Origin of the sequence: Methylobacterium sp. WL120 (assembly GCF_008039465.1) — a bacterium.
GTDB lineage: Bacteria > Pseudomonadota > Alphaproteobacteria > Rhizobiales > Beijerinckiaceae > Methylobacterium > Methylobacterium cerastii.
In genome coordinates, this window is sequence record NZ_VRUT01000002.1 from 57,064 (window position 1) to 104,742 (window position 47,679).

42 protein-coding genes, 1 tRNA gene and 1 riboswitch are annotated in these 47,679 nt (G+C 69.4%); of the genes, 23 read left to right on the plus strand and 20 right to left on the minus strand.

The genetic code is table 11. The annotated features are described in order from the left end of the window. Positions 1-117: 117 nt before the first annotated feature. Complete coding sequence (minC, locus tag FV229_RS00845) at positions 118-861, minus strand: septum site-determining protein MinC (protein ID WP_147750120.1); 744 nt, start codon at positions 859-861, stop codon at positions 118-120. Positions 862-1,130: 269 nt separating this feature from the next. Here minC and FV229_RS00850 point away from each other — a divergent pair, with 269 nt between their 5' ends. The 4 genes from FV229_RS00850 to typA all read left to right on the plus strand — a co-directional run bounded on the left by FV229_RS00850 (position 1,131) and on the right by typA (position 5,316). Beyond that, positions 1,131-1,448, plus strand: a complete 318-nt coding sequence (locus FV229_RS00850; protein ID WP_147750121.1) for an iron transporter — start codon at positions 1,131-1,133, stop codon at positions 1,446-1,448. Beyond that, positions 1,445-2,983: a PepSY-associated TM helix domain-containing protein gene (locus tag FV229_RS00855; protein ID WP_147750122.1), complete on the plus strand. Its 1,539-nt coding sequence runs from the start codon at positions 1,445-1,447 to the stop codon at positions 2,981-2,983. Before FV229_RS00850 ends, FV229_RS00855 begins: the two co-directional genes overlap by 4 nt. Further along, on the plus strand, positions 2,980-3,327 hold the full coding sequence (locus tag FV229_RS00860; RefSeq protein ID WP_147750123.1) for a DUF3325 domain-containing protein: 348 nt from the start codon (positions 2,980-2,982) through the stop codon (positions 3,325-3,327). Before FV229_RS00855 ends, FV229_RS00860 begins: the two co-directional genes overlap by 4 nt. Positions 3,328-3,483: 156 nt before the next feature. Beyond that, on the plus strand, positions 3,484-5,316 hold the full coding sequence (typA, locus tag FV229_RS00865) for a translational GTPase TypA (RefSeq protein ID WP_147750124.1): 1,833 nt from the start codon (positions 3,484-3,486) through the stop codon (positions 5,314-5,316). Between the two features lie 99 nt (positions 5,317-5,415). Here the strand turns inward: typA and FV229_RS27150 are convergent, their stop codons facing one another. The 4 genes from FV229_RS27150 to carA all read right to left on the minus strand — a co-directional run bounded on the left by FV229_RS27150 (position 5,416) and on the right by carA (position 7,554). Then, on the minus strand, positions 5,416-5,592 hold the full coding sequence (locus FV229_RS27150) for a hypothetical protein (protein WP_187273541.1): 177 nt from the start codon (positions 5,590-5,592) through the stop codon (positions 5,416-5,418). Next, positions 5,589-5,906 carry a hypothetical protein gene (locus FV229_RS00870; RefSeq protein ID WP_147750125.1) on the minus strand — a complete coding sequence of 106 codons (318 nt, stop codon included), beginning with the start codon at positions 5,904-5,906 and terminating at the stop codon, positions 5,589-5,591. Before FV229_RS00870 ends, FV229_RS27150 begins: the two co-directional genes overlap by 4 nt. Then, positions 5,906-6,235, minus strand: a complete 330-nt coding sequence (locus FV229_RS00875) for a hypothetical protein (RefSeq protein ID WP_187275012.1) — start codon at positions 6,233-6,235, stop codon at positions 5,906-5,908. Before FV229_RS00875 ends, FV229_RS00870 begins: the two co-directional genes overlap by 1 nt. 83 nt (positions 6,236-6,318) lie before the next feature. Next, positions 6,319-7,554: a glutamine-hydrolyzing carbamoyl-phosphate synthase small subunit gene (carA, locus tag FV229_RS00880; protein WP_147750126.1), complete on the minus strand. Its 1,236-nt coding sequence runs from the start codon at positions 7,552-7,554 to the stop codon at positions 6,319-6,321. A gap of 226 nt (positions 7,555-7,780) precedes the next feature. Between carA and FV229_RS00885 the strand changes: the two genes are divergently transcribed. From FV229_RS00885 to FV229_RS00900, 4 genes are all read left to right on the plus strand, one after another. Further along, a complete protein-coding gene (locus tag FV229_RS00885; RefSeq protein ID WP_147750127.1) occupies positions 7,781-8,242 on the plus strand; it encodes a GatB/YqeY domain-containing protein in 462 nt (153 codons plus the stop codon). 115 nt (positions 8,243-8,357) lie between these two features. Then, complete coding sequence (gene dnaG / locus FV229_RS00890; RefSeq protein ID WP_147750128.1) at positions 8,358-10,268, plus strand: DNA primase; 1,911 nt, start codon at positions 8,358-8,360, stop codon at positions 10,266-10,268. Positions 10,269-10,463: 195 nt separating this feature from the next. Then, positions 10,464-12,458: an RNA polymerase sigma factor RpoD gene (rpoD, locus tag FV229_RS00895; protein WP_147750129.1), complete on the plus strand. Its 1,995-nt coding sequence runs from the start codon at positions 10,464-10,466 to the stop codon at positions 12,456-12,458. 103 nt (positions 12,459-12,561) lie between these two features. Next, a complete protein-coding gene (locus FV229_RS00900) occupies positions 12,562-13,821 on the plus strand; it encodes an adenylate/guanylate cyclase domain-containing protein (RefSeq protein ID WP_147750130.1) in 1,260 nt (419 codons plus the stop codon). A gap of 2 nt (positions 13,822-13,823) precedes the next feature. Here FV229_RS00900 and FV229_RS00905 read toward each other — a convergent pair whose 3' ends face one another. Continuing rightward, positions 13,824-14,327 carry a TIGR02281 family clan AA aspartic protease gene (locus FV229_RS00905; protein WP_246687994.1) on the minus strand — a complete coding sequence of 168 codons (504 nt, stop codon included), beginning with the start codon at positions 14,325-14,327 and terminating at the stop codon, positions 13,824-13,826. A gap of 212 nt (positions 14,328-14,539) precedes the next feature. Continuing rightward, positions 14,540-14,668, plus strand: a riboswitch (TPP riboswitch). Between the two features lie 144 nt (positions 14,669-14,812). On the opposite strand from FV229_RS00905, the gene thiO reads away from it, so the two are divergent. The 4 genes from thiO to FV229_RS00925 are packed head-to-tail and all read left to right on the plus strand — an operon-like array spanning position 14,813 to position 17,596. After that, positions 14,813-15,958, plus strand: coding sequence for a glycine oxidase ThiO (gene thiO / locus FV229_RS00910; protein ID WP_348644169.1), 1,146 nt, complete (start codon positions 14,813-14,815; stop codon positions 15,956-15,958). Then, complete coding sequence (thiS, locus tag FV229_RS00915) at positions 15,955-16,167, plus strand: sulfur carrier protein ThiS (RefSeq protein WP_147750132.1); 213 nt, start codon at positions 15,955-15,957, stop codon at positions 16,165-16,167. The genes thiO and thiS overlap by 4 nt, the downstream gene beginning before the upstream one ends. A 3-nt stretch (positions 16,168-16,170) precedes the next feature. After that, positions 16,171-16,971, plus strand: coding sequence for a thiazole synthase (locus tag FV229_RS00920; RefSeq protein ID WP_147750133.1), 801 nt, complete (start codon positions 16,171-16,173; stop codon positions 16,969-16,971). A gap of 16 nt (positions 16,972-16,987) precedes the next feature. After that, the gene (locus FV229_RS00925; protein ID WP_246687995.1) at positions 16,988-17,596 is read left to right on the plus strand and encodes a thiamine phosphate synthase; all 609 of its coding nucleotides are present in this window, start codon (positions 16,988-16,990) and stop codon (positions 17,594-17,596) included. Positions 17,597-17,824: 228 nt separating this feature from the next. Here FV229_RS00925 and FV229_RS00930 read toward each other — a convergent pair whose 3' ends face one another. The 6 genes from FV229_RS00930 to map all read right to left on the minus strand — a co-directional run bounded on the left by FV229_RS00930 (position 17,825) and on the right by map (position 23,768). Beyond that, positions 17,825-18,577, minus strand: coding sequence for a peptidase (locus tag FV229_RS00930; RefSeq protein WP_147750134.1), 753 nt, complete (start codon positions 18,575-18,577; stop codon positions 17,825-17,827). A 30-nt stretch (positions 18,578-18,607) separates the two neighbouring features. Beyond that, positions 18,608-19,435, minus strand: a complete 828-nt coding sequence (locus FV229_RS00935; RefSeq protein ID WP_147750135.1) for a transglutaminase family protein — start codon at positions 19,433-19,435, stop codon at positions 18,608-18,610. 207 nt (positions 19,436-19,642) lie between these two features. Further along, positions 19,643-20,587, minus strand: a complete 945-nt coding sequence (locus FV229_RS00940) for an alpha-E domain-containing protein (RefSeq protein ID WP_147750136.1) — start codon at positions 20,585-20,587, stop codon at positions 19,643-19,645. Between the two features lie 81 nt (positions 20,588-20,668). Further along, positions 20,669-22,108 (minus strand): circularly permuted type 2 ATP-grasp protein, encoded by a 1,440-nt coding sequence (locus tag FV229_RS00945; RefSeq protein ID WP_147750137.1) that lies wholly within the window; start codon positions 22,106-22,108, stop codon positions 20,669-20,671. Positions 22,109-22,198: 90 nt separating this feature from the next. Further along, on the minus strand, positions 22,199-22,945 hold the full coding sequence (radC, locus tag FV229_RS00950; protein WP_147750138.1) for a DNA repair protein RadC: 747 nt from the start codon (positions 22,943-22,945) through the stop codon (positions 22,199-22,201). Between the two features lie 4 nt (positions 22,946-22,949). After that, positions 22,950-23,768 carry a type I methionyl aminopeptidase gene (gene map, locus FV229_RS00955; protein ID WP_147750139.1) on the minus strand — a complete coding sequence of 273 codons (819 nt, stop codon included), beginning with the start codon at positions 23,766-23,768 and terminating at the stop codon, positions 22,950-22,952. Between the two features lie 219 nt (positions 23,769-23,987). Here map and FV229_RS00960 point away from each other — a divergent pair, with 219 nt between their 5' ends. The 4 genes from FV229_RS00960 to ettA all read left to right on the plus strand — a co-directional run bounded on the left by FV229_RS00960 (position 23,988) and on the right by ettA (position 27,481). Further along, positions 23,988-24,242: a zinc-finger domain-containing protein gene (locus tag FV229_RS00960; RefSeq protein WP_147750140.1), complete on the plus strand. Its 255-nt coding sequence runs from the start codon at positions 23,988-23,990 to the stop codon at positions 24,240-24,242. A 19-nt stretch (positions 24,243-24,261) separates the two neighbouring features. Continuing rightward, on the plus strand, positions 24,262-25,461 hold the full coding sequence (locus tag FV229_RS00965; RefSeq protein WP_147750141.1) for an FAD-dependent monooxygenase: 1,200 nt from the start codon (positions 24,262-24,264) through the stop codon (positions 25,459-25,461). Positions 25,462-25,516: 55 nt separating this feature from the next. Then, a tRNA-Leu gene (locus tag FV229_RS00970) sits at positions 25,517-25,602 on the plus strand. Positions 25,603-25,828: 226 nt separating this feature from the next. Then, positions 25,829-27,481, plus strand: coding sequence for an energy-dependent translational throttle protein EttA (gene ettA / locus FV229_RS00975; RefSeq protein ID WP_147750142.1), 1,653 nt, complete (start codon positions 25,829-25,831; stop codon positions 27,479-27,481). A 332-nt stretch (positions 27,482-27,813) separates the two neighbouring features. Here the strand turns inward: ettA and FV229_RS00980 are convergent, their stop codons facing one another. After that, entirely contained in the window at positions 27,814-28,986 is a 1,173-nt protein-coding gene (locus FV229_RS00980; RefSeq protein ID WP_147750143.1) for an amidinotransferase, read from the minus strand. A 208-nt stretch (positions 28,987-29,194) separates the two neighbouring features. On the opposite strand from FV229_RS00980, the gene FV229_RS00985 reads away from it, so the two are divergent. The 6 genes from FV229_RS00985 (at position 29,195) to FV229_RS01010 (ending at position 35,693) form a co-directional block, all read left to right on the plus strand. After that, complete coding sequence (locus FV229_RS00985; protein ID WP_147750144.1) at positions 29,195-30,325, plus strand: flippase-like domain-containing protein; 1,131 nt, start codon at positions 29,195-29,197, stop codon at positions 30,323-30,325. Beyond that, positions 30,325-30,921: an ABC transporter substrate-binding protein gene (locus tag FV229_RS00990; RefSeq protein WP_246687996.1), complete on the plus strand. Its 597-nt coding sequence runs from the start codon at positions 30,325-30,327 to the stop codon at positions 30,919-30,921. The genes FV229_RS00985 and FV229_RS00990 overlap by 1 nt, the downstream gene beginning before the upstream one ends. Before the next feature lie 75 nt (positions 30,922-30,996). Beyond that, positions 30,997-32,181, plus strand: a complete 1,185-nt coding sequence (gene hpnI / locus FV229_RS00995) for a bacteriohopanetetrol glucosamine biosynthesis glycosyltransferase HpnI (protein ID WP_147750146.1) — start codon at positions 30,997-30,999, stop codon at positions 32,179-32,181. 97 nt (positions 32,182-32,278) lie between these two features. Next, positions 32,279-33,712 (plus strand): hopanoid biosynthesis associated radical SAM protein HpnJ, encoded by a 1,434-nt coding sequence (gene hpnJ, locus FV229_RS01000; protein WP_147750147.1) that lies wholly within the window; start codon positions 32,279-32,281, stop codon positions 33,710-33,712. A 127-nt stretch (positions 33,713-33,839) separates the two neighbouring features. Then, positions 33,840-34,679, plus strand: coding sequence for a hopanoid biosynthesis-associated protein HpnK (gene hpnK / locus FV229_RS01005; RefSeq protein WP_147750148.1), 840 nt, complete (start codon positions 33,840-33,842; stop codon positions 34,677-34,679). Positions 34,680-34,928: 249 nt separating this feature from the next. After that, positions 34,929-35,693 carry a YfdX family protein gene (locus FV229_RS01010; RefSeq protein ID WP_147750149.1) on the plus strand — a complete coding sequence of 255 codons (765 nt, stop codon included), beginning with the start codon at positions 34,929-34,931 and terminating at the stop codon, positions 35,691-35,693. An 80-nt stretch (positions 35,694-35,773) separates the two neighbouring features. Here FV229_RS01010 and FV229_RS01015 read toward each other — a convergent pair whose 3' ends face one another. Continuing rightward, the gene (locus FV229_RS01015; RefSeq protein ID WP_147750150.1) at positions 35,774-38,431 is read right to left on the minus strand and encodes an MMPL family transporter; all 2,658 of its coding nucleotides are present in this window, start codon (positions 38,429-38,431) and stop codon (positions 35,774-35,776) included. 686 nt (positions 38,432-39,117) lie between these two features. Here FV229_RS01015 and hpnH point away from each other — a divergent pair. Further along, entirely contained in the window at positions 39,118-40,281 is a 1,164-nt protein-coding gene (hpnH, locus tag FV229_RS01020; RefSeq protein WP_147750151.1) for an adenosyl-hopene transferase HpnH, read from the plus strand. Between the two features lie 108 nt (positions 40,282-40,389). Here hpnH and FV229_RS01025 read toward each other — a convergent pair whose 3' ends face one another. The 6 genes from FV229_RS01025 to hpnA form a co-directional block, all read right to left on the minus strand. Continuing rightward, positions 40,390-41,076, minus strand: a complete 687-nt coding sequence (locus FV229_RS01025; protein ID WP_147750152.1) for a phosphorylase — start codon at positions 41,074-41,076, stop codon at positions 40,390-40,392. An 87-nt stretch (positions 41,077-41,163) separates the two neighbouring features. Further along, entirely contained in the window at positions 41,164-43,161 is a 1,998-nt protein-coding gene (shc, locus tag FV229_RS01030; RefSeq protein ID WP_147750161.1) for a squalene--hopene cyclase, read from the minus strand. Positions 43,162-43,303: 142 nt separating this feature from the next. Next, positions 43,304-44,590, minus strand: coding sequence for a hydroxysqualene dehydroxylase HpnE (hpnE, locus tag FV229_RS01035; protein ID WP_187275013.1), 1,287 nt, complete (start codon positions 44,588-44,590; stop codon positions 43,304-43,306). Further along, entirely contained in the window at positions 44,590-45,441 is an 852-nt protein-coding gene (gene hpnD / locus FV229_RS01040) for a presqualene diphosphate synthase HpnD (RefSeq protein WP_147750153.1), read from the minus strand. The genes hpnE and hpnD overlap by 1 nt, the downstream gene beginning before the upstream one ends. Then, positions 45,438-46,337 (minus strand): squalene synthase HpnC, encoded by a 900-nt coding sequence (gene hpnC / locus FV229_RS01045; RefSeq protein WP_147750154.1) that lies wholly within the window; start codon positions 46,335-46,337, stop codon positions 45,438-45,440. Before hpnC ends, hpnD begins: the two co-directional genes overlap by 4 nt. Then, complete coding sequence (gene hpnA, locus FV229_RS01050) at positions 46,334-47,374, minus strand: hopanoid-associated sugar epimerase (RefSeq protein ID WP_147750155.1); 1,041 nt, start codon at positions 47,372-47,374, stop codon at positions 46,334-46,336. Before hpnA ends, hpnC begins: the two co-directional genes overlap by 4 nt. Positions 47,375-47,679: the final 305 nt, after the last annotated feature.

The window sequence follows — 47,679 nt, forward strand, 5'->3', positions numbered from 1 at the left end:
CTGTGTTTTCACGGGTCAACGATTCCTTACCGGATCATTGACGGCGGATATGGTTACCGAACGGTTAAGGATGGTGATCCTGTCGCCATCTCATGCCGGTATCCTGTGATCGCGGCCTCAGGTCCGCTCCAACAGTGCCAACCGGATCGCGTCCTCGACGAGGCGGACTTCCACGGCTTGGCCGGTGAAGCTCGGATCGAGGTCGTCGGCGGCCTTGTAGAGGCCGTCGATCGCGATCAGCTCCGGCTCGAACTTCCGGCACCAGATCCGCGCGTTGGGGTTGCCGGCGGCGCCCGCGATCGCGCGCCCGCGCAGCGGGCCGTAGACGTGGATCGACCCGCCGGCGATCACCTCGGCGCCGGAGGCCACGGCCCCCATCACCGTGACGTCGCCTTCGAGGTGCAGCACCGCCTGGCCGGAGCGGACCGGCGCGTCGAGGATCAGCGAGACGGCCGCCGCCTGCGGTGCTGGCGCCGGCGCGGCGGCCTCGGGGGAGGGGGCGTCGGGCTCCGGCATCTCGATCTCGCCGGCGGGGCGCCCCCCCGCCAGGGCCGGCGGCAGGCCGGGTCCGAGCAGGGCCGGAGCGGCCCCCTCGATCCCGTAGATCGCGATGGCGCGGGACGACAGCTCGGCCACAAGCCCGGTCAGGTCGTCGCGGTCGAGGGTCAGCCCGGTCAGGTCGAGGATCACCGGCCGCCCGGAGAAGAAGGCCGGCGCGCGCTGGCGCAGGGCGTCGAGGTCGGAGAGCCAATCCTCCACCGGAGGCAGCGGCGCGAGCACGGTCGCCATGAACGAGCGGCCGCGGAAGCGGATCGGCGGACGGGGCGCGTCGGGCTTGGGCTGGGTCACGGGGGCGGGCATCTCGCGTGTCGGGCCTGGACCTCGCCTGCATGCGGCGTGCGCGCCCGCGGAGCAATCCTCCCGATCGGCTTGCCCACCCCGATGGTGATCCGAGGTCGGCCGGACACGTGCGAGCACCACGCCGCAATCCCTGCTCGAAACCCCGCTAAGCCGTTGCGCGCCAACTGGAATGGTTCTGAAACATAGCGGTTGCAACGGCGCCCGCGGCCTTGCTACCCCCGGCATCGATCGCGCCCCCTTGCGGGGCGAAGCCCGAGGGATGCACCGCGATGGCTCAGCAGAAGGACGCACGGCGCGGTCCGGCCTACCGCCTCGCGGTGGCAGGGCGGATCGTGCTCGCGGTGCTCGGGGGCTACGGGGTCGCGGCGCTGCTGACCGCGCTCCTGTCGCTGACGCTGCCCCTCGTCCGCTCGGAAGCGGTCGCGAGCGCAACGCTCGTGAGCTTCGCGGTGATGGTGGCGGTGGTGGTCTACGTCTTCGCCGCCCGCACCCTCGGGCGCGCCGCGCTCGCTGTCGCCGGCCTCGCAGCCGTCCTCGGCGGCGGGCTCTGGCTCGCGGGCGGGTTCTCCGCCGCCGGTGCCGCATGAGGCAAGGCTTCCGCCAGTCGATGGCGTGGCTGCACGCGTGGTCCGGCCTCGTGGTCGGCTGGGTGCTGTTTTCAGTCTTCGTCACCGGCACGGCGAGCTACTATCGCGCCGAAATCTCGCAATGGATGCGGCCGGAGCTGGTGGCCGGCGCGAGCGACCCGGCCCGCTCGGCCGACCTCGCTGCCGCCTACCTGCAGAAGGCGATGCCCGACGCCGTGGGCTGGTACGTCGAGCTGCCGAAGCCCGAGAAGCCGGCGGTCGGCGTCATGTGGTGGAAGAGCCTGGACGGCCCGTTCCACCAGGCGCTGCTCGACTCCACGAGTGGTGCGCCGGTCGCGGCGCGCGACACGCGAGGGGGCGACTTCCTCTACCGCTTCCACTTCGAGCTCGGCATGCCGCCGCTCTGGGGCCGCTGGATCGTCGGCACCTGCGCGCTGGTGATGCTGGTGGCGCTGGTCTCCGGAATCGTCACCCACCGGCGGATCTTCGCCGACTTCTTCACCTTCCGGCGGCGGCGCTCGCAGCGCGGCTGGCTCGACGCGCACAACGTGTTCGGCGTGCTCGCGCTGCCGTTCCACCTGATGATCACCTACACCGGCCTCGTCACCCTCGCGCCGATGTACATGCCCTGGGGCGTCGCCGCCGCCTACAAGGGCGACGAGATGCGCTTCTACGTCGACAGCGGGCTGATGCCGGACCTGCGCGGCCCGGCGGGCAAGCCCGGCACGCTGGCGCCGCTCTCAAGCATGATCGCGCAGGCGATCGCGGAACGTGGCGAGGCGCCGGAGGGCGTCTCGGTCTACAACCCCGCCGACGCCGCGGCTTCGGTGGTCGCGATCTTCGAAGAACCGCACGGCCTCGCCCACGAGCACCCGCAGATCGCGTTCGACGGCACCACCGGCGCCGTCCTCGGCCGCAACGGCGCGACCCGCGCCGCGGCCAAGACTTCGACCGTGATGCTCGGCCTCCACGAGGGGCACTTCGCCGGGGCAGCCCTGCGGGCGCTGTTCTTCCTCTGCGGAATCATGGGCGCGGCCACCGTCGCCACCGGCCTCGTGCTGTGGGCCGTGGCCCGCGCGCCGAAGGGGGCGGAGGCGGACGGCTTCGGCTTAAGGCTGGTGCGCGTGCTGAACGTCGGCACCATCGCCGGCCTGCCGGCGGGGATCGCCGCCTACTTCCTCGCCAACCGCCTGCTGCCCCTCGACCTCGCGGCCCGCGCCGACTGGGAGGTCGGCGTGTTTTTCGGAGCCTGGGCGCTCGTGGCGGTGTTGGGCGCCGTACGCCCGGTCGGGACGGTCTGGCGCGAGGGCCTGGCGCTCGTCGGCGCCTTGTTCCTCGCGGTCCCGTTCGTCGGCGCCATCGTCACCGGCCTGCATCCGCTCGTCGGCGAGTTGCGCTTCCTCGGCTTCGAGGCCGCGATGGTCGTCCTCGGCCTGTTGTTCGTGCTCGCCGCGCGCAAGGCCGGGCGACCGCGGCCTCCGCAGGCGCAACGCGCGGACGCCGCCATCGCCGGACGGGCGGCCCTGCGCGCATGACCGCCATCGTCGTCGCCCTCAACCTGGCGCTCTGCTTTGCCGGCCTCGCGGCGCTGGCACTCAGCCTCGACCGCCACCACCGCGACGCCTTCCTGGTGCGGGCCGGCGCGGCGCGCGCGCGGACTCTCCGAATCGCCGGCTGGGCCGGCATCGGGCTGTCCTTCGCCGCGGCGGTGACGCTGGAAGGCTGGAACTTCGGGCCGGTGCAATGGGTCGGCACCTTGACCGGCGCGGCGCTCCTCGTGGTCGCGTTCCTGTCCTACAGGCCGGGCTGGCTCAGGCCGGCTGCGCTGCTGGCGCTGCCCGTCGCCCTGGTGGCGCTGCCGCTGGCGCTGTACGGCTGAGCAACGTCTGGATCGCTGCCCAGAACCACTGCCCCCTTGCCGCAGAGGCCGACTCCTTATATTGCGGCGCAATAGCTCGAACCCGTTCTCGACCCGGCGTGGCCGACCGTAACAGCGGTCCGTCCCGTGGCGGGTTCTACTCGCTTCGGAAACACCATGAAGCTGCGCAACATCGCCATCATCGCCCACGTCGACCACGGCAAGACGACGCTCGTCGACAAGCTGCTGTCGCAGTCCGGCTCCTTCCGCGACAACCAGCGGGTCGAGGAACGGGCGATGGACTCGAACGACCTCGAGAAGGAGCGCGGCATCACCATCCTGGCCAAGGCGACCTCGGTCGTCTGGAAGGACACCCGCGTCAACATCGTCGACACCCCCGGCCACGCCGACTTCGGCGGCGAGGTCGAGCGCATCCTGTCGATGGTCGACGGCGTGATCGTGCTGGTGGACGCGGCCGAGGGCCCGATGCCGCAGACCAAGTTCGTGGTCGGCAAGGCGCTCAAGATCGGCCTGCGCCCGATCGTGGCCATCAACAAGGTCGACCGTCCGGACGCCCGTATCACCGAGGTGGTGAACGAGGTGTTCGACCTGTTCGCGGCGCTCGACGCCACCGACGACCAGCTCGACTTCCCGATCCTCTACGGTTCGGGCCGCGCAGGCTGGATGGCGACCGCGCCTGACGGCTCGCAGGAAGACGGCCTCGCGCCGCTGTTCGACCTCGTGCTCGAGCACGTGCCCCCGGCAAAGGTGGAGGAGGGTCCGTTCCGGATGCTCGGCACCCTGCTCGAGGCCAACCCGTTCCTCGGCCGCATCATCACCGGCCGCATCGCGTCCGGCACCGTGAAGCCGAACCAGGCGATCAAAGTGATGGATCGCGAGGGCAAGCTCGTGGAGACCGGCCGCGTCTCGAAGATCCTTGCGTTCCGCGGCCTGGAGCGCGCGCCGATCGATGTCGGCGAGGCGGGCGACATCGTCTCCATCGCCGGCCTCGTGAAGGGCACCGTCGCCGACACGTTCTGCGACCCGCAGGTCGAGACCCCGATCCAGGCCCAGCCGATCGATCCGCCGACCGTGACCATGTCCTTCATCGTCAACGATTCGCCGCTCGCCGGCACCGAGGGTGACAAGGTCACCAGCCGCATGATCCGCGACCGCCTGTTCAAGGAGGGCGAGGGCAACGTCACGCTGAAGATCGAGGAGGCCGCCGACAAGGACAGCTTCTTCGTCTCCGGTCGCGGCGAGTTGCAGCTGGCGATCCTGATCGAGACCATGCGTCGCGAAGGCTTCGAGATCGCCGTCTCGCGTCCCCGCGTCGTGCTCTCGAAGGACGAGGATGGCGGCATCCTGGAGCCGGTCGAGGAGGTCGTCGTCGACGTCGACGAGGAGTATTCGGGCGTCGTCGTGCAGAAGATGTCGGAGCGCAAGGCCGAGATGATCGAGATGCGGCCGTCGGGCGGTGACCGCCTGCGCCTCGTCTTCCACGCTCCTACCCGCGGCCTCATCGGCTACCAGAGCGAGCTGATGACTGACACGCGCGGCACAGCGATCATGAACCGCCTGTTCAAGGCCTACGAGCCCTTCAAGGGCGAGATCGCCGGCCGCCGCAACGGCGTGCTGATCTCGAACGACAAGGGCGAGGCCGTGGCCTACGCCATGTGGAACCTGGAAGACCGCGGCCCGATGATGATCGAGCCCGGCGCCAAGGTCTACCAGGGCATGATCATCGGCGAGCACAACCGCGAGAACGACCTCGAGGTGAACGTGCTCAAGGGCAAGAAGCTTACCAACATCCGCACCACCTCGAAGGACGAGGCCGTGCGCCTGACGCCGCCGATCCGGATGACGCTGGAGAAGTCGCTCGCCTGGATCCAGGACGACGAGCTGATGGAAGTCACGCCGAAGTCGATCCGTTTGCGCAAGACCCATCTCGACCCGAACGACCGCAAGCGCTTCGAGCGCTCGAAAGAAGCCGTCACCGGCGCCGTGTAAGGTCCTCGACCGCACCAGCAAGAAGGCCCGGGCATCGCTACCCGGGCCTTTTTTCGTTCCTGGCGTCCGCCGCCGCGAAAGCACGGCAGCAAAGCGTTTTTAGCCGGCGCCCGGGTCGGCGTCCTCGTCCTTCGAAGCGCCGCCCTGCGGTCCCTTGCCCGGATGCCCGTCGGTCTTCTCGTTCGGGTCCATCACCGCGTCCGGCGCGACGTTGGCGGGCTTGCCCTTCGGGGGCTCGTCCGAAGAGTTGCCCGAAGGCTTGTCGTGCTTGCTCATTTTCCCTCCTCGCGCTCGGCCTTGTAGTGCCCGTCGGCGACCGTCTGGTCGGCTTGTGGGCCGCGGGACGCCTTCTGGTCGGAATGCCCGCCCGACGAGCCGCCGGGCGTCGGCGGAGCGCGGCCAGGCTCGCCGCCCTGCTTCCAATCGGCCTTCCGCTCGGGGTCGGACTTGCCGCCCGTTCCCATGTCGGTGATCGCCGACTGCTCGGCGGTGTGCCCGCCGCCGCCGGCCGCGGGCTTGCCGCTGGTGCCGACTTTATCGTCCGGCTTGCGGGTGACGGTCTCCGAGGCGTCGTCCGTGTCGCGGGCCATCAGCGCTTCCCGTCGTCCTGCCCGACGGCGGCGGTGGCGCGATCGATCGCCTCGGACGCGGTTGCGCCCGGCTGGCCCTCGCCGCGGATCGCCCGCAGGTTTTCCGGCGGCGTCTCGGATTCGGTCTGGTCGGTGGCGTCCTCGCTCTTCATGCCCGAGGCGATCCGCGCGGTCTCGGCCTCGCCCGCCGGGTTGCCCCTGAGGTCGGCCTGAGTCCGGGACGGGGTGCCGACGTCGAGGGGCGAATCCTGTCCGAGATCCTGGCCGTTGCGGTCCGCGTTCGCGGAAAAACCCTTCAGCGAGGGGCGGTCTGCGTCGTGCTCGGCCATGGTGCGCCTTTCGGGCTGTCGATCCGTCATGTGGATCGACAACACCGATGGCAGGCGACGGTTGCCTCCGACGCCCCGCGCGATCAGGCCGCGCCGGACGCCGGCTCGGGCTTGCCAGACCGCATCAGGGTCACGAACCGGTCGAACAGGTAGTGGCTGTCGCGCGGGCCCGGCGAGGCTTCCGGGTGGTGCTGCACCGAGAAGGCTGGCCGGTCGGTGAGGGTGAGTCCGCAATTCGAGCCGTCGAACAGCGAGACGTGGGTCTCGACCGCGGTCTCGGGCAGGCTCGCCGGGTCGACGGCGAAGCCGTGGTTCATCGAGACGATCTCGACCTTGCCGGTGGCCTTGTCCTTCACGGGATGGTTCGCGCCGTGGTGGCCTTGGCCCATCTTCACCGTGCGCCCACCGAGCGCGAGGCCCATAAGCTGGTGCCCGAGGCAGATGCCGAAGGTCGGAACCTTCGAGGCGAGCAGCTCGCGAATCACCGGCACCGCGTATTCGCCGGTCGCAGCCGGGTCGCCAGGACCGTTCGACAGGAACACGCCGTCCGGCTTCAGCGCCAGGATGTCGGCCGCGCTGGTGGTCGCCGGCACGACGGTGACCGTGCAGCCGGCCTCGGCCAGCAGCCGCAGGATGTTGCGCTTCACGCCGTAATCGATCGCGACGACGCGCAGGCCCTCGCCCGGTACGCCGCGGCCGTAGCCCGCCTTCACCGTCCAGGTCGACTCACTCCAGTCGGAGCGCTCGCGGCTGGTCACCGGGGGCACGAGATCGAGGCCTTCCATCGGCGCGAGGGCCGCGGCGCGCGCCTTCAGGGCCTCGCGGTCGAAGTTGCCCTGCGGGTCGTTGGCGATCACCGCGTTCGGCATGCCGTGGTCGCGGATGCGGGCGGTAAGCGCGCGGGTGTCGATCCCGGTGATGCCGAGGATGCCGCGGGCCTTCAGCCACGCGTCGAGGTGCGAGGATGAGCGCCAGCTCGACGGCTGGGTCACGGCCGAGGCGATCACCGTGCCGCGCACGCCCGACGCCGGGGCGGCGTCGAGGCTTTCGAGATCCTCGTCGTTGGTGCCGGTGTTGCCGATATGCGGGAAGGTGAAGGTGACGATCTGCCCGGCATAGGACGGGTCCGTCAGGATCTCCTGGTAGCCGGTCATCGCCGTGTTGAAGCAGACCTCGCCGTCGGCGACGCCGGTCTGGCCGATGCCGAAGCCTTCGAGGATGGTGCCGTCGGCCAGCACCAGCAACGCGGTGGCGACGGGCTCGGCCCAGGGCTCGGGCACGGCGGCGTCTCTCGGCGCGGAAGCGCTGTCTTGCAGCATCACGGTGATCTCGCTTATGTCCGGCCACGACCGGCGCCGTCGAGACGGCGCGAGCGGGCGGCGGGTGATCGTGTGCGGCGGTCTTATCGAGCCCGCGGCGACGGGGTCAATGTGGTGCCGCATCGAACGCGGCTCAATCGCTGCAAACCGCAGGCCAGCCACCCGTTTCTGCACGACCTTCGCTTTCGCGCCACCTCCGTTCCGCACCACCTCAAGGACAAGCCCGATGCTCCGCGCCCGCCTCACCACCGAAATGAAGGAGGCCATGAAGGCCGGCGAGAAGGCCAAGCTCGCGACGATCCGGATGATCCAGGCGGCGCTCAAGGACAAGGACATCGAGGCGCGGGGGCTCGGCAAGGAGCCGGCGAGCGACGACGAGATCCTGGCGCTGCTGCAGAAGATGATCAAGCAGCGCAACGAATCGGCTGCGGTCTACGAGCAGGGCGGCCGGCCGGAGCTGGCCGAGAACGAGCGCGCCGAGATCGCGGTGATCGAGACCTACCTGCCCAAGCAGATGGACGAGGTCGAGACGCAGGCTGCGATCGATGCCGCCATCGCCGAGGCGGGCGCCGCCGGCCCGAAGGACATGGGTAAGGTCATCGCGATCTTGAAGGGCACCTATGCCGGCCGCATGGACTTCGCCAAGGCGAGCGGATTGGTGAAGGCGGCGCTGAACGCGAAGGCTTGACGCGACACCGCGGTTCTGCCCGCTATCCACCGTCGTCCCGGGGAAGGGACTCGGTGCGGGTGCCTGCGGTATACATCCCGGTCCGAACACCGGACACCGGACCCGCCGCATACCCGTGCGCTACCCGCCCCACATCCTCGAAGAGATCCGCAACCGGCTTCCCGCCTCCGACGTGGTCGGCCGGCGTGTGAAGCTGAAGAAGGCCGGGCGCGAGTGGCGCGGGCTGTCACCGTTCAACGCCGAGAAGACTCCGTCCTTCTACGTCAACGACCAGAAGCAGTTCTATCACTGCTTCTCTTCCGGCAAGCATGGCGACATCTTCAGCTTCTTGATCGAGACCGAGGGCCTGAGCTTCCCCGAGGCCGTCGAGCGGCTGGCCGGGGAGGCCGGCGTGTCGCTGCCGGCGCCCAGCGCCGACACCCGCGAGATGGAGACCAAGCGCCGCGGCGCGATCGAGGTGATGGAGCTGGCGACCGCGTGGTTCGAGGAGCGGCTGGCGTCCCCCGCCGGCGCGGCCGCCCGCGCCTACCTCGACCGGCGCGAACTCGGCCCCGAGATCCGCAGCCGTTTCCGCCTCGGCTACGCGCCGGCCGACCGCTACGGCCTGCGCGACCACCTCGCGGCCAAGGACGTCGACAAGGCGCTGATGGGCGAGCTCGGCCTGCTGGTGACGGGCGAGGACATCGCCGTGCCCTACGACCGCTTCCGCGACCGCATCATCTTCCCGATCGCGGACGTGCGCGGCCGGGTGATCGCCTTCGGCGGCCGCGCGATGCAAGCGGACGCGAAGGCCAAGTACCTGAATTCGCCCGAGACGCCGCTCTTCCACAAGGGGCAGGTGCTCTACAACCTGAACCAGGCGCGCAAGGCCGCCCACGACCGCGGCACGCTCATCAGCGTCGAAGGCTACGTCGACGTGATCGCGATGACGCTCGCAGGCTACCCCAACACCGTGGCACAGCTCGGCACGGCGCTCACGGAGGAGCAGCTGGCGCTGATGTGGCGTCATGCCGACGAGCCGATCCTCTGCTTCGACGGCGACGGCGCCGGGCAGCGCGCCGCCAATCGGACTCTCGACGTCGCCCTGCCGATGCTGGAGCCGGGCCGGTCGCTGCGCTTCGCGATGCTGCCGGAGGGCCAGGACCCAGACGACCTGCTGCGCTCTGGCGGCGCGGCGGCGATCGACAAGGTGGTCGAGGCGGCCAAGCCCCTGGTCGAGGTGCTGTGGAGCCGCGCCGTCGAGACCGGCTCGACCGACACCCCGGAGCGCCGCGCCGGCCTCGCCAAGACCCTGCGCGGACTGATCTCCGGCATCCGCGACGAGACGGTGCGGAGCTATTATCGCGACGAGATCGAGGAGCGCCTGCGCGGTCTCTCGCCCCGCAGCGCGCCTCAGCAGCGCGGCGCCTACCAGCCGGGCGGACGGCAGAATACTTACCTAAGGAAGCCTCGCCCCGGCGATCCACCGCCGTCGCCGCGGCTCACCGCCGGGCCGAGCGCCGGGCTTGCCCGCTCCAACGGGTTTTCCGGCAGCGGCAGCTCCCGCGAGGCGATGATCGTGGCGAGCCTCCTCGTCCACCCCGAGCTGCTCGGTCTCGAAGCGGAGGATCTCGCCGCCCTCGATCTCGAGGATCCGGATGCGGTGGCCCTGCGCTCGCTGCTCCTGGACCGCGCGGCCGACGCCGCCGACCCGGACGTGGCGGTGGTGGAGAACCGGCTGGCCCGGGCGGGGCTGGAGGCGGCGAGCGCGCGGCTCGCCGCGCGGGTGCGCCCCGGCGACCGTTGGGCGCTCGATCCGCATGCCGACCTGGTCAAGCTGGAAGACGCATTGCGTCAGGCCGTGATCTTGCACCGCAAGGCCGGCGCGCTAAATAGCGAACTCCGACAGGCGGAACGTGCGCTCGTCGAAGAAGAAACAGAGGCGAATTTCGCTTGGCTGTGCGACGTCAAGGAGCGCTTGGCGGTGATCGCGGGAGCGGAGACCGAGGCGGACCTGCAGGACACGAACGACTCGACTGTGTCGTAGGGCCTGTGCGATGGCGGAATACGAAGCGCCTTCGCGGCATGGTTAACAATCGGTCAAGCGTCTCGCTTGCATACCGAGTCCGAGCTACGACGCGGTCGAAGTGATTCGTCCGGGTTCCACACGCATTGCGGCGCCGACGGCGCGGCGTGGCCGAGAGGCCCCCGCATCGTGCCGCGCCGAAACAATAGGCTGATCATGGCGACGAAGGCAACGGAACGGGACGAGACGGACACCGCTCCGGCAGAGCAGACCGATGGGCCGCTCCTCGACCTGACGGATGCTTCGGTCAAGCGGATGGTGAAGCTCGCGAAGAAGCGCGGGTACATCACCTACGAGGAGGTCAACGAGGTCCTCCCCGAGGGGCAGTCCGACCCCGACCAGCTCGAGGACGTGCTGTCCCAGCTCTCCGAGATGGGCATCAACGTCGTCGAGGCCGAGGAGACCGACGAGGCCGCCGCCGACAAGCCCGCCAACGGCGAGGCGTCGGAGGACGAGGAGGGCGCCGAGGGTACGGAGGTGGCCGAGGTCGCCCCGACGCGCGCCGTCGCGGTCGTCACCGCCACCAAGGAGCCGACCGACCGCACCGACGACCCGGTGCGCATGTACCTGCGCGAGATGGGCTCGGTCGAGCTGCTGTCGCGCGAGGGCGAAATCGCCATCGCGAAGCGGATCGAGGCCGGCCGCGAGGCGATGATCGCCGGCCTGTGCGAGAGCCCGCTGACCTTCCAGGCGATCATCATCTGGCGCGACGAACTCGTCGACGGCAAGGTGCTGCTGCGCGACATCATCGACCTCGAAGCCACCTATGCCGGCCCCGACGGCAAGAACCCGCAGATCGCCGAGGGCGCGACCGAGGGAGAGGAAGCCGAGGCCGAGACGCCGGCGCCCGAGGGCGGCGACGACGACGACGACATGGAGAACAACGTCTCGCTCGCGGCGATGGAAGCCGAGATCAAGCCGCGCGTGCTTGAGACGTTCGACGCGATCGCCAACAACTACCGCAAGTTGCGCAAGCTCCAGAACGAGGAGACCGCGCGCAAGGCCGGCAACGAGAAGACGACGCCCGCCCAGGAGAAGAAGCAGGCCGAGTTCAAGGACACCGTCGTCGCCGACGTGAAGTCGCTGTCCCTGAACAACAACCGCATCGAGGCCCTGGTCGAGCAGCTCTACGACATCAACAAGCGCCTCATCTCGCATGAGGGCCGCCTGATGCGCTACGCCGAGAGCCACGGCGTCGCCCGCGACGAGTTCCTGCGCCACTACCAGGGTTGGGAGCTCGACCCGAACTGGATGACCCGCGTCGGCACGCTGGGCGGCAAGGGCTGGAAGAACCTCGTCGAGAAGGGCTCGAAGCAGGTCTCGGACCTGCGCGAGCAGATTCTGACGCTCGCCTCCGAGACGGGCCTGGAGATCGGCGAGTACCGCAAGATCGTCAACATGGTCCAGAAGGGCGAGCGCGAAGCCCGCCAGGCCAAGAAGGAGATGATCGAGGCGAACCTCCGCCTCGTGATCTCGATCGCCAAGAAGTACACCAACCGCGGGCTGCAGTTCCTGGACCTGATCCAGGAGGGCAACATCGGCCTCATGAAGGCCGTCGACAAGTTCGAGTACCGCCGCGGCTACAAGTTCTCGACCTACGCCACCTGGTGGATCCGCCAGGCGATCACCCGCAGCATCGCGGATCAAGCGAGAACCATCCGCATCCCGGTGCACATGATCGAGACGATCAACAAGATCGTCCGCACCTCGCGCCAGATGCTGCACGAGATCGGCCGCGAGCCGACCCCGGAGGAGCTGGCCGAGAAGCTGGCCATGCCGCTGGAGAAGGTGCGCAAGGTCCTCAAGATCGCCAAGGAGCCGATCTCGCTCGAGACGCCGATCGGCGACGAGGAGGATTCGCACCTCGGCGACTTCATCGAGGACAAGAACGTCGTCCTGCCGATCGACGCGGCGATCCAGTCGAACCTGCGCGAGACCACGACGCGCGTGCTCGCCTCGCTTACGCCGCGCGAGGAGCGCGTGCTGCGCATGCGCTTCGGCATCGGCATGAACACCGACCACACCCTCGAAGAGGTCGGCCAGCAGTTCTCGGTGACCCGCGAGCGCATCCGCCAGATCGAGGCGAAGGCCCTGCGCAAGCTGAAGCACCCGAGCCGGAGCCGGAAGCTGCGGAGCTTCCTGGACAACTGAGCGGCCGATCCGCCATGACGTGTTTCGCCGACTCGTGTCGGCGGACCACGTCGTCGGCGGCCCGAAGCCTTGCTTTGGCGGTCCGCGAACCCACCTTGGCCGTATGCTTGAGCGTCGCCAGCATCCACCCGTGCCGCCGACCGCCGCAGCCGACGGCTCGGAGGCGGACGACGTGCCGTTCGGCGCGCTGCAGGAATGCGTCGCGATCCGCGACTGGTTGCTGAGCGAAGGAGCGCGCCTGCCCGAGCCCGACGACCTGATCGCGGGCTTCGCCGAGCGCCTGAACCAGGTCGGCGTGCCGGTGGACCGGACCTCGACGGCGATCGACACGCTGCATTCCGAGTATTCCGGCATCGGGCGCATCTGGACGCGCGAGGCCGGCACCACGGTGCGGTTGTTTCCGCACGGCGAGGCTTCCGAGCGCGCCTACGCGGCGAGCCCGTTCCGGAAGGTGCACGAGGACGCCGCATGGCTGATCCTCGACCTCGCCGACACGCCGGACGACGCCTACTCGGTGATCCCCGACCTGAAGGCCGCCGGCTACACCCACTACATCGTCGTGCCGCTGTTCTTCACCAACGGCACCCATAACGGCATTACCTTCGCGACCCGCGACCCGGACGGGTTCCGCGACGAGGACGTCGCGATCCTGCGCTTCGTCATGCCGGCGCTCGCGGCCGTGATGGAGATGCGCCTCGTCACCAAGCAGCTCGACACGGTGCTGCGCATCTACGTCGGCGACGAGCCGCACCGGGCGATCCTGTCGGGGGACATCCGTCGCGGCCAGGTGAAGCGCATCCGCTCGGCGATCCTGTTCGCCGACATGCGCGACTACACCCGCATCTCGGCGGACATGACGCCGGAAGAGGCGGTGGACCTGCTCAACATCTTCTTCGACTGCCTGGTCCCGCCGATCGAGCGTGAGGGCGGCGAGGTGTTGAAGTACCTCGGCGACGGCCTGCTCGCGATCTTCCGCGAGCCGGGCGACGACCTCGGCGGCGCCGCCAAGGGCGCGCTGACGGCGGCGCAGGGCGCACTCCAAGCGCTGGAGGAGGCCAACACCCTTCACCAGTTCGCGGTGCCGATGATGGCCGGCATCGCGCTCCACCACGGCGAGGCGGCGTACGGCAACGTTGGCTCGGGCACGCGGCTCGATTTCACCGTCATCGGCCGCGACGTGAACATGGCGAGCCGCATCGCCCGCCTCAACAAAACGCTGGGCGAGCCGCTGCTGATGTCGAAGCCCTTCGTCGACTTCCTGTGGGGCGATCCGGTGCCGCTCGGCGAGCACGTCCTCGACGGCTTTTCCGAGCCGATGATGGTCTACCGGCCGCGTCCGAAGCCGCATCGCCGCCAGGGCTGATCTCAGCCCCGCAGCGTCAGCGTGCCGCCGGCGATGCTGAAGTCGCGCACCCGCTTGAGGAACGACATCCCAAGCAGGTTCGTGCCGAGGCCGCCGCCGGGCACGACCACCGCTTCGACGTCGCGCACGGTGACCGGCCCGATCCGGATCATGCCGATGCGCACCGGGGCGACCCGCACCACGCCGTTGGCCGTCATCACCGGTCGGGTGAAGTCGCGCGGCGTGAGGACGAGGCCGAGACGCGCGGCCGCCTCCTCGGTGAAGCTGCACGCGGTGGCGCCGGTGTCGACCATCATCCGCAGCGAGCGGCCGTCCACCAGGGCGTCGGCGAGGAAGTGGCCGCTGCGGTCCGCATTGAGGGCGATCGCGCTCGGCACCGAGAAGGATGGCGGCGCCGCTGGTACCGGCTGCGCGTCGGGCTTGCGGTGAGTCAGGCGGTCTCCGACCCCGCCGAGCACGCCCGCGGCGAGGCCGGCCCCTACGCAGAGCATCAGGATCGTCCGCAACGCCAACCTCCGCGCCCCGAGGGGACCGGCGTAGACCATCACGGAACCGGTGAACGATACGTGGCGCCCTGCGCGCCGCCGGGGTAAACCCGCCGCCTTTCGTGCCGACAGGGTTTCCGAACCGTCTCGGCATGACGACGACAGACGGCGACCATCCTGCGCGCTCGCCCCTTCGACGGGGTTGACCGGGCCGGCCGTCGGGACCACATCTGCGGTGTTCCAGGGAGATCCCCGGCAAGGGGCTGAGAAACCGCTGGCAGGCTCGCGAGGGCTCGCGGCGCGGAAATCCTTCGAACCTGATCCGGTTCACACCGGCGTAGGGATTGGACCGTGGGCGTCGTCCTCGTGGACGGATCGCACCAGCTTCTCGAAGGAAGCGTCAGGCCCGGTCTCTGCGACACCACGCGGAGGATCTTTTGGGTCGTCACCCAGCATCACCGATCGGGGTTCGCCGAACGAACGGCGGCACGAACCCGTCCGTCACGTTGCCCGTCCGCGCCGACGTCGCCATCGTTGGCGGCGGCCTGATCGGGCTGTCGATCGCCTGGCGCATCGCGCAGTCCGGTCGGTCCGTCGCGGTCGTCGAGCGCGAGACCATCGGGTCCGGCGCGAGCCTCGCCGCCACCGGCATGCTGGCGCCCGCGGCCGAGCACGAGCCCGGCTCGGACCCGCTGCTCCCGCTCGCCCTCGATTCGCTGCGGCGCTGGCCCGGGTTCCGCGACGAACTCGAAGCGGCCGCCGGCCACGACATCGACTACCGCGAGGACGGGACGCTGGTGCTGGCCATCGGCCGCGACGAGGTCGAGCGCCTGCGCTTCCGCTACGAGCTGCAGCGCCGCTCGGGCGTCGCCGCCGAATGGGTCGCGGGCACCGAGGTCCGCCGCCGCGAGCCGGCCTTGCGCCCCTCGGTCACCGCTGGCGTGTTCTGCCCGCTCGACCACCAGGTCGATCCGAGTCGGGTGATGGCGGCGCTCGTGCAGGCTTGCCGTGGCGCCGGCGTGGCGCTCGTCGAGAACAGCCCGGTCGTCGCCCTCGAACGGACATCCGGGCGCGTCACCGGCCTCCGCACCGCCAATGGCGTTCTGCAGGCCGACACCGTGATCCTGGCGGCCGGCGCCTGGAGCGGGGAGGGCGGCCTGCTGCCCCAAAACCTCGCGCTGCCGGTCCGCCCGCTCAAGGGCCAGTCGCTGGCGCTGAAGACGACCGCGCGCACCGGCACGCTGTCGCACATGGTGTGGACCGAGCAGGTCCACATGGCACCGAAGGGCGACGGCCGCATCGTCGTCGGCGCGACGGTGGAGGATTGCGGCTTCCGCCCCGGCGTCACCGCCGGCGGGCTCTACGCCCTTCTGGAGGGCGCGCGGCGGGTGCTGCCCGGCATCGAGGAGATGGAGGTCGAGGCGGTGTGGAGCGGGTTCCGCCCGACCTCGGACGACGACGCGCCGATCCTGGGCGAGATCGCCCCCGGGCTGGTCGTCGCCACCGGCCATCATCGCAACGGCTACCTGCTCGCCCCGGTGACCGCCGACGCGATCGCCGCCCTCGTCACCACGGGCGCGATGCCGGTGGTGGCCCGGGATTTCTCCCTCGCACGGTTTACCGCAAGCCAGGACGTGAGGCCTTCGGCATGAGGCTGACCGTGAACGGGCAAGCCCGCGAGATCGAGGCCGCCGACCTCGCCGCTTTGTTCGCGCACGCGGCGGAGGAGACCGGCAGCCCCGATCCGCAGGGGGTCGCCATCGCGGTCAACGGCCGCGTCGTCCGCCGTCGCGATTGGGAGCGCACCCCGATCGCGGACGGCGACCGCATCGAGATCGTACGCGCCATGCAGGGAGGCTAGAGGATGCTCGACACGCTCACACCCCTCCGTCCGGAGGCCGACGACCCCTTCGTCGTCGCCGGCGTCACGCTGAGTTCGCGCCTGTTCATCGGCACGGCCGGCTATCCGACGCAGGTGATCATGCGCGATGCGGTCGCGGCCTCGGGGGCCGAAGTCGCCACCGCCTCGATCCGCCGGGTGTCGCTCCAGGGCCACGGCTCGGACACGGTCGAGATCCTGAAGGGGCGCCGCTTCTTGCCCAACACCGCCGGTTGCGAGACCGCGCGCGACGCGATCATGACCGCGGAGCTGGCGCGCGAGGCCCTCGACACGAACTGGATCAAGGTCGAGGTCATCGGCGACCGCGAGACGCTGTACCCGGACGTGACCGAGCTGATCGAGGCCTGCCGCCACCTCGTCGACGACGGCTTCGTCGTGCTGCCCTACTGCAACGACGACCCGATCGTCTGCCAGCGGCTCGCCGACCTCGGGTGCGCCGCGGTGATGCCGATGGGCTCGCTCATCGGGTCGGGCATGGGCATCGCCAACCCGGCCAACCTGGAGCTGATCTGCCGCCGCATGAGCGTGCCGGTGATCGTCGACGCCGGCATCGGCACGGCCTCCGACGCGGTGATCGCGATGGAGCTTGGGGCCGACGCCTGCCTGATCAACACCGCCGTCGCCAAGGCCGACGACCCCGTCCGCATGGCCTACGCCATGCGCGGCGCGGTCCAAGCGGGACGCGACGCGTATCTTGCCGGCCGCATTCCCCGACGCGGCCGGGCCGAGCCGTCGAGCCCGCAGCTCGGCCTTGTCGGCTCGTAGCCTGCCGTCGCCCCTGTTGGCGGTCACCGACCGGCACGGGCCGCGCCCCCTGGTGGAGGCCGTCGCCGCCGTGCTCCACGGCGGCGGTCGCTGGGTCTGGTTCCGCGACAAGGACCTGCCACCATCCGAGCGGCGGGAGCTGGCGGCGCGGATCGCCGAACGCGTCGGCCAGGCCGGCGGCGTGCTCACCGTCGGCGGCGACGCCGACCTCGCGGCCGATCTCGGCGCCGGACTCCATCTCGGCGGCGGGACGGATCGATCCGCCATCGCCGCGGCCCGGCAACGAGTCGGCGCAGCCCTCGTCGGCATCTCGGCCCACACGCTCCGAGATGTCGCGGAGGCGGCCGAGGGCGGCGCGGACTACGTGACGCTCAGCCCGATCTTCGCCACCGCGAGCAAGCCCGGCTACGGCCCCGCCCTCGGGATCGGGGCCATCGCCAAAGCTGTGCGGATCGGAATTCCGGTGATCGCGCTCGGAGGGATCGATATCATCACCGCCGCCGAATGCCGTCGGCACGGCGCGGCGGGTATGGCCGTGATGGGCGGCCTGATGCGAGCCGCCGACCCAGCGGCTGAAACGCGCGCGCTTCTGAGCGCCTGGGCAACCCGCTCGGACGAGCGCTGAGGCAGGATCAAAGGATCGCAGGATCCTGGCTACCCGCTCGGCGTTTCGCCGAAAACCGCTCTCGATCGGTTTCGCCCACCAACCCCCTCATCCTGAGGTGCGGCATCAGCCGCCTCGAAGGAGCCATCCAGCTCGCGCGCGATACCTGGAGGCCTCCTTCGAGGCCTCCGCTTCGCTGCAGCACCTCAGGATGAGGTCGCTGATTGGGAGCGAATAGATTCGGCAAACCTACTTCGTCGGCGCAGGCCCGTAGGGCGGGCGCGGGATCGCGCGGTGGGCGGCGCGCAAAGCTGCCGACCAGCGTTCGCGCAGGTCGTGGAAGTAGCCCTCGCCGGCTTCGATCCGGTGGTTGACCTCGAGGTCGAGGGCGTTGCGGCGGGCGAGGGCGATGTCGATCGGCAGGCCGACGCCGAGGTTCGAGCGCATCGTCGAATCCATCGAGACGAGGCCGACCTTGAGCGCGTCGTAGAGCTCGGTCTCGAACTTCACGGCGCGGTCGAGGATCGGCTTGCCGTACTTGTGCTCGCCGATCTGCAGGAAAGGCGCATCGGTGCTGCACTCGATGAAGTTGCCGGCCGAGTAGATCAGGAACAGCCGCATCGGCTCGCTGCCGATCTGGCCGCCGAACAGCAGCGACACGGAGAACCGAAGCCCCGCCGCCTCGAATCCGGTCTTCTCGATCGCGCGCACGCGGCGGATGGCACGGCCGACGAGCTGGGCCGCCTCGAACATCGTGGTCGTCTCGACGAGCTTCAGCTTCGGCTCGCCGTCGTCGCCGGTCACGCCCTCGGAGAGCAGGCTCAGCACCGATTGCGTCACCGAGAGGTTGCCGGCCGAGGCCAGCATCATCACCCGCTCGCCCGGCACGTTGAAGTGGTGGAGCTTGCGATAGGTCGAGATGTCGTCGAGCCCCGCATTGGTGCGGGTGTCGGCGATCATCACCAGGCCGTCCTCGACGAGGACGCCGACGCAGTAAGTCATGGGATCAGGCTTTTCGAAGAGGTGCGCGCGTCAGGATTGCGGTGCCGCCTGGGCTTGCTCCACCCGGAGCTTCACGTCCAGCGTTTCGGTGCCGCCGCCGGTGCGGCTGCCGCGGATCGGGGCGGCGCCGAGGTAATCGAGGCCGGAGGCGACGCGGATGTAGGCCTCCGTCGTCGCGTCGCCGGTGGTCGGGTCGAAGCCGACCCAGCCGAGATCGGGCACCAGCGCTTCGGCCCAGCCGTGCGGCGTCTGCTGCTCGACGTCGCTTCCCTCCGGACGGTGGTATCCGGAGACGTAGCGGGCGGGAATCGCCCGGTGCCGGGCGGCGGCGATGAAGACGTGGGCGAAGTCCTGGCACACGCCGGCCTCCGCCGCGAACGCCTTCGGCGCGGGCACGGCGGCGCTGGCAGGGCCCGGTGTGTAGTTCATGTGCGCGTGCACCGCGGCCATCAGGCGGTGCAGGAAGGGGAGGGTGGCCGGATCGCCGGCGGTGGCGACCGCGTCGGACAGCGCCTGGATCTCCGGGCTCGGCAGGACGAGGTCGGTGTCGCGCAGGTAGAACGTCTCGGGCAGCCGCTCGACGGCGCCGCGGACGATGCCGTGGGTCTCGTGGGTGTCGACCTCGCCGGTCACCCGGATCACCAGGGCGTCGGAGGCCTGGTCCGGCGTGAACCAGTGCACGACGTTGCCGTAGCCGTCCTCGCGCTCGGTGAGCCGGCCGTCGACCGACGGCTCGATCCGCCAGCGCCGGACGTACTGGCCATCGTGGTCGCGCGGCGTCATCCGCAGGACCTGGATCAGCCCGCGTGCCGGTTGCTCGTAGCTGTAGATGGTCTCGTGGACCACGCGGATGCGCATGCGTCGATTCTGCCCGTCTTGCCTCTGCCGGCTTCGTTCGTGCCGGCTTTGCCTTCGCCGTCCCGCCTCCGCCCCTCTTGGCGGCGCCGACGTTCGGAGCCACGCGCGGCCCCGGTGCCATGTTCTACACGACGTTCCGCGGTCGCGCGCAACCGAGCCCGCGTCCTTGGAAGCCGAATCGCCGCGTCTTCCGCGGGCCTCGGCGCTTCAGCCGAGGTACTGGTCCGCGATCGCGGCGCCGACCTTGTTGTTCTCGCCGATGAACGCGATCACGAACTCATGCAGCCCTGAGGCGAAGACCCGGTCGATCTCCTCGCTTTCCAGGCGCGCGAGCAGGTTGCTCGCGAGTCGCTGGCTCGCGCCGCGGCGCCCGTAGGCGTCGGCGATCAGGTCGAGATGCTCGACGAGCACGCCGTAGCAGTTGGCGAAGGAGCGCGGCATCTGCCGGTTGAGGATCAGCAGGTCGGCCACCAGCAGCGGCTTGACGCTCTCGCGATACACCCAGTGATAGGCGTTGAAGGCGGAGACTTCGCGCAGGATCGTGGTCCACTGGAAGTAGTCGAGGCTGCCGCCGACGGTCTCGGATGCCGGCAGGAGGATCTTGTACTTCACGTCGAGGATGCGGGCGGTGTTGTCGGCCCGCTCGATCGCGGTACCGAGCCGCGTGAACCAGTAGGTGTCGTTGCGCAGCATCGTCCGGTAGGCCGAGCCGTCGAAGGTCAGCGAGATGCCCTTCACCCAGTCGAGGAAGCGCGAGAACGCGTCGCGGTCGAGGTCCTTCTTCTCGTAGGACCGCAATTCGAGCCACGCCCCGTTGATGGTGTCCCACATCTCCGTGGTGAGCGCGGTGCGGACGCTCCGGGCGTTCTCGCGCGCGCTCTCGATGCAGGAGCGGATCGAGGACGGGTTGTGCGGGCTGAAGGCGAGGAAGTCGCACACGGTGGCGGCGTTCACGCCGTCGTAATGCGGCTTGAACACCTCCGGGTCGCCGGCAGAGGCCAGCGCCGAGGCCCATTCGTTGGTCTCGCCCCCGCCGTAGCTCGTCGGCAGCGAGGCCAGCCGATGCGCGGCGTCGAGGATGCGGGCGACGAATTCCGCCCGTTCGACGTAGCGCGAGAGCCAGTAGAGGTTGTCGGCAGTCCTGGAGAGCATGGCTGTTTCGCTGGGTCTCTTCGGCTCGGCCCGGAGGCGTGCGCCGCTCCGCGGTTCTCGGTGAGGGCAGGCGTCAGGCCGTCACGCGTCCAGGACCCAGGTGTCCTTCGTACCGCCGCCCTGGCTCGAATTCACCACCAAAGATCCCTCCTTCAACGCCACGCGGGTGAGCCCGCCCGGCACGATGCGGATTTCGTCGGCGCCGCACAGCACGAAGGGGCGCAAATCGACGTGGCGCGGGGCCACGCCCGAGGCGACGAAGGTCGGGCAGGTGGAGAGCGAGAGCGTCGGCTGGGCGATGAAGCCGTCCGGCGCGTGGCGCAGGCGCTTGGCGAACTCCTCGATCTCGCGCTTGGTCGCGTGCGGCCCGACGAGCATGCCGTAGCCGCCCGACCCGTTGACCTCCTTCACGACGAGCTCGGACAGGTTGTCCATCACGTAGGAGAAGGCCTCCTTCTCGCGGCAGCGATAGGTCGGAACGTTGTGAAGGATCGGCTCCTCGCCGGTGAAGAACTTCACGATCTCCGGCATGTAGCTGTAGACCGCCTTGTCGTCGGCGATGCCGGTGCCCACCGCGTTGGCCAGCGTGACGCTGCCGCGCTCGTAGGCGTTCATCAGGCCAGGCACGCCGAGCATCGAATCGGGGCGGAACACCAGCGGGTCGAGGAAGTCGTCGTCGAGGCGGCGGTAGATCACGTCGACCCGGCGCGGCCCCTCGGTGGTCCGCATGTAGACCACGTCGTCCTTGGTGAAGAGGTCGCCCGCCTCCACCAGCTCGACGCCGAGCTTGTCGGCGAGGAACGAGTGCTCGTAGAACGCCGAGTTGTAGCGGCCGGGCGTCAGCAGCACGACGGTGGGGTCGCGGGTCGCCGTCACCGGCGCGAGGCTGCGCAGCGTCGCGAGCAGGGCGTCCGGATAGTTCTCCACCGGCGCCACGCGGTGGCGGGAGAACAGGTCCGGGAACAGCCGCAGCATCACCTCGCGGTTCTCGAGCATGTACGACACGCCGGAGGGGATGCGGGCGTTGTCCTCCAGCACGAAGAAGTCGTTCTCGCCGGTCCGGACGATGTCGATGCCGGCGATGTGCACGTAGAGGTCGTGCGGCACCCGGAACGAGCGCATCTCCATGCGGTAGTGGGCGTTCTTGTAGACGAGGTCGGCCGGGATGATGCCGGCCTTGATGCATTCCTGGGCGCCGTAGATGTCCTTCAGGAACATGTTGATCGCGGTGACGCGCTGCTTCAGCCCGCGCTCGAGGAAGCCCCATTCCGGCTTGGTGATCACCCGCGGGATGATGTCGAACGGGATCAGCCGCTCGGTCGATTCGTTGTCGCCGTAGACGGCGAAGGTGATGCCGATACGCCGGAACAGTAGCTCGGCCTGGCTGCGGCGGGTGTTGAAGTGATCGACAGGCGTCGCGTCGAGCCACGCCTTGAGCTGGCCGTAGGCCTCGCGGACGTCGGCTTGGCTCGTCGCGCTGCCTGCGAAGGCGGTCATCTCGTCGAAGGCTACGCCCGCCATACAGTCTCTCCCCGATACGGCACGCTAGAGGCAAGAGGCGCGCCACGCAAAGGGATTACGAGCTTGTCCGAGGCTCGTTCCAAACACGTCTCAGATCAGGCGCAGGCCCTTTAAGCTGGCATGACCCGATCGGCCGAGGATGACGTGGTCGTGCACCACGATCTTCAGCGGGCTCAACACGGCGACGACCTCGCGGGTCATCGCCACGTCGGCGGCCGAGGGCGCCGGATCGCCCGACGGGTGGTTGTGCGCCAGGATGATCGCGGTCGCGGACAGTTCGAGCGACCGCCGCGCCACCTCCCGCGGGTAGACCGGCGTGTGGTCGACCGTGCCGCGCCCCTGGATCTCGTCGGCGATGAGGTGGTTGCGCTTGTCGAAGAACAGCACCCGGAACTCCTCGCGGGTGGCGAAGGCCATGGTGGCGCGCAGGTACTCGATCAGTTCGGCCCAGGAGGAGAGCAGCGCGCGCTGTGCGATGGCGCCCCGCGCCAGCCGCCGCCCGGCCGCCTCCATCAGCTTGAGGTCGGCGACGACCCCGGCGCTGACGCCCTCGACCTCGGCGAGGCGCGCCGGCTCGGCGCTCAGCACCTCCGCGAAGCTGCCGAAGCGGCGGATCAGCGCCTTGGCCAGCGGCTTCACGTCCCGGCGCGGGATGGCGCGGAACAGGGCGAGCTCGAGCAGCTCGTAGTCGGGCAGCGCGTCGGCGCCTTGTTTCGCGAAGCGCTCGCGCAGGCGGTCGCGATGGCCGAGATAGTGCGGCGGCGCCTCCGGCTTCGGGGCGACGGCCGGCCGTTCGGCGAAGAGCCCGTGCTCGGCCTCGTCGCCGGGGCCCGGCACGGCCTCAGGCTCCCGGGTTGGCGGGCTGGTGCAGCCCCTTCGGCGACACCGTGAAGATCTCCACGCCGGTCTCGGTCACCGCCACCGTGTGCTCGAACTGGGCCGAGAGCGAGCGGTCGCGGGTCACTGCGGTCCAGCCGTCGGAGAGCACCTTCACCGCCGGGCGGCCGAGGTTGATCATCGGCTCGATCGTGAAGAACTGGCCCGGCCTCAGCGGCACGTCGTAGCTCGCCTCGACGTAATGCAGGATGGTCGGCGCGTCGTGGTAGCTCCGGCCGAGGCCGTGACCGCAGAAGTCGCGCACCACCGAGCAGCGCTCGCCCTCGGCGTAGGTCTGGATCGCGCGGCCGATGTCGTTGGTCGAGCCGCCGGGCTTCACCGCGGCGACGCCGCGCATCAGCGCCTCGTAGGTGATCTCGCACAGGCGGGCGGCCTTGCGCGGCACCTCGCCGACGAAGGCCATCCGGCTCGAATCGCCGTGCCACCCGTCGAGGATCAGGCACATGTCGAGGTTGACGATGTCGCCCTCGCGCAAAGGCTTGTCGTTGGGGATGCCGTGGCAGACCACGTGGTTGATCGAGGTGCAGATCGATTTCGGGTAGCCGCGATAGAGCAGCGAGGCCGGGTAGGCGCCATGATCCATGGCGAACTCGTAGGCGAGCTTATCGAGCGCCTCGGTGGTCACGCCGGGCTGGGTCGCCTCCATCAGCACGTCGAGGCCTTCCGCCGTCAGGCGTCCGGCGCGGCGCATGCCTTCGAAGCCCTCCGGCCCGTGGATCGGTGCTTGGGGCACCCGCCGCGTCGCTTGGTCTTGCTGATTCATCGAGGGGCTTGTCCGCACCGGGCCGGTCTTCGACAGCTTATGTACGGCGTGGCCGCCGCAGCGCCAAGTCACGGAACTCTACGGCGGGCGACCGACCCGGCGCCGCGTGACCTGAGGGCGCCTGCGTTCGCTCCGAGGCTTGCGCCGGACGGAGGCACGGCGGCATAAGCGGGGCTCGGGCGACCCGGTGCGACGGGTCCCAAGGCACAGGACGGCGCGATGGCTGACAGGGCGGTACCGCACTTCCACAACGAGCTCGGCGTCGCGGTCATCCATGTCGGCTCGCGCGAGTTCATGTGCATCGGCGCGCTGCCGCCGTTCGACCACCCGCACGTGTTCCTCGACATGGGTGCCGACAACGAGATCATCTGCCAGTACTGCTCGACGCTCTATCGCCACCGCGCCGACCTGAAGGCCGGCCACGCCGACCCGGCGGCGAGCGTCTGGCACGACCAGAAGGCGGCGGCCGAATAGGGCCATGCCGCGAAGCCTGATGCCGCGAGACCCGGGGCCGGCGCTGAGCGTCGCCGTGGTCGGCGGTGGGATCGGCGGGCTGACCGCGGCCCTGGCGCTCAACGCCGCCGGCCACGCCGTCACGATCGTCGAGCGCCGAACCGGGTTCAGCGAGGTCGGCGCCGGTCTCCAGCTCTCCCCGAACGCGAGCCGCGTGCTCGCCGACCTCGGCCTCGCGGCAGCCCTCCGGCGCGCCGGATCGGAGCCGCCGGGCGTCGTCGTCCGCGCGCTCGATTCGGGCCGCAAGGTTGGCGGCGTGACGTTTGGCGCGGCGGCGCGCGACGCCTTCGGCGCGCCCTACTACGTCATCCACCGGGCCGACCTTCAGACCCTGCTCCTCGACGCGGTGCGCTCGCGCCCCGGCATCCGCCTGATGATGGGCCGCGAAGTCACCGGCCTCACCGAGACCGAGGACTGCGTCACCCTCGCACTTGAGAGCGGGAACGGCGCGCGCAGCGAAAACCTGTCGGCCGACTTGGTCGTCGGCGCGGACGGCCTGCGCTCGCGCATCCGCGTCCACCTCGATCCGCGTGGGCTCAGCCAAGCCGGGATGGCCGCCTGGCGGGCGATCGTGCCGCGTGAGGCGGTGCCGGAGGCGCTTGCGGGCGAGGCGACCGGGCTCTGGCTCGGGCGCGGCCGCCATGTCGTCCACTACCCGATCCATGCCGGGCGCGACCTCAACGTGGTCGCGGTCGTGCCGGAGCGGCAGGGCGACGAAGATTGGGGGCGGCTCGGCGAGCCGGCGGTGCTGCGCGCGCAGTTCCGCGACTGCGCGCCGGATCTGGCCGAACTCCTGACCGTGCCCGATTCCTGGCTGGTCTGGTCGCTCGCCGACCGGCCGGTGGCGCGCCCGATCGCCCGCGGCCGGATCGCGCTGCTGGGCGACGCCGCCCACCCGGTTCTGCCGTTCCTGGCGCAAGGTGCGGCACTGGCGATCGAGGATTGCGCGATTCTTGCGCAGTGCCTCGCCGTGCAGCCCGTCGTCGAAGCGCTCGACGCCTACGCCAGGGCTCGTCGGCGCCGGGTCCGCCGGGTGCAGCGCGCCGCCCGCGCCAACGGCCGGACCTACCATGCCGGCGGCATCACCGCCTTCGTGCGCGACGCGGTGATGCGTCGTCTCGGCCCAGACGGCATGCGCGAACGCTACGCCTGGCTCTACGGTTGGACGCCGGACGCTTGATCTCGAGAAACTTGATCTCGGCCGCGCCGACGGTTACCGCTTCGGCGCATCGCAGGGCCGCTTGCCGAAATTGGTAGACGGAAGGCACTTAAAATGCCTCGGGCTTCGCCCGTGTGGGTTCGAGTCCCACAGCGGCCACCACGCCCCGATCCATCCCCCGATCCTTGCCCGGCACCGGCCGTCCTGATACGCGAGCGGGATCATCTCCAGGGATTGCGGGTGAGGGCGTGCCGCGCCCGATCCGCAGAACCGTACCCCGCAAGGTTCGCCGCGGGCATGGCGCGTGCCTGCCCGGACGACCCTGCACCCGCCATCGGGCCGCGCGACCTCCCGCGCCGGCCCCGCCGAACCTGATAGGATGCCTGCGATGGCCCGCGAATTCATCTACCACATGAAAGGCCTGACCAAGACCTACACCGGCGGGAAGAAGGTGTTGGACAACGTCAACCTGTCCTTCTACCCCGATGCCAAGATCGGTGTGCTCGGCATCAACGGCTCGGGCAAGTCGACGCTCCTGAAGATCATGGCCGGCATCGACACGGAGTGGACCGGGGAGGGCTTCGTCGCGCAGGGCGCGCGGGTCGGCTACCTGCCGCAGGAGCCGCAGCTCGATACGACCAAGTCGGTCCGCGAGAACGTGATGGAGGGCGTCGCCGAGAAGCAGGCGCTGCTCGACCGCTACAACGAGCTCGCGATGAACTACTCCGACGAGACGGCGGACGAGATGACCCGCCTCCAGGACGAGATCGAATCGCAGAACCTCTGGGAGCTCGAATCCAAGGTCGACCAAGCCATGGAGGCCCTGGGCTGCCCGAGCGACGAGCAGCCGGTCGCCACCCTGTCGGGCGGCGAGCGCCGCCGCGTCGCGCTCTGCCGGCTGCTGCTGTGGGAGCCTGAGCTGCTGCTTCTCGACGAGCCGACCAACCACCTCGACGCCGAGACGGTGAACTGGCTCGAAGGCCACCTCAAGAACTACCCGGGCGCGATCCTGATCGTGACCCACGATCGCTACTTCCTCGACAACGTCACCAGCTGGATCCTCGAGCTCGATCGCACCAAGGGCATCCCTTACGAGGGCAACTATTCGGCCTGGCTGGTGCAGAAGCAGAAGCGCCTGCAGCAGGAGGGCCGCGAGGACATGGCCCGCCAGCGCTCGATCGCCCGCGAGCAGGAATGGATCTCCGCCTCGCCGAAGGCGCGCCAGTCCAAGTCGAAGGCGCGTATCACGCGCTACGAGGAGCTGGTCGCCAAGCAGAACAACAAGGTCGACGCGGCAGCCCAGATCGTGATCCCGATCGACGAGCGGCTGGGCAACAACGTCATCGAGTTCGACCACCTCAACAAGGCCTTCGGCGACCGCCTGCTGATCGAGGACCTGTCGTTCAAGCTGCCGCCGGGCGGCATCGTCGGCGTGATCGGCCCGAACGGCGCCGGCAAGACGACGCTGTTCAAGATGATCACCGGCCAGGAGAAGCCGGACGGCGGCGACATCTCCGTCGGCACGACGGTGAAGCTCGGCTACGTCGACCAGTCGCGCGACGCGCTCGACCCCAACGCCACGGTCTGGCAGGAGGTCTCGGGCGGCAACGACATCATCTATTTCAACAAGCGCGAGATCAATTCGCGCGCCTACTGCGCGGCCTTCGCCTTCAAGGGCGGCGACCAGCAGAAGAAGGTCGGCACGCTGTCGGGCGGCGAACGCAACCGCGTGCACCTCGCCCGCACGCTGAAGGGCGGCGCCAACGTCCTGCTGCTCGACGAGCCGACCAACGACCTCGACATGGAGACCCTGCGCGCCCTCGAGGACGCGCTGGAGGACTACGCCGGCTGCGCCGTCATCATCAGCCACGATCGCTGGTTCCTGAACCGCATCGCGACCCACATCCTCGCCTTCGAGGGCGACAGCCACGTCGAGTGGTTCGAGGGCAACTTCTCGGATTACGAGGCCGACAAGATGCGCCGGCTCGGCGCCGACTCGCTGATGCCGAAGAAGATCAAGTACAAGAAGTTTTCGCGTTGAAATAAACCGCGACTTGGCTTCCGTCTTCTCAAGAGATGGAGGCCAGGTTTTCTGCAGCCAGCGGCGTCTTCGCTCAATTCGGATGCTCCGCGAACCCGGTTCCATCCTCTCCCCGTCATTCCGGGGCTGCGCAGCAGAGCCCGGAATCCAGAACCTGAGGTCGAGTTCTAGATTGCGCCATCTGCGGCTCTGGATTCCGGGCTCGACTACGACGCCCCGGAATGACGGGCAGGGGGCTCTCGGCCGGGAGACGCGTTCAAGGGTCCCGAACCACAAACCAAAACGGCCGCACCCCTTCCGGGATGCGGCCGTTTTCGTTCGAGGCGAGAGGCCTAGAAGTACGACTTCAGCGTGCCGCGACGGCGCACGTCGAGGGTGGCGCAGTGGAACGAGCCGCCGAACGGGCCGTAGCTCAGGAACGGCGCCGGGATCGGGTCGAAGCCCCAGTCCTTGAGCGCCTTGATCAGCGTCGGCTGGCTCTGGTCCACGACGATCTTCTTCTCGTCGATGGCGAGCACGTTGATCGAGGTCCAGGGCGAGCACATCGAGATCTTGCTCATGAAGCCCTCGACCGGGTCGGGGCGCGGGGCGACGAGCACGTCCCACTTCTTCAACACCGCCGGCAACTTCTCGACGTCGATGTAGTCCGGGTTGACCAGTACCTTGCCCGGGGCGAGCGGCATGAACGACGAATCGATGTGCATCGGCTGCGGGCAGCGGCTCTCGATCTCGTGGACGCGGAAGCCCGAGCCGAGGTGGCGGCGCAGCCACTCGATGCCCATCAGGTTCGTCACGTTGGAGCGGGTGACGAAGATGTCGCGGCCGCAACGGACGAAGTCGGCGGCGTCGAAGACCGGCTCGAACTCGTTGACCGTGAACTGCATCGGCTCGCCGGCCTTCAGGTTCGGCACGCGGTAGTCGTAGTTGTACAGCTCGTCGGTGAGCTGCGGCCGCGGCGCCGAGGTCCAGCGCGCGCCGGCGCGGAAGTATTCCTTGAACAGCGAGCGGTAGGCGTCGCCCTCGAAGTAGCGCGAGCGCCAGCACATCGGGCTCTCGATGATCTCGTCGCCGATCACGAGGTACGGGTCGCGCGGGCAGGCGACGCAGAAGCCGCGGGACGACCAGCGCGGCGCGCGGTACTTCTTCGAGAAGTCGATGGTGTCCGGGCGGCGGATCTTCACGCCCTCGCCGGCGAGGATGCGAATGAAGTTGTCGAGCTCTTTCTGCGCGAGCTTCTTCATGAAGCCCGGGTAGCGGAAGCCCGAGGCGAAGCGGTAGAACGGCTGCGCCGCCCGCGGCAGGTTGAAGATCACGGTCAGGTGGTGCGTCGGGATCGTGGCGCCGTCGAGGGATCCGACGATCACCTCTTCGAGCGGGTCCCACTCGTTCCACGCCATCACCGGCGAGTGCGGCGCGGGGATTCCGGGTTCCCTGCTGACGAAGCCGTCGGCGCGGGCGTCGTCGAGCACGGCCTCTCCGGCCGAGTGGGAAGCGTCGCGGTCCATGGTGATCCCTTCGTGATGCGCCGTGCGGGCGGTCTGCTCGGGGTGAAAACCCCTGCTGCCGCTTTGGTCCGCACTGTGTCTATCGGGTGATAGACATTGCCGATCGTTGCTGCAACTTGAGCCTTACTCCTCGTCCGCAGCGGTCTTTTTCGGTCGAAATCGCGGCGAGAATCCAGCATCAAGCCCCCCCCGAGCTTGAAAGAGGATCATGAAGCGTCTGACGACCCTGGCCCTGATCGCCGGCCTCTGCACGGTCGTCGGCCTGTTTCTGTCCTCCGGTCTCGAGGATGTGGCCGCGGCAGTGGTGAGTGCCGGTTGGGGCGCCCTGGCGGTCGTCGCCGCGCGCGCCGTGGCCGTCGCATGGGCCGGCCTCGGCTGGTACGTGATCTTCCCCGTCTCCGGCCGGCCGAACCTCTCTGTCTGCATCAACCTGCGCTTCGTGCGCGAGGGCATCAACACGCTGCTGCCGGTGGCGACGGTGGGCGGTGACTTCGTCGGCGCGCGCCTCCTGGCCAAGCGCGGCGTCGCCGGCGGCCTCGCCGGCGCGAGCATGTTCGTCGACATGATGACACAGGCGCTGACGCAGCTGCTGTTCACGCTGGGCGGCCTCGGGCTGCTGGTGTGGCTCGCCGGCGACGGCCCGATCGTGCGCACCGTAGCCGGCGGCCTCGCCATCGCGGCGCCGGCCATCGGCGCGTTCTACCTGATCCAGCGCCGGGCTGGGCACCGCCTGATCCAGGGCATCGTCGATCGCTTCGCCTCGGGTCGCGAGTGGCAGGCGCTGGGTGCCGTCGACGTGCTCTACGACAACCTGCGCCGCCTCTACGGCGCGCCCCTGCGCATCTTCTCGGGCATCGGCGTGCACCTCGTCGGCTGGCTGATCGGCACGATCGAGGTCTACGTCTGCCTGCACTTCATGGGATACCCGGTGAGCTTCGCCGAGGCGATCGTGATCGAAAGCCTCGCCCAGGCCGTGCGCGGCGCCGCCTTCGCGGTGCCCGGGGCGCTGGGCGCGCAGGAGGGCGGCCTGATCGCGCTCTGCGCCCTGTTCGGCATCCCGGCGGAAGTCGCGCTCGCCCTGTCACTGGTGAAGCGCCTCGCCGACCTGCTCGTCGGCGTCCCCGGTCTCTGGCTCTGGCACACGCAGGAGGGCCGCCTCCGCCGCGAAGCCGCCGAGGCGGACGCCCCCGCGCCGGAGGAGGAGCGGGCCACCTTTCGCCGGGTCGGCGGCGCCTCCGTGCCGGCTACGCTCGGACCGTTCTACAGCTACGCGCCCCCCCGCGGCGCGAACGCCCACAGCGAGGACGCCGCGGTGCCGGAATTGAAGAAGTGCGCCTGATGCGCCGGTTCCTCGTCGCGCTGGCGCTCGCCGCCGCCGCGGTCCCGGCGTCGGCCGCCGACGATCCGGCGGTCGCCGTCGTCGACGGGCTCTACGCCCGCTTCGACGCAGCCGTGAAGAACGGCGCCGGAACCCTGAAGGACCGGGTCGACGCGGTCGGCCCGACCCTTGAGCGATCCTTCGACTACCCGGCGATGGTCCGCCTCGCGATCGGCGCCAAATGGGCCGACTTCACCCCCGAGCAGCAGGGCGCGATCACGGAGGCGTTCCGGCGCAACTTCGTCGTGACCTACGCCAACCGCCTCGCGCGGGCGGCGGGCGCGAAGTTCGAGGTGACCCGCAAGAGCGAGCCGAGCGGCAGCAACCAGCGCGTGCTCACCCACGTGACCACCCCGGACGGCGACGATTCGCAGATCGACTTCGTCGTGAACGCCGACAACCGCATCCAGGACGTGCTGCTCAACGGCAACGTCAGCGAGGTCGCGGGACAGCGGGCGACCCTCGGCCCACCGCTGAAGGCAGGCGGGGCCGACGGGGTGCTGAAATTCCTTCGCCAACGCACCGACGGCATGCTGGCCGCCAAACCGGCGCCTTGAACGGCCTGCACAGAGCCTTCGCGCCGCCCGCCGCGGCCCACCGATTCTCGCCTCCCGCGACCGAGCGACGTTCCCATGGACCTCACCTGGCTCTCGCCGATCCTTCTGGTCCCCGCGCTCGCGGGCTGCCTCTACGCGTTGACCGCGGCGTTCCTCGCCGGGCGGTTCTCCGCGACGCCGGCGCCCGAGTTCGCTGAGGGCGTGGATCGGCCGTCGGTCACCGTGCTGAAGCCCCTCTGCGGCCTCGAGCCGAACCTGTTCGACAACCTCGCGACCTTCTGCGCCCAGGACTATGCCGGCCCGGTGCAGATCGTGTTCGGCGTGCAGAGCGTCGGCGATCCCGCGATCGGCGTCGTGCGGCGGATCGAGGCGGCCTTTCCGGCCCTGCGGATCGACCTCGTCGTCGACGCGCGTCAGCACGGCTCGAACCGCAAGGTCTCGAACCTGATCAACATGTCGGACGCGATCGCCAACGAGGTCGTCGTGCTCGCCGACAGCGACATGGTGGTGCGCCCAGACTACCTCACGCGGGTCGTGGCCGAGCTGTCGGCCCCCGGCGTCACCGGCGTGACCTGCCTCTACCACGGCATCCCGGCCGACCGGGGCGTCTACGCCCAGCTCTCGGCGCTGGCGATCGACGTGCAGTTCCTGCCCAACGTCGTGATGGGCACCGCGCTCGGTCTCGCCAAGCCTTGCTTCGGCTCGACCATCGCCTTCACCGCGGCCTCGCTGGCCGCGATCGGCGGTTTCGCCACCTTCAAGGACGACCTCGCCGACGACTACGCCATCGGCGAGGCCCTGCGCGGCCTCGGCGGCCGGGTGGCGATCCCGAATTTTACGATCGGGCATACCTGCGTCGACACTGCGATCGCGGGCCTCTGGAGCCACGAGCTGCGCTGGAACCGCACCATCCGCAACGTCGACCCGGCTGGCTATGCCGGCTCGATCGTCACCCACGCCTTTCCGATCGCCCTCATCGCGGCACTCATGCCGGAGGCCGGCGCAACCGCGCTCGGCGTCGCCGCGCTGGCGCTCGCCTGCCGCATCATCCTGTCGATGCGGCTGGAGCGCGCCTTCGGCATCGGCCCCCATCCCTACTGGCTGTTGCCGATCCGCGACATCCTCTCGTTCGCGAACTTCTCATGGAGCTTCGTATCGGGTGCGGTGACATGGAAAGGTCACGATTATCGCGTCGTTGCGGATGGAACGCTTATTCCGGAGGGCAATCTCGGCCAGGATGCTGAGTCGCCCACCGTCTGACCTTGCCAGCCCGCCGTCTCGACTTGCTGTTTCGCTCTCTCATCCCCGATTCGTCGTCCTTCCGACCCGATCGCCCTGCTCTGAGGCCTTGAACCCCATGCGCACGCTCTTCCTTCAGGCTCCCACCTTCGACGGCTTCGACGGCGGCGCCGGTTCCCGCTACCAGGCCAAGCGCGAGATCAAGTCGTTCTGGTATCCGACCTGGCTCGCCCAGCCGGCCGCCCTTGTGCCGAACTCGAAGCTGATCGACGCGCCGCCGCACAACATCAAGCTGCCGGAGATCGTCGCCCAGGCCAACGACTTCGACATGGTCGTGCTCCACACCTCGGTGCCGTCGTTCAAGTCGGACGTGAAGACCGTCGAGGCGCTGAAGGCCGCCAACCCGAAGCTGATCGCCGGCCTGATCGGCGCGAAGGTCGCGGTGGACGCCGCCGGCGCGATGGCCCAGGCCCCGTGCATCGACTTCTGCGCCCGCAACGAGTTCGACTTCACCGTCAAGGAAGTCGCAGACGGCACGCCGATGTCGGAGATCAAGGGTCTGTCCTATCGCAACGCCGACGGCGTCGTGGTGCACAACGAGGACCGCGAGATCATGACCGACATGGATCAGCTTCCCTTCGTCACGAGCGTGTACAAGCGCGACCTCGAGATGGAGAAATACTTCATCGGCTACCTGAAGCACCCGTACATCTCGTTCTATTCCGGCCGCGGCTGCAAGAGCCGCTGCACCTTCTGCCTGTGGCCGCAGACGGTGGGCGGGCACACCTACCGCACCCGCTCGGTCGCGCACGTGATCGAAGAGATCAAGTACTGCCTGAAGGAGTTCCCGCAGACGAAGGAGTTCTTCTTCGACGACGACACCTTCACCGACAACCTGCCCCGCGCCGAGGAGATCGCGCGCGAACTCGGCAAGCTTGGCGTGACCTGGTCGTGCAACGCGAAGGCGAACGTTCCCCGTGAGACCCTGGAAGTGCTGAAGGCCAACGGCCTGCGCCTGTTGCTGGTCGGCTACGAGTCGGGCAACCAGAAGATTCTGAACAACATCAAGAAAGGCATGCGCGTCGAGGTCGCCGAGAAGTTCACCAAGGATTGCCACGACCTCGGCATCGCCATCCACGGAACCTTCATCGTCGGCCTGCCGGGCGAGACCCGCGAGACGATCCAGGAGACGATCGCCTTCGCCAAGCGCATCAATCCGCACACCATCCAGGCCTCGCTGGCGGCGCCTTACCCCGGCACATTCCTCTACAAGCAGGCGGTGGAGAACGGCTGGCTCGACGTCGAGAACGCCGAGCTCGTCGATGAGAACGGGGTGCAGATCGCACCGCTGCACTACCCGCACCTGTCGCATGCCGAGATCTTCGCGGCCGTCGAAGAGTTCTACCGGAAGTTCTACTTCCGCGCCCCGAAGATCGCCTCGATCGTCTCCGAGATGGTCCGGTCGCCCGACATGATGAAGCGGCGCCTGCGCGAAGGCGTGGAGTTCTACCGCTTCCTCAAGGAGCGTCAGGGCACCGCCAAGGCCGCCTGAACCCTTTCGGTCTCATGATGTCGTCGGCCGGGCCTCGCAGCCCGGCCGTTTTCGTTTATTGGGCCGGGGGCCCCGGCGGGTGGAGGGCAGGTGCCCTGCTCGCGATCTGCGTTCCTGGGGAGTTTCCGTGAAGCGTCTCGTCGTCACCGCCGACGATTTCGGCCTCAGCCGCGAGGTCAACGATGCCGTCGAGCAGGCCCATCGCGACGGCATCCTCACCGCGGCGAGCCTGATGGTGTCGGCACCCGCCGCCGCGGACGCGGTCGCCCGCGCCAGGCGGATGCCGTCGCTGCGGGTGGGGCTGCACCTGGTGCTGGTCGAGGCCTGGCCGACGCTGCCGGCCGCCCAGCTGCCGGACCTGACCGATGCGGACGGCCTGATGCGCCGCGACATGGAGCGCCTCGGCCTCGACCTGGCGCTGAAGCCCGCCGCCCGGCGCCAGCTGAGCGCCGAGATCACGGCGCAGTTCGAGGCGTTCCGGGCGACGGGTTTGCTGCTGGACCATGTCAACGCCCACAAGCACTTCCACGTCCATCCGCTGATCGCGGGCGCGGTGCTGGCGATCGGGCCGCGTTACGGGATGCGGGCGATTCGGGTGCCGCGCGAGCCCCGTGCGGTGCTCCGGCTGGCCGAGCCCGGCGCGACCCCGCGTGCGGCGCTGGATACCGCGCCTTGGGCCGCCCTGCTCGCGGTGCGCGCCCGCAGGATGAGCCTGACGATCCCCGACCGCACCCTCGGTCTGGCTTGGTCCGGGGCGATGACGCCGCCCCGCGTCGCCGCGCTGTTGGCCAACCTGCCGGACGGGCTGACGGAGCTCTACACCCATCCTGCCACCGCCGGAGGTTTTCCGGGCGAGGCCCCCGGCTACGCCTACGCCGCCGAACGCGACGCGCTCGTCGCCCCCGAAGCGATGGCGATCCTCGCGCGAGAAAAGATCATCCGCGGCGGGTTTTCGGATTTTTCGTAGGGCGCACGGCGGATAGACCACGCCTTCGGCGAATAGAGAACGATCCGATCAACGTCGTTGATACTATATTATACGCATTGTATAAACATTACTCATTGCATTGCGCATTATATCCGTACAATGAACGTTACATTACGAACAATTCACGCAACGAGATCTGACGGATTGCGTTTCGATAGCAGCCCTAGGGCAAAAAGACGGTCGTCGAACAGGACCGCCGCCGCTGGGGGACGTATCGGAGATGCGATCATGACCCGTCATACCCTGCTTGCCACCGTTCTCACCGCATCCGTCGCCCTCGGCGGCGCAGCCTACGCGGCCGACCAGGCCGCGGCCCCGCACGAGACCGCGATCCAGAAGGATGTCGGCAAGCTCTCGGCCGACGGGGCCAAGGGCTTCCGCGACCTGCACATGGCGCGCCTGGCGATCTTCGACGCCGACCCGGCCAAGGCCAAGACGCTGGTCGGCGACGCCCAGGCGGCGTTCGCCAAGGCCAAGGTCGACGAGAGCGTCTTCACCAAGGCCGAGGCCGACCTGAAGGCGCCTGAGGCCGGGAAGGGGACCATGCCCGGCACCATGGGCAAGGCGACGTCCACAGGGGACGTGAAGCAGCCCGTCGCATGGCTGCCCGTCGACGGGCAGCTGGTGCTCGACGAGGATTTCGTCGCCACGCCGCAGAGGGCCGTCGCCGTGGCGAGCGCCAACAAGAACCTCGCGAAAGGCGACCGCAAGGGCGCAATCGACACCCTGAAGCTCGCCGGCGTGAACGTGAACTTCACCATGGCCGTCGTGCCGCTGGCGAAGACCACGGCCGACGTCGACCAGGCGGCGAAGCTCCTCGACCAGGGCAAGTACTACGAGGCGAACGCGACGCTGAAGCAGGCTGAGGACGGCGTACGCTTCGACGTGATCGACGCCACGTCGCTGCCGCAGAAGGCCGCGACGGCTGCGCCCACCTCCAAGACGACGGCGGCGGACCCGGCCGCGACCGGGACGGCCGCGCCCGCGCACTGATCGCGTCTTCCAGCGAAAACGAAAACGGCGCCGTCCTTGGCAGGACGGCGCCGCGTTCAAGGCTTCAGGGACGACCGCCGTCACTTCACGGCGGCGGGCTCCGCGTGGACCTTGGAGCCCGCACCCGGCAGGCGTCCGGCTTCTTCGCCTTCGGGACGGTCGGCGTCGGGCTGCCTCGGCGGCGGGCCGAGGAAGGCCGGGACCACGAAGAAGGCCGCGATCAGCGTAAAGAACAGCGACAACGCCAGCAGCTTGCCCATGCTCGCCGTGCCGGGATGGCTCGACAGCACCAGCGAGCCGAAGGCGGTACCGGTGGTCAGCGCCGAGAAGAAGATCGCCCGCGTCAGGCTGGAGGCCAGCATGTCGGTGACGCCGGCGCGCCAGGCGATCACGTAGTAGATGTGGAAGGCCACGCCGACCGCGAGCATCAGCGGCAAGGCGATGATGTTGGCGAAGTTCAGCGGCATGCCGACGACGTGCAGGGCCATCAGCGTCCACAGGGTGGCGAGCACCAGCGGCCCCAGCGTCATCGCCACGTCCCACGGCTTACGCAGCGCCACCGAGAGGATGATGAAGATCAGGACGAGAGCCGTCACCGCCGCCTGAACGAAGGCGCCGAGGATGGTGTAGCTCGACGAGGTCGTGGCGATCGGCGCGCCGGTGGCGTGCGGCGCGACGGTCTGGATCTCGGCCGCGAACTGGCGCAGCACCTCGTCGTCGTTCGAGTTGCCCTTCGGGTGGACCTCGATGCGGGCGCGGCCGTCTGGGGCGACCCACTCGGCCTTCAGCTGCGGCGGCAGGTTGGCGAGGGTGATCCTCTCGGGGTGCAGAATCCCGCGAAGCCGCGCGAGCAGGGGACCGAGATCGGTGGTGAGGGCGACCGACGCGGCTTCGCGCTTCGCCACCGGTGCGGCCGCGAGCTTCTCGAGGGTCCGCGAGAGCTGCCCCGCGGTCTTGTTGCCGGGCGCGTTGCCGCCGGCGATGCCGGACAGGGCGGTCGCGGTGTCCTTCAACGCCTTGACGTTGTCGGCGTCCGTCGGCGGCGGTGGCTTGCGCGTCGGGTTCAGGATCGGATCGAGCAACTCCGCCGTCTCGGCGACGGTCGCGAGCTTCTTGTCCTGGTCGCGTGGCACGAAGGTGTCGATGCTCATGATGTCGGCCGCAAGCGGCAACGCGGCGAGCTTCTTGGTCACCTCCGGCACGGCGTCCACGCTCGGCGCCAGCACGTCGGCAACGTTCGGGCTCGTGGCGGGGTCCTTGATCAGGTCGAGGTAGGTCGCGATCGATTCCACGTGCGGGCTGCGCAGGTGCATCGGGTTCGAATCGAACGGCAGCTTCCACAGCAGCGGCGCGCCGGCCAGCGTGATCAGGCCGACGGCGATCAGCACGGCCTTGCGGTTGCGGATGATCCACGGATCGACGCCGGCGAGCCACGTCGTCTCCACCGCAACCTTCTCGCCCTTCGGCCGGAAGACAGCGATGAGCGCGGGCAGGAAGGTGATCGCGAACAAGTAGGCCACGACCATGCCGACGCCGGCGATGAGGCCGAGCTCGGAGACGCCGCGGAAGGCCGTCGGCAGGAAGGCGAAGAAGCCGGCGATGAGGGACACCGCCGCCAGCGTCAGCGACCAGCCGACGCCGCGCGCGGCGGCGCGAATCGCGTCTTCGAGGGTCGGCTGCTCGTAGCGGTCGGCGCGGTAGCGGACCGAGAACTGGATGCCGAAATCGATGCCGAGGCCGACGAACAAAGCCGCGAAGGCGACCGAGATCGGGTTCAGCTCGCCGACCATCAGCAAGCCGAGCGCCGCCGTGACGATCAGGCCGGAGAAGGTGGTGATCAGCACCGACACGACCAGCGGCGCCGAACGGAGCGCGAGCCACAGGAACAAGACGATGGCGCCGACCGTGACAAGGTTGTTGAGCAGCGCGTCGTCCGAGAGCGTCGCGAACTCGTCGTCGGCGACCGCCACCGGGCCGGTGAGCCGCATCGTCAACCCGTGCTCGGCATCGATGTTGAGATCCTTGGCGACGTTGCGGATCAGCTTGGTCGCCGTGTAGCCCGGCTGCAGCGCGTTGAAGTCCAGCACCGGCTGCATCAACACGAACTTGCGCAGGTCGGTGGTCTTGCTCTCGCCGCCCGAGAGAAGGAGCTGCCAGGACATCCGCGCGGGCTTGCCGTCGAGCACCGTCTGCAGCGTCCGATCGATCTCGCCCATCGGCTTGTCGAGGTCTTCGATCTTGGCGTCGCCGCTCTTGATGCCGCGCGCGCCGAGCCCGAGGACGCGCATCACGCCGCGCAGGCTCGGATCCGAGGCCAGCGGCCCGAGCAGGCCCTGTTGCTGCACGAGCTGCTCGGTGGTCTTCTCGAGCTCCGCCTGCGGAAGCAGCAGCAGGCCGTTCTTCTCGAAGAAGGGGCCGCCGTCGGGGCGGTAGACGGTCTCGATCAGGTTCTTGTGGACGGCGATCGCCTTGGCGAAGGCGTTCGCGGCCTCCTCGGCCTGCTCCGGCGTCTTGCCGTCGATCACCGCCACGACGGTGTTCGTGCGCTGCGGGAACGCCTTCTCGTAGTTGATCTCGTCCTGGCGCCACGGCTCCTTCGGGTCGATCAGGCGCTCGACATCGGTGTTGATGCGGAACAGGTGCGCGGCGACCCCGGTGCTCGCAGCGGTGATCAGCGCCACCAGGGCGATCACGACCCACCGATGCCGGACGGAAAACGCGACGAGTCGTTCGATCACGAGTACCCTACCTACCTGGAGCTGCCGCCCTTCCAGGCCGCATCCCTCTCGAACCTTCGATGCTGCCGCCCCGGTTCCCGCAGGATCCGTCGGCGGCGCGAGCCCTTGGACCGAGCCCTCGGGCCGACCCTAATGGACGAAGCGCCGGACCCCGACGCGTCGACCTCTCGTCCGCCCACGGCCCGGCATAGCTGCAGGACCGGGCCCGTTCGCGGTCCGCACGTCTCACGATGCCGTGTGGACGCAAGCGCGACGCCGACCGGGTTCGCGCACCGGACGACGTCGGGAAAGGACGCATCCGGGGCACGATCGTTGCGCCAAGGCCGCAGCGCTCAGTAATCTTGCAGCCCCTCGATTGCAACGCAGCGACGCCCGGCGCGCCTCGCTCTCCCCATCGATGTGTGGCGCAGGCGCCGTTTCGCACTGCAATATCACCGTGGATGCGGTTTACCGGGAATGCCGTCGCATTGCCGACGCAATGGCAGGATGGGGTCCGCGCTAACGAATTGTGCGCCCGGCGATGGCGACGGGGGCTGTGGCCCGCTTGCGTCAGCGCCGCAAACACCGGCACAGAACGGTCCAGAACCCGCCCGTTCAGATCGGTTCCAGGCTAGAGCGCTGGAATTCGAAATTTTTTCACGTTAAGCAGCCCCTTGGTTCGGGGCTACGCAAACAGGAGCCGTATCTTGGGAATCCCCCTCCGGTATGTCGCGACGATCGGCAGCTACATCCTCAAGCAGCATCTCACCGGCCGGAAGCGCTATCCGCTCGTGATGATGATGGAGCCCCTGTTCCGCTGCAATCTCGCCTGCGCCGGCTGCGGCAAGATCGATTACCCCGACGAGATCCTGAACAAGCGCCTGCCCGTGGCCGACGCGCTTGAGTCCGTGCGCGAGTGCGGCGCACCCATGGTCGTGATCGCCGGCGGCGAGCCGCTGCTGCACAAGGACCTGCCGCAGATCGTCGAGGGCATCATCGCGCAGAAGAAGTTCGCGATCGTGTGCACGAACGCGCTGCTGCTCGAGAAGAAGATCAAGGAGTACAAGCCGAGCCCGTACTTCACCTGGTCGATCCACCTCGACGGCGACCAGGAGATGCACGACGGCTCGGTGTGCCAGCGCGGCGTCTACGACAAGGCTGTCTCGGCGATCGCCAAGGCCAAGGAGATGGGCTTCCGCGTCACCATCAACTGCACGTTCTTCAACAATTCGTCCTCGGACAAGATCGCCGACTTCTTCGACAGCGTGACGAAGATGGGCATCGACGGCATCACCGTCTCGCCCGGCTACGCCTACGAGCGCGCGCCCGACCAGCAGCACTTCCTCAACCGCAAGGCGACGAAGGACCTGTTCCGCGGCGTGTTCCGGGCCGGCAAGGAGAAGGGCCGCCAGAAGTGGGCCTTCCAGCAGTCGGGCCTGTTCCTCGACTTCCTGGCCGGCAACCAGACCTACCATTGCACGCCCTGGGGCAACCCGACCCGCACCGTGTTCGGCTGGCAGAAGCCCTGCTACCTGCTCGGCGAGGGCTACACGGCCACCTTCAAGGAGCTGATGGAGGAGACCGACTGGGATTCCTACGGCACCGGCAACTACGAGAAGTGCGCCGACTGCATGGTCCACTCGGGCTACGAGGCCTCCTCAGTGGTCGATTCGGTCCGCAAGCCCTGGAAGCCGCTGATCCACGCCTTCCGCGGGATCAAGACCGAGGGCGAGATGGCCCCCGAGGTCAGCCTCGAGAACCAGCGCCCGGCGGAGTTCGTGTTCTCGCGCAACGTCGCCCAGAAGCTCTCCGAGATCAAAGCGTCGGGCGTCGACACCAAGCGCGAAGCCCGCAACCGCACCGCGGCCTGATCCGCACGCAGGTCGGATCACCTCGACGATCCAGAGACAAGCCCGCGGCCCTCAAAGGCCGCGGGCTTTTTCGTGTTCGGGCAGGTCGAGCGGCGAGCGGGAGGGAGTCTAGATCTCCGACAGGCCGAGCTCTGCGCCGAGCGTTGCCCGCGCGGCGGCGAGCGCCTTGAACGCCGCAGACGAATCGCGTGCGAGACCGATCAGGTCGCGCGGCCGCGCGCGGCCGGTCGCCAGCGCCCGGAGCACGGCAAGGATGTCGGGATCGCCGTTGGGCTTCAGCGCCTGGGCGGCGAAGGCGGGCAAGGCTCGCTCTGCCGGATCGCAGACCACGCGGATCGCAGCGAAGGGTAGGCCGTGCCGGGCGGCGTAGGCGGCGGCCACGTGCGATTCCATGTCCACGCCCGCGGCCCCGGTCTCCCGGCGCAGGACCGCCTTGTCCGCGACCGTGAGTATCGCGGCGTCGACGCCCGCGAGGTCGGCCGTCACCACGCGTCGTCCCGTCGTTTCGAGCTTTTTAAGAAGTATCGCGGTCCAGCGGGCGTCCGCGGGCCAGCGCGCGTCGGCGACGATCCCGGTCGCGACCACGACGTCGCCGGGCCGCAGGGCCGGATCGAGGCCGCCGGCGATGCCGAAGCTGACGACGCCGCGGCAACCGGGTGCGGCGCGCGCGTCGAGCAAGAGGCGCAGGCGCTGGGGGCTTCCGCCGGCCTGGATCGCTTCGACACCGCGGCCGGCGGCGATACGGGCCTCGCGGGCGAGGCCCGCGACCACGAGGACGTTCGGCTGCAAGGACATCGACACCGGTCTGGAGCGGTGGGGCCGCGGATCGGGCGACGATTCCCACTCGAATCGAATGCGCCGGGAGCGAGCCCCGGCGACGCGTCACATGCCGTAGGCGACCTGGCGGCTGTTGCCGCGCTTGAGGTTGCGGTAGCGCGCCATCGCCCAGAGCGGGAAGAACTTCGGGTAGCCATGGTAGCGCAGGTAGAACACCCGCGGGAAGCCGGTGGCGGTGTAGCGCTCCTCGTTCCAGAAGCCGTCCGCCCCCTGGGTTCGCGCGAGGAAGTTGATACCGCGCGTCACGGCCGGGTCGTCGCATTCGCCCGCCGCCATCAAGGCCAGCAGGGCCCAGGCGGTCTGCGAAGCCGTGGAGGAGCCGGCCTCGAAGGCCGGATCGATCTTGTAGCTCGACGCGTCCTCGCCCCAGCCGCCATCCGGGTTCTGGATGCGGATCAGCCATTCCACCGAGCGGCGGATCTCCGGCGATTGCGGGTCGACGCCTGCGGCGTTGAGCGCGCAGAGCACCGACCAGGTGCCGTAGATGAAGTTCATGCCCCAGCGGCCGTACCAGCTGCCGTCCTGCTCCTGGTCGTTGAGCAGGTAGGTCACGCCGCGGTCCAGCGCCTTTGAGGATTCGCGGGTCTCGCCGAGCTGGGACAGCATCGAGACGACGCGGGCCGTCACGTCCGCGGTCGGCGGATCGAGCAGCGCGCCGTGATCCGAGAACGGGATGTGGTTCAGGTACATATGGTTGTTGTCGGCGTCGAACGCCGCCCAGCCGCCGTCCTTCGACTGCAGCCCCTCGACCCATTCGCGGGCGCGGGCGATCGAGGCGGTGTAGTCCGGCATGTTCGCCACGAGCCCGTGCTGGCGCATGGCGCGGTCCATCGCCATCACGACCACGGCGGTGTCGTCGAGGTCGGGGTAGTGCGCGTTGGCATACTGGAAGGCCCAGCCGCCGGGGCGGACCTTGGGCTTGGCCGCAGCCCAGTCGCCGGCGATGTCGAGCACCTGGCGCGGCAGCAGCCAGTCGAGCCCGGCCCGGGCCTGGCCCTCGGCGTCGGTGCCGCCGGCCTCCAGCAGGGCGTGGCCGGCGAGCGCCGTGTCCCAGACCGGCGAGACGCAGGGCTGCACGTAGGCCTCGTGCGCCTTGACGACCACGAGCTTCTCGATGGCGTCGCAGGCGACGCGGACCTGGGGATGGTCCGGGCCGTAGCCCATCGCCTCGTACATCAGCACGGTGTTGACCATGGCCGGGAAGATCGCCCCGAGGCCGTGCTCGCCGTTCAGGCGCTCGCTGACCCAGGCGCGGGCCTTCTCCATCGCCCGCAGGCGGATGCGCTTGGGGAAGTGCCCCTCGACCTTCTGCAGGATGCGGTCGATCCCGCCGAAGATCGGCGTCCACGGCCAGGTCGCGTGCGGGCTGCCGGGCCAGCGGCGGACGCTGGAGGGCGGCGTCAGGAACAGCTCGCCGATGCCGATCCCGCGCGGGTTCTTCGCCAGCGGCTTCGTCGCCTGCAGCACGAAGAGCGGCACCATCACGCAGCGCGCCCAGTACGACACCTTGTCGAGGTGGAACGGAAACCACTTCGGCAGGAACATCACCTCGACCGGCATCACCGGCACCGCCGCCCACGGCACCTCGCCGTAGAGCGCAAGGATGAAGCGGGTGAACACGTTGGATTGCGCGGCGCCGCCGCGGGAGAGGATCGCCTCGCGGGCGCGGCGCATGTGCGGCGCCTCGATGTCGTCGCCGATCATCTTGAGGGCGAAGTAGGCCTTCACCGTGCAGCTCATGTCGAACGGCCCCTCGTGGACGAGGGCCCAGCCGCCATGCTTCTCCTGCGTGCGGCGCAGGTAGTTGCCGATCTTCGGCTCGAGGCCCTCGGGGGGCTTGGTGTCGCGGAACTGGTGGAACAGGATGTACTCGGACGGGATCGTGGCGTCGGCCTCGAGCTCGAAGCAGATGTGCCCGTCGTCGTGGGACAAGGCCGTGAGCGCACGGGTCGCCCGCGCGACACCGTGATCCACGTCGTCGAGGGAAATCGCCTGGGTCTTCGGGCGTTGCAGCGCCTCGACCTTGTTCACAGCCTCTCGCATCATCCTCGCCTCAACCGGCCACAACTCTCGAACCGAACCCGATCGTCCCGGATCGGGTCACGGCTCGCCCGCCTCGTCTCGCCTACGCACGTGCCGTACCGGCGCATCGCCGGCACGGACGAATCGTCGTCCCGGTCGTGCCTCATGCCGCGCCGCGCGTGCGTGCCGCATCGCACGACAGGGCGAGCGCAGCCGTCTTTCCGGAGCGGATCGACCCCTCGATCGTCGAGGGCAGCCCGGTGGCCGTCCAGTCCCCGGCGAGCACGAGATTCGCCCACGCGGTCTCCGCCCCGGCACGGCGCGCGGCCTCAGCCGGTGTCGCAGCGAAGGTCGCACGCTTCTCCTTGACGATCTGCCAGCTTGGCAGTTCTGGTGCAAGGTCGGCAACGGTGGCGATCTCGGCCCAGATCTGCTTGGCTAGATCTTCGCGCGGCACGTCGAGCAGCCTGTCGGCACCGCTGATCGTCACCGAATAGCGATCGGGATAAGCAAACAGCCACTCGGTCAGCGAATTCACCATGCCGAGAATCAGCGGCGAACCGGGCTTCGGCACCATCTTGAAATGCGCGTTGACGATCGACCGGAACGCCTTCGGCGCCGACAGGCCGGGCAGCATCTCGGAGGCGACCCAAGGGGGCAGCGCCAGCACCACCGAATCGTCCGCGGCCAGCTCGACCGCTCCGTCCGAGAAGTCGAGCCGTTCGACGCCCTTGGCGCCGAGGCCGAGCCCGCGCAGGCGCCGGCCGAAGCGGACGCTCGCGCCCTGCGCTTCGAGGGTGCGCAGGGTGGGGTCGACGAAGGCGTAGGACAGGCCCTTCACCGCCACCAGTGGGCGACAGGCCGCGCCGCCGGCGCCCAGGGTCTCGCGCAGAATCTTGGCGGCGAGGCCGACGTCGCTCTCGGCGACCTCGGTGTTCAGCGCGGCGAGGAGGACGGGATGCCAGAGCCGGTCGTAGAGCGGGCCTTCGCAGGCCATGCTGGCGCCGATGGTGCCGCCGGCGCCGTCCGCCTTGCCGGCCGCCGCACGCAGGATGCCCAGGGGCGCGAGATAGTCCCGCGCGCGGCTTCCCGGCACGCGGCGCGCCTTGCTCAGCACCCACCACGGCACGCGGCCGGCGTTCGGGCGCAGGGTCCAGCGTTCGCCGGTCTTCAGGTCGGCAAAGGGGAACAAGGCCTCGTCCGGTCCGGTCAGGGCGTCGTCCGGCGCGCCGATCCGCTTCAGGAAGTCGAGGGAATCGGTGTTCCCCGACAGCAGCAGGTGGTTGCCGTTGTCGAGTTCCAGCCCGAGCGTCGGATCGTAGTAGGAGCGGCAGCGGCCGCCGGCCTGCTTGGCGGCCTCGTGCACGACGACGCGTGCCCCGCGCTCCACCAGGGACACGGCGGCCGAGAGGCCCGCGAGCCCTGCGCCGACGACGTGGACGGTCCCCATCAGACGATGCCGTGCCGAAGCGCAACGGCGACCAGGGCGAGCTTCTTCGGCTTCACCCGCGCCCGCGGCATCGCCCAACCGCGCTTCAGCAGCGCGACGAGGTAGAGCCGGTAGGCCGCCGCCATCAGCCGGGCCGCCTTGGTGGGCTTGCGCGGGCTCTTGGCGATGATCGCCCAGGTCTCCGCGTAATGCGCCTCCGCCTCGGCGGCGACGGCCGCGCACACCTCGCCGATGCGCGGGTGCGCGATGGCCGATTGCGGCGTCGGATCGCTAAGCCCGATGGCGGCCAGCTTCTCCCGCGGCAGGTAGAGGCGTCCGCGCTCGGCGTCCTCGTCGATGTCGCGCAGGATGTTGGTGAGCTGCAACGCCCGGCCCTCGTGCCAGGCGAGCTTGATGCCCAGCGCCTCGGGCATGCCGAAGATCCGCACCGACAGCCGGCCGACGGCGCTCGCCACCCGGTCGCAATAGAGGTCGAGGGTCGCCTCGTCCGGCGCGACGATGTCCTCGAACGCATCCATCGCCATGCCGTCGATCACGGCATGGAAATCCGCGCGCTTCAGGTCGTAGCGCTGCACCGGCACGACAAGGTCGCGCACCCGCGCGGGCGGCTTGCCGGCGTAGAGCGCGTCGACGTCGGCACGCCAGCGGTCGAGCTCGGCCGCCCGTACGTCGGCCGCGCCGCCGTCGTCGGCGACGTCGTCCACGGCGCGGCAGAACGCGTAGACGGCATACATCGCCTCGCGCCGCTCCTTCGGCAGCAGCCGCATGGCGGTGTAGAACGACGAGCCGGCCGCCGGCAGGGCAGGGGCCTCGTCGGCGGGCAGCGCCGTCGCGGTGGCTGTGGCGGTCATGGGAAAACCTTGCCGTGCGGCGCCGCGCGCACGATGCGGCCGCGGAACGGCCGGCGCGCCAGCGTCGCGGCGATACCGCCGAGCGCGGTCAGCGCGAAGCCGACCTTGCCGTGGTGGACCTTCTCCGAGAGCGGATCGCGGTCGAGCAGGCCTCGGGCGAGGATCACCGCCAGCCGATGGATCGCCGCGATCTCCAGAGACAGGCGCAGGTCGTCGATCAGGTCGGGCAGCACCTTGCCGTCGTCGAGCAGGCCCAGCGTCCGCTCGGCCAGCTCCCGGACGACGGCGCGCAGTTGCGGCGACGCCTTGTCGGCGCCCAGCATCGCGACGGTGGCGCCGTGACGGTCCAGCGTGTCCTGCGGGAGGTAGACCCGGTCGAGGGCGCGGAAGTCCTTGCCGCAATCCTGGAGGTGGTTGACGATCTGCAGGGCGGCGCAGATCGCGTCCGACGCAGCCCAGACCCGGTCCGTATCCTCGCCGTGCACGTCGAGGACGTAGCGGCCGACCGGCATCGCCGAGTAGCGGCAATAATGGATCAGCTCGTCCCAGTCGGCGTAGCGGGTCTTGCGCGCGTCCATCCGGAACGCGTCGAGCAGTTCGAGCGCGTGGCGCGGCGGCAGACCGCGGGCGGCGAGCTCGCGCTTCAGCGGCTCGGCTTCGGGATCGGACGGGCCGGCCCCGGTCAGGGCGTCGGCGAGGCCGTCCAGCAGCGCGAGCTTGCGCTCGGGCGACAGCTCGGCGTGGTCGGCGACGTCGTCGCCGGCGCGGACGAAATCGTAGAAGGCGAGGATCGCGCCGCGATTCTTCGGATGGATCAGGTGCGAGGCGACGGGGAAGTTCTCGTCGTTCGCGCCCTTGCCGGAGCGCAGCTCGGTGGCGGAGCCGGGGGCGCTCATCGCGAGACTCCCGGTAGGTATCCGGCGGCGCGGAACCAGTCGATCGCGTCGGACAGCCCCTCGCGGTAGGGCCGGGCGGTGTAGCCGAGCTCGGCCCGCGCCTTGGCGTCGGAGAAGAACATCCGGTAGCGCGACATGCGGATGCCGTCGATCGTTGCGAAGGGCTGCTTGCCGGTGATCCGCGCCATCTGCTCGGAGACGAAGGCGATCGGGTAGACCACCGCCCGCGGCAGGTTCACCGTCGGCGGCTTGCGGCCGACCATGCCGGCGATGTCGCCGAGCATCTGCGACAGCAGCACGTTCTCGCCGCCGAGGATGTACTTTTCGCCGACCCGCCCCTTGCGCAGGGCGAGCAGGTGGCCGGCGGCGACGTCGTCCACGTGGGCGAGGTTGAGGCCGGTGTCGACGAAGGCCGGCATCTTGCCGAGCGCCGCCTCCTGGATGATGCGGCCGGTCGGCGTGGGCTTCACGTCGCGCGGGCCGATCGGCGTCGAGGGGTTGACGATCACCGCCGGCAGGCCGCTTTCCGCCACCATCTCGTCCACCACGCGCTCGGCCACGACCTTGCTGCGCTTGTAGGCGCCGATCGCGGTCTCGGGCGTCAGCGGTCGCGTCTCGTCGGAGGGCGTGACGCCGTCGTCCGGCGGCTTGATGGTCGCGACGCTCGACGTGTAGACGACGCGCTCGACGCCTTCGTCGCGCGCGGCGCGCATCAGGTTGCGGGTGCCGTCGCGGTTGGTCCGGACGATCTCTTCCATGTCGGGCGCCCAGAGCCGATAGTCGGCGGCGGCGTGGATCAGGTAGCGCTGGCCCCGCATCGCAGCCGCGCAGGCCGCCGGGTCGCGCATGTCGCCCTCGACCACCTCGACGTCGTCCCAAGTCAGGTTGGTGCGCGGGCTCGTCGCGCGCACCATGATGCGCACCGGAAAGCCGGCGTTGCGGAACACGTCGACCAGGGCGGGGCCGAGGAAGCCGCTGGCGCCGGTGATCAGCACCGGGCCGAGGTCGGAAGAACCGCTTGGGGTCGCCTCTGCCATCACGCTCGAATCGTCACGGGAACGCGGGCGATGCCCTCGATTTGGGCATCGCACCGCAGCAACGCGGCTTTTGTCATCGAATGGCGCGCACGACAAGGCGATCCGGGCCACAGGGGACCCGGATCGCTTTTTGCGACCGGCGACTCAGGCGAGGCGGAGGCGCGAACGCCCTTCCTGTCGCTCCGGCAGGATTTCCTCGACCTTTTTGACGATGCTGGCGGCGTCGAGGCCGGCTTCGGCGTACATCTTGTCGGGGCTGTCGTGGTCCTGGTAGGCGTCCGGCAGCGTCATCGTGCGGACCCGAA

Bases quoted from the DNA above. Each gene is read 5' to 3' on its own strand.
- minC (WP_147750120.1), bottom strand. From the start codon at position 861: ATGCCCGCCCCCGTGACCCAGCCCAAGCCCGACGCGCCCCGTCCGCCG.
- FV229_RS00850 (WP_147750121.1), top strand. From the start codon at position 1,131: ATGGCTCAGCAGAAGGACGCACGGCGCGGTCCGGCCTACCGCCTCGCG.
- FV229_RS00855 (WP_147750122.1), top strand. From the start codon at position 1,445: ATGAGGCAAGGCTTCCGCCAGTCGATGGCGTGGCTGCACGCGTGGTCC.
- FV229_RS00860 (WP_147750123.1), top strand. From the start codon at position 2,980: ATGACCGCCATCGTCGTCGCCCTCAACCTGGCGCTCTGCTTTGCCGGC.
- typA (WP_147750124.1), top strand. From the start codon at position 3,484: ATGAAGCTGCGCAACATCGCCATCATCGCCCACGTCGACCACGGCAAG.
- FV229_RS27150 (WP_187273541.1), bottom strand. From the start codon at position 5,592: ATGAGCAAGCACGACAAGCCTTCGGGCAACTCTTCGGACGAGCCCCCG.
- FV229_RS00870 (WP_147750125.1), bottom strand. From the start codon at position 5,906: ATGGCCCGCGACACGGACGACGCCTCGGAGACCGTCACCCGCAAGCCG.
- FV229_RS00875 (WP_187275012.1), bottom strand. From the start codon at position 6,235: ATGGCCGAGCACGACGCAGACCGCCCCTCGCTGAAGGGTTTTTCCGCG.
- carA (WP_147750126.1), bottom strand. From the start codon at position 7,554: ATGCTGCAAGACAGCGCTTCCGCGCCGAGAGACGCCGCCGTGCCCGAG.
- FV229_RS00885 (WP_147750127.1), top strand. From the start codon at position 7,781: ATGCTCCGCGCCCGCCTCACCACCGAAATGAAGGAGGCCATGAAGGCC.
- rpoD (WP_147750129.1), top strand. From the start codon at position 10,464: ATGGCGACGAAGGCAACGGAACGGGACGAGACGGACACCGCTCCGGCA.
- FV229_RS00900 (WP_147750130.1), top strand. From the start codon at position 12,562: ATGCTTGAGCGTCGCCAGCATCCACCCGTGCCGCCGACCGCCGCAGCC.
- thiS (WP_147750132.1), top strand. From the start codon at position 15,955: ATGAGGCTGACCGTGAACGGGCAAGCCCGCGAGATCGAGGCCGCCGAC.
- FV229_RS00920 (WP_147750133.1), top strand. From the start codon at position 16,171: ATGCTCGACACGCTCACACCCCTCCGTCCGGAGGCCGACGACCCCTTC.
- FV229_RS00930 (WP_147750134.1), bottom strand. From the start codon at position 18,577: ATGACTTACTGCGTCGGCGTCCTCGTCGAGGACGGCCTGGTGATGATC.
- FV229_RS00935 (WP_147750135.1), bottom strand. From the start codon at position 19,435: ATGCGCATCCGCGTGGTCCACGAGACCATCTACAGCTACGAGCAACCG.
- FV229_RS00940 (WP_147750136.1), bottom strand. From the start codon at position 20,587: ATGCTCTCCAGGACTGCCGACAACCTCTACTGGCTCTCGCGCTACGTC.
- FV229_RS00945 (WP_147750137.1), bottom strand. From the start codon at position 22,108: ATGGCGGGCGTAGCCTTCGACGAGATGACCGCCTTCGCAGGCAGCGCG.
- map (WP_147750139.1), bottom strand. From the start codon at position 23,768: ATGAATCAGCAAGACCAAGCGACGCGGCGGGTGCCCCAAGCACCGATC.
- FV229_RS00960 (WP_147750140.1), top strand. From the start codon at position 23,988: ATGGCTGACAGGGCGGTACCGCACTTCCACAACGAGCTCGGCGTCGCG.
- FV229_RS00965 (WP_147750141.1), top strand. From the start codon at position 24,262: ATGCCGCGAGACCCGGGGCCGGCGCTGAGCGTCGCCGTGGTCGGCGGT.
- ettA (WP_147750142.1), top strand. From the start codon at position 25,829: ATGGCCCGCGAATTCATCTACCACATGAAAGGCCTGACCAAGACCTAC.
- FV229_RS00980 (WP_147750143.1), bottom strand. From the start codon at position 28,986: ATGGACCGCGACGCTTCCCACTCGGCCGGAGAGGCCGTGCTCGACGAC.
- FV229_RS00985 (WP_147750144.1), top strand. From the start codon at position 29,195: ATGAAGCGTCTGACGACCCTGGCCCTGATCGCCGGCCTCTGCACGGTC.
- FV229_RS00990 (WP_246687996.1), top strand. From the start codon at position 30,325: ATGCGCCGGTTCCTCGTCGCGCTGGCGCTCGCCGCCGCCGCGGTCCCG.
- hpnI (WP_147750146.1), top strand. From the start codon at position 30,997: ATGGACCTCACCTGGCTCTCGCCGATCCTTCTGGTCCCCGCGCTCGCG.
- hpnJ (WP_147750147.1), top strand. From the start codon at position 32,279: ATGCGCACGCTCTTCCTTCAGGCTCCCACCTTCGACGGCTTCGACGGC.
- FV229_RS01010 (WP_147750149.1), top strand. From the start codon at position 34,929: ATGACCCGTCATACCCTGCTTGCCACCGTTCTCACCGCATCCGTCGCC.
- FV229_RS01025 (WP_147750152.1), bottom strand. From the start codon at position 41,076: ATGTCCTTGCAGCCGAACGTCCTCGTGGTCGCGGGCCTCGCCCGCGAG.
- shc (WP_147750161.1), bottom strand. From the start codon at position 43,161: ATGCGAGAGGCTGTGAACAAGGTCGAGGCGCTGCAACGCCCGAAGACC.
- hpnE (WP_187275013.1), bottom strand. From the start codon at position 44,590: ATGGGGACCGTCCACGTCGTCGGCGCAGGGCTCGCGGGCCTCTCGGCC.
- hpnD (WP_147750153.1), bottom strand. From the start codon at position 45,441: ATGACCGCCACAGCCACCGCGACGGCGCTGCCCGCCGACGAGGCCCCT.
- hpnC (WP_147750154.1), bottom strand. From the start codon at position 46,337: ATGAGCGCCCCCGGCTCCGCCACCGAGCTGCGCTCCGGCAAGGGCGCG.
- hpnA (WP_147750155.1), bottom strand. From the start codon at position 47,374: ATGGCAGAGGCGACCCCAAGCGGTTCTTCCGACCTCGGCCCGGTGCTG.